Source organism: Streptomyces humi, assembly GCF_001005085.2.
Lineage (GTDB): Bacteria > Actinomycetota > Actinomycetes > Streptomycetales > Streptomycetaceae > Streptomyces > Streptomyces humi.
Window position 1 is genome coordinate 57672 of sequence record NZ_LBMU02000015.1, and the last position, 56778, is coordinate 114449.

A 56778-nucleotide genomic window follows, 5' to 3' on the forward strand; every position below is an offset into this window, starting at 1 on the left:
CTTCTTCTGCCCACGGGCCGGCTGCTCGGCCGGCAGGGTGCGGATGTAGCCCTCGGTCTCCAGTCTTCCCAGCTCGCGATAGATCTGCTGGTGCGTCGCCGACCAGAAGTACCCGATCGACCTGTCGAACCTGCGGGTCAGCTCCAGCCCCGACGACGGCTTCTCGAGCAGGGCGGTGAGGATCGCGTGCGGGAGTGACATGGGCTCATCCTAGGAACAGCGCCTACAGGGCGGCCGCCAGTTCGGTGCCCTGCTTGATCGCCCGCTTGGCGTCCAGTTCGGCGGCGACGTCGGCGCCGCCGATGAGGTGCGCGGCGACGCCCGCGGCGACCAGTTCCTCGTAGAGGCCGCGGCGCGGTTCCTGCCCGGTGCAGAGCACCACGGTGTCGACCGGCAGGACGGTGCTCCGCCCGTCGACGGTGACGTGCACCCCGGCGTCGTCGATCAGGTCGTACCGGACGCCGGGGACCATGGTGACGCCCCGGTGCTTGAGTTCGGTGCGGTGGATCCAGCCGGTGGTCTTGCCGAGACCGGCGCCGACCTTGCCGGTCTTGCGCTGGAGCAGGTGGACGGTGCGCGGGGGCGCGGGGCGTTCGGGGGCGGCCAGACCGCCCGGTTCCCGGTAGTCCGTGTCGACGCCCCAGAGCCTGAAGTACGTCGCCGGGTCCTCGCTCGCCTTGTCGCCGCCGTCGGTCAGGTACTCGGCGACGTCGAAGCCGATGCCGCCGGCGCCGAGGATCGCGACCCGGTCGCCGACGGGGGCGCCGTCGCGCAGCACGTCGAGGTAGCCGACGACGCTGGGGTGGTCGACGCCGGGGATGTCGGGGGTGCGCGGGGTGACGCCGGTGGCGACCACGACCTCGTCGTAGCCGGTGACGTCGTCGGGTCCGACGGTGGTGTCCAGGCGTACCTCGACGCCGTGCGCGTCGAGCTGGTGGCGGAAGTAGCGCAGGGTCTCGTCGAACTCCTGCTTGCCCGGGACCTTGCGGGCCACGTTCAGCTGGCCGCCGATCTCGGCCGCCGCGTCGAACAGGGTGACCTGGTGGCCGCGTTCGGCGGCGGAGACGGCGCAGGCCAGGCCGGCCGGGCCGGCGCCGACCACCGCGACGCGCTTCTTCAGCCGGGTCGGGGCGAGGACCAGCTCGGTCTCGTGGCAGGCGCGCGGGTTGACCAGGCAGGAGGTGATCTGCCCGCTGAAGGTGTGGTCGAGGCAGGCCTGGTTGCAGCCGATGCAGGTGTTGATGGCCTCCGGCGTGCCGGCGGCGGCCTTGGCGACGAACTCGGGGTCGGCGAGCATGGGGCGGGCCATGGAGACCATGTCCGCGCAGCCTCCGGCCAGCAGTTCCTCGGCGACCTCGGGGGTGTTGATGCGGTTGGTGGTGACCAGCGGGACGGACACCTCGCCCATCAGCTTCCTGGTGACCCAGGTGTAGGCGCCGCGGGGCACCGAGGTGGCGATGGTGGGGATGCGGGCCTCGTGCCAGCCGATGCCGGTGTTGATGATGGTCGCGCCGGCCGCCTCGACGGCCCTGGCGAGGGTGATCACCTCGTCGAGGGAGGAGCCGCCGGGCACCAGGTCCAGCATGGAGAGCCGGTAGACGATGATGAAGTCGTCGCCGACGGCCTCGCGCACCCGCCGGACGATCTCCACGGGGAACCGCATCCGGTTCTCGTAGGAGCCGCCCCAGCGGTCGGTGCGCCGGTTGGTCGCGGCGGCGATGAACTCGTTGATCAGGTAGCCCTCGGAGCCCATGATCTCGACGCCGTCGTAGCCGGCCTGCCGGGCGAGGCGGGCGGTGCGGACGTAGTCGCCGATGGTGCGCTCGACGTCCTCGTCGGTGAGTTCGCGCGGCGCGAAGGGGCTGATGGGGGCCTGCACCGGGCTGGGGGCGACCAGGTCGCGGTGGTAGGCGTAGCGGCCGAAGTGCAGGATCTGCATCGCGATCCGGCCGCCCTCGCGGTGCACGGCCCCGGTCACGGCGCAGTGCCGCTCGGCCTCCTCGTCGGTGGTGAGCTTGGCGCCGCCCTCGTAGGGGCGGCCCTCGTCGTTGGGGGCGATGCCGCCGGTGACGATCAGGCCCACTCCCCCGCGGGCCCGGGCCGCGTAGAACTCCGCCATCCGCTCGAAGCCGCGCTCGGCCTCCTCCAGGCCCACGTGCATGGAGCCCATGAGCACGCGGTTGGGCAGGGTGGTGAAGCCCAGGTCGAGGGGTTTCAGCAGATGCGGGTAACGGCTCATCGGGCCCTCCGTGCGCGGTGTCGTCACCGCAGTTGTAGAGGACCGCGTACGGGTTATGCAACTAGTTGCACAAAGAGTCCGGGGTGACGTGTCCCAGATCACCGACAAGCCGCTGCCGCGTCGGCGGTCACCTGCTTTCGAGCAGAACGTGCAGCTCCCGCTCCTGGTCGCCCGAGGCGGAGGACAGGTTGCGCACCGCGAACAGGGAGTCGAGGGCCGTTCGGAGCCGGTCGATGGCCCAGTAGCCGCCCTGCGCGTCGGCCTCCACGGAGGCCGCGAGCCGGGGCGGCGGGGTGCACTCGTGGGCGTCGGTGACCTCGAAGGTGCCGAGCCACACCATGGGGCGGGTCTCGTGCAGCTGCTGCGGCACGTCCTCGGCGTTCCGGTCGGACTCGAAGCACTCGCACAGCGCGTCGAAGACGATCCGGGCGTCCTCCTTGCTGCATCCGCTGATCTCGAGGGAGACGGGTTCCTCGTGCAGTCGTTCAGGGCCCATCGTGCACGCTCCTCTCATGGCGATGGCGCGGTGTCACGGGTTCCCCCGCGAACCGCGCCATGCCAACAGAAAAGCACCGATTCCCGGGCGCCGCACCACCCGCCGCCGCCCCCGGGGCGGCTCAGCCCCGGGTGAACTTGTACGTCTTGCTGTCCGTGAGGACGCAGAAGCCCGGCGACATCACGATGACGCGCAGGGTGGCGGTGCGCCGGTCGTAGTCGATGCCCTCGGCCTCGAACGTGCCCGAGCAGGAGCTGCGCAGCGGGAGCCGGCGCAGCGCGGTGACGCGACCGGTGACGTCGGCGGCGCCGGGCTGCGCGGACAGGTCGACCTGGAGCAGCGGCTTGGTGTAGCCGAAGAGACTGCCGTCCGGGTCGTCCGAGGAGCACAGCAGCGTGGTGGGACCGGAGAAGTCGCAGCCCTGTACGTCGCGTACGGCGTGGTCCAGGTTCACGACGGACGCCAGCGGAAGGTTCGCGGACGGCGAGGTGCCGGCGTTGGCGCCGGGCGTCGGGAGGACCAGGAAGCGGGTCATGGTGCCGTACTCGCCGGAGAGCATGTACTGGCTGTCGGGCGAGATCGCGTCCCACGAGTTGTTGAGGGCCTCGCCGGGGGCGAGCGTGTGGACGTACTCCGACCAGGTGCCGTCCGGGGCCTGCACCCGGTACATCTTGGCGGTGCCGGAGTCCGCCTGGTACGGCTCGACGTAGTAGCCGTCGTAGGACTCGTCGGGGTCGCCGACGTGGTTCCAGCCGCGACCGGAGACGCCGACCGGGATGGTGCCGATGCCGGTGTACCGGTTGGGGCTGTTCGCGGGGACCTCGACCGAGGTCAGTCCCTGGCTCTCGGTGAGCGGATCGGCGCGGTCGGAACCGGTCTCGGTCCAGGTGTCGGCGGCGGAGGCCGGGGCGGCGGTGGCGAGGACCGCGGTGGTGGCGAGGGCGACCAGGGCGGTCAGCCCCGCGCGACAACGTTGCCGGGTGGACGCGGGCATGGCGGCCTGCTCCTCGGTGACTGGGGGGTGGGTGTGCGCGCGTCGGTCAGTCTGGCGTGCACCTGACGGTCATGTACAGACCAATGACGGAAACGGGAAAGTGAACTCGCGCCCCTGCCGCCCCGGTGGTTACTTCGCCATGAGGACGGCGCGGTGACGAGAGAGGGTGGAAAAGTCGGCGGCGACGTCGGAGAGTCGGGTGTGAGCGCGATAGAACAAGGGGAGTCGGCACGGGGGACGACGTGCCGTGCGAAGGTGCGAAGGCGGTGCGTGCGATGAGTCCAGCCGAGGCTTCGGCGGCCGGGGGCGAGGAGCCCGCGCGCGGGCCCGTGCGACCCGGCGGGCTGCTGGACGTCCTGGGCGTGGCCTCCGTGGTGCTGGACGCCCAGGGGCGCATCGTGCTGTGGAGCCCGCAGGCGGAGGAGCTGTTCGGCTATCCGGCCGCCGAGGCGCTCGGGCAGTACGCGGCCCGCCTGATGGTGCACGAGCGGCACATCGAACTGGTCGGGAAGCTGTTCTCCGAGGTGATGCGCACCGGGCAGAGCTGGGCCGGGGGTTTCCCCATCCGCCACAAGGACGGCACCACCCATGTGGTGGAGTTCCGCAACATGCGTCTCATGGACGACAACGGCGACGTCTTCGCGCTGGGTCTGGCCGCCGACCAGTCGACGGTCCGCCGTCTGGAGCAGGACGTCGCGCTCTCCGAGCGGATCGTGAAGCAGTCGCCGATCGGGCTGGCCGTCCTCGACACCGATCTGCGGTTCGTGTCGGTCAACCCGGCGATGGAGCGCATGAACGGCGTCCCCGCCGCGGAACACGTGGGCCGGACCGTCCGCGAGGTGCTGCCGTCCCTGGACGCCGACGAACTGGAGTCGGCCTACCTGCGGGTGCTGCGGACCGGCGAACCGGTCGTCGACGAACCCGCGGTGGGGCGCACCCCGGCCGACCCGGACGAGGAGCACATCTGGGCGGTGTCGGTCTACCGGCTGGAGGACGCCCTGGGCAACGTACTGGGCGTGGCGACGTCGGTGGTCGACATCACCGTGCCGTACCGGGCCGGTGTGGAGGCCGAGAACGCGCGCCGGCGACTGGCCGTCATCGCGGACGCCTCGGCCCGCATCGGCACCACCCTGGACCTCGAACGCACCGCCCGTGAGCTGGCCGCCGTCGCGGTGCCCGAGCTCGCCGACGTGGCGTCGGTGGATCTGCTGGACGCGGTGGTCGAGGGCCGGCGCAGCAGGCTCGGCCCCGCCGAGCCCGCGGTGCTCCGCGCGCTCGCCGTGCGCGCGGAGCCGGAGACGGCGGCGGGGGCCGCCGAGACGCCGGGCACGGTCGCCCGGTACGCGCCGGACCGGCTGATCACCGCGTGCGTACGGACCGGCGAGGCCGTCGTCGTCCCGCGGGTCACGGCCGAGGACCTGGCGCGGATCGCCCGCTCGCCCGAGGCCGCCGAGCTGCTGGCCCGGGCCGGGGTGCACTCGTACCTGGCCGTGCCGCTGATCGCGCGAGGCGAGGTGCTGGGCGCCCTGGACCTCAGACGCACCCGCACGCCGGCGCCGTTCGACGACGACGACCTGCTGCTGGCCCGGGAGCTGGCGGCGCGGGCGGCCGTGCAGATCGACAACGCCCGCTGGTACCAGAACGCCCGCACCACCGCGCTGACCCTCCAGCGCAGCCTGCTGCCCACCCACCCCAGGGTCACCACCGGCCTGGAGGTGGCCTCCCGCTACCAGCCGGCGGGCGCCACCGTCGAGGTGGGCGGTGACTGGTTCGACGTGATCCCGCTGGAGGGCGGCCGGACGGCGCTCGTGGTGGGCGACGTGATGGGCAGCGGCATCAACGCGGCCGCGACCATGGGGCGGCTGCGGACCGCGACCACCACCCTGGCCTCGCTCGGCCTGGACCCGGCGGTGCTCCTGGAGCACCTGGACAAGACCACCTCGGGCCTGGACCACTCCATCGCGACCTGCGTGTACGCCGTGCACGACCCGCGGCTGCGGCAGGTCCGGATCGCCAACGCCGGCCATCTGCCCCCGGCCCGGGTCCGCCCCGGGCGGCCGCCGGAGCTGCTGGACCTGCCCACCGGCGTCCCGCTGGGCGTCGGCGGCGTCCCCTTCGCCACGACCACCGTGGAGTTCGAACCGGGCGACGAGCTGGTGCTCTACACCGACGGCCTGGTGGAGACCCGCAGCCACTCCCTGGACGAGCGGCTGGACGAACTGCTGGCCCTCCTGGACGCCCCGGCCGGCCCGTTGGAGGAGACCTGCGACCGGCTGCTGCGGGAGCTGCACCACCCCGACAACCACGACGACGTGGCACTGCTCATCGCGCGAGCGCAGGAACTGTCGTAGCCCTCCCCCGGACCGGCCGGCCTCATCGGATTCACAGGGGGACCGTCGACTCGGACGTCAAGGTGCGCGGGGACGCCGACTCGCTGAAGAAGGGCGCGACCGCGGTCCTGGTGGGCACCCGCGGCGCCGGCGGCGGACCGACCGCCTCGGCCGCGTTCTCGGGTGACCTCACGCGCATGGGCCGGGGCGGCATGCGCGACCACGGCGGCCCCTGGCAGCACCCCGGCGACCGCTCACCGTCACCGAGCCCCTCCGCCGGCGGCGCGACGACCTAGGCGGCGCCACGACCTAGGCGGCGCCACGACCCAGGCGGCGCCACGACCCAGGCGGCGGCCCGGTCGGATGGCCCCGCCCGGCGTGTCGCCCGCTGCCCGGCACAGGGGTCCCGGGCAGCGGAGGGTGTGGTGCCCGACCGTGTACGGCTCGGCTCCCTCCGCACCTCCAGCGTGCTGAGGTCCCCGGCCGTCAAGCCTCGGAGGGGTGGTTTCCGCTCTTCCGTCAGAGCGAGACGGCCCGGTCGCGCACGCCGATCACGACGTTCGCGTACAGCTCCTCCGACACCGCGAGCCGCGCGGACAGTCCGGCGCCGGCGAAGGCCTCGACGGCCGTGCCGGCCTGGCGCTCGCTCGTCTCGACGAGGACGCAGCCGCCGGGCGCCAGCCACTCGGGCGCCCCGGCGGCGACCCTGCGCAGCACGTCCAGGCCGTCGTCGCCGCCGTCGAGGGCGACCAGCGGCTCGTGGTCGCGGGCCTCGGCGGGCAGCAGACCGACCTCGCCGGTGGGGACGTAGGGCACGTTGGCCGCGAGGATGCCGATCCGGCCGCGCAGGGCCGGGGGCAGGGCGTCGTACAGGTCGCCGGTGTGGGCGTGGCCGCCGTAGGGGGCGATGTTGCGGCGGGCGCAGCCGACAGCGGCGGTGTCGATGTCGGCGGCGTGCAGTTCGACGTCGCCGAGGGCGGCGGCGAGGGCGGCGCCGACCGCGCCGGAGCCGCAGCACAGGTCCACCACGACGGATGCGCCGGGGGCCTGCGCCAGGGCCTGGTCGACCAGGAACTCGGTGCGGCGGCGGGGCACGAAGACGCCGGGTTCCACCCGCACGCGCAGGCCGTGGAACCCGGCCCAGCCGAGGACGTGTTCGAGAGGCTCCCCGGCGGCGCGCCGGGCCACCATCGCGGCCAGTTCCTCCGGCGTGCGGGCGGTGGTGAGGATCAGCTCCGCCTCGTCCTCGGCGAAGACACAGCCGGCGGCGCGCAGCGCTGCGACCACGGTGGTGGGATCGGTGAGAGCAGTCATCGCGGAGAGCCTATCCGGACGCCGGCCGGTCGTCGGACCATCGGACTGTCAGACGCCGACCGTCTCCTCGGCCTCCTCGTCAGCCGCCTCGTCGGCCGCCCCGGCCGCCCCGGCCTCCCCGTCGACCGCCAGGGCGGCGGGCGAGTCCGGTACGACGGCGGGTGCGGTCGGGGTGGCGGCCCTGGCCCGCTCGTACCCGGCCGCGGCCGCGACCACCACGAGGCCGGCCAGCAGCCACACCGCCAGCGTGGTCACGTCGCGGCCGAGGCCGTCGCCGCCGAAGTACAGCAGGCCGCGGAGGCCCTCGACGAAGCCGGCGCCGTTCCAGAAGGCGTGCAGTGCGCCGAAGAAGCCGTTCTGTAGTTCGGGCCGGAACAGCCCGCCGGAGCTGGTGAAATTGAGCATCACGAACAGCACCATCATGGTCAGCGTGGTCCACCTCTTGAGGAAGGTGTGCAGGCCGACGCCGACGAGGAGGATGCCGGCGGAGTAGAGCCAGGCCAGGCCCCAGACGCCGGCCAGGTCGTGGTGGGCGAGGTGGAACACCGGGCCGGCGAGCAGCGCGCCGATGCCGCTGACGACCGCCGACACGCCGACCGCGAGCAGGGCGCGGATCCGCATGGGGAGCGCACCGCCGGCCGCGCCGAGGGCGGCGACCGAGGCGTAGGAACCGATGCTGACCGCGACGAGCAGGAAGAACAGGCCCTGTCCCGTGGGGTCGTCGGCGACCGGCCGGGCCACGTCGGTGACCTTGAGCGGCACGCCCTGCCGCTCCGCGACCGGGGCGAAGACCTTCTCGACGGCCGTGGCTCCCATGTCGGAGGCGGCGCTGGCGACGATCAGTTCGGGCGTCCTGGCGCTCGGGACGTAGGCGCCGGTCACGGTACGGGACTTCAGCAGGTCGACGGCCGCGGTCCGGGTCGGCACCGTACGGACGTCGAGCCGGTCGCCGGCGGTGTCCTTGACGGTCTGCGCCAACACCTTCGCCTCCGGTCCGGCGCCGACCACGGCCACGGGCATGTGGTTGGGCTCCGGGTGCACGAACGCACCCATGTAGGCCAGTCCCATGCCCAGGCACATCAGCAGCGGGGTGATCAGGTGCGTGAGCACATGGCGCAGTGCCGGTGACCTCATCGCGTACGACCTCCGGATCCCATACTAGTTGGCTTATACAACTCAAACTTCAGTTGTACTATACAACTAGGTCGCCGGAGGAGGTATTCCCGTGCAGGTGCTGACATCGCAGGTGCTGTCGCCGGAGGTCGTCCGATGACACCGGAGGAGATCGCCGTGGAGACCATCCAGCGCGAGATGACGGTCTTCGCGCGCCGGGCCCGGGCGTCGGCCGGGCGCATGCATCCCGAGCTGTCACTGGTGTCGTACACCCTGCTCGGGCACCTGGAGGAGAGCGGCGGCCGCCGGGCGACCGACCTGGCCGCGCACTACGCGCTCGACAAGTCGACGGTCAGCCGGCAGGTGGCGGCGCTGGAGCGGGCGGGCCTGATCGAGCGGCGCCTGGACCCGGAGGACCACCGGGTCCAGGTGCTGCATCTGACGGAGGCCGGGCGCGAGATCCTGGCCCAGGTCACGCGCAGCCGCCGGGCCGCCTTCCGGGAGCGGCTGGCGGACTGGGCGGAGGAGGATCTGGTCCGGTTCGCCGCGTACCTGGAGCGCTACAACGCCGGCACGTCGGCGGGCACCGGCGAGGACTGACCGAGCGTCTCCGGCACCCGGGCGGCGATGAAGGCGGTACGGCGGCGCAGGCGGAAGCCCAGCGACTCGTACAGCCGGACGGCGGTGGTGTTCCCGGCACCGGTGTGCAGGAACGGCGTCTCGCCGCGCTCCCGGATGCCGTGCGCGACCGCGCGGATCAGCCGGGTCGCCAGGCCCTCGCCGCGGTACGCCGGGTCGGTGCAGACCGCGCTGATCTCGGTCCAGCCGGGCGGGTGCAGCCGCTCCCCCGCCATGGCTATCAGCCGGCCGTCGCGGCGGATGCCCAGGTAGGTGCCCATCTCGATGGTGCGGGGCAGGAAGGGGCCGGGCCGGGTGCGCTCGATCAGGTCGAGGATCTCGGGCACGTCGGCGGGGCCGAGCCGCACCGCCGCCGGTTCCGGACGGGCCTCCATCCCCTCGTCCACCAGCTGCACGCCCGCGATGTTCATGGTGAGCTCCCAGCCGTCCGGGAGTTCGCCCCGGTAGCCGGGCAGGCCGACCTCGGCGCCGGGGCCGGCGAGGGCGGCGAGATCCGCCCAGTCGTCGGCGTCGGGCGCGTCGGGCAGAGCCAGCCACGGGGAGACGTCGACCGGGTAGCGCAGTATTCGGCCGCGTCTTTCGGCGAAGAGCGCGTGCGGGCCGGTGAGCGAGGCGAGCGCGGGGTTGTCGAGGATGTGCGGGGCGTTGTCGAGGATGTGCGGGCCGCTGTCGCGGGGGTCCGGGGCGCTCATCCGGCGACCTCGATCACGATCTTGCCGCGGGTGTGGCCGTCCTCGACGGCGCGCAGAGCCTCGTCGGCCCGGTCCAGCGGGAAGGTCCGCGAGACGTGCGGGTCGAGTTCACCGCCCACCACGAGTTCGGCCACCTCGTCCAGGACGGCGGCGGTACGGGCGCGTTCGACCCTGGCGCCGCCCAGCGCGGCCACGGTCTCCGGCGCGGCCCCCGCGGTGATCAGCTTGGCGGGGTCGGCGAGCAGCCCGGCGGCCTCGGCGAGCACCTCGCCGCCGACCAGGTCGTAGACGCCGTCCACGCCCTCAGGCGCGGCGGCCCGCACCCGCTCGGCCAGGCCGGGTCCCGACGGCACGTGCACGGCGCCGAGGGACTCCACGAACTCCTTCTTCGCCTCGCTCGCCAGGCCCACCACCCGCAGCCCCCAGGCGCGGGCGATCTGCACGGCCGCCGCGCCGACGCCGCCGCCCGCCCCGGTGATCAGCAGGGTGGCGCCCTCCGGCAGGTCGAGCTGGCGTACGCCGTCGTAGGCGGTGGCCGCGGCGACCGGGAGGGTGGCCGCGTCGGTGAAGGACAGCGCGGCCGGCTTGTGGGCGGTCACGGTGGCCGGCAGCAGGGCGTGCTCGGCGAACGCGCCCCCGGCCGTGTTGCCGAAGACCTCGTCGCCGACGGCGAACCCGGTCACGCCCGCGCCGAGTTCCTCGACGACACCGGCGGCCTCGCTGCCGAGGACGACGGGGAAGACCGGCTCGGCGGCGCCGGGCCGTCGCAGACCGCCGCGCAGCTTCCAGTCGACGGGGTTCACCCCCGCCGCACGCACCGCGATCAGCAGTTCGCCGGGGCCGGGACTCGGCCGGTCCACGTCGGCGAAGGACTCGGTCTCGGGCCCGCCGTGCCTGGTGTAGACGTACGCCTTGGGCATCGTGTTTCCTCGCTCTCTGGTGCAGTCACCGGTGTCCCGGTAGCGGCACTCAGCGGCAAGGACGCGCGCGCGGCGGCTATTCCCACACTCGGGGATCGTTCATACGGCCGCAATGATCGGTGGTCTGACCTGGGCAGGAGCACCCGGCAGGACCACGTACCGTTGAAGGATGAACATCACCCGGGGCTTCACCGGCCGCCCCCGCACCGAGAACGCCGGACTGCCGCCGGGCCAGTACGACGCGGGCGACGACTGGCCGGTGCTGTCCGCCGAGGTGACGCCGGAGCTGACGGTCGCCGACTGGTCGTTCCGGATCGACGGGCTGGTGGACGAGCCGCGCACCTGGGACCGGGAGGCGGCTCGGACGCTGCCCGCGTCGGCGTACACGGGTGACATCCACTGTGTGACCGGCTGGTCGAAGTTCGGGGTGCGGTTCGGGGGCGTCTCCCTGGACGCCTTCCTGGAGCGGGTCCGCCCCCATGGGTCCGCCACACACGCCGTCGCCTACTCGCACACGGGGTACACCACCAGCCTGCCGCTGGCGGACCTCACCGGCGGCCGCGCCTGGATCGCCTTCGAGTACGAGGGCCGGCCGCTGCCCGCCGAGCACGGCGGCCCGGCGCGGCTGCTGGTGCCGCACCTGTACTTCTGGAAGAGCGCCAAGTGGATCGCCGGCCTCACTCTCCTCGACCACGACGAGCCCGGGTTCTGGGAGCAGAACGGGTACCACGCGCGGGGCAACCCCTGGGAGGAGCAGAGGTACTCCGGTGACTGAGACGGCCGCGAAGGCGACGGCCGCCGTGGCGTTCGCCCCGCCGACACGGTTCGCGGTGCCGGGACGCGTCGCGGTGGCCGGTGAGGCCGCGGCGGTGTGGCAGACGGCCACGATCACCGGGGTACGGCGCGAGACACCGCACGCGTCGACGTTCCGGTTCGCGGTGCCGGGCTGGGCGGGGCATCTGCCCGGACAGCACCTGATGCTGCGGCTGACCGCCGGGGACGGCTACGCGGCGCAGCGCCACTACTCGCTCGCCTCCGCGCCCGACGACTCCGGGCACATCGAGCTGACCCTGGACCACGTGGTGGACGGCGAGGTCTCCGGCTGGTTCCACACGGTGGCCCGGCCCGGTGACACCGTGGAGGTGCGCGGCCCCCTCAGCGGCTTCTTCGCCTGGCCGGGCGACCGGCCCGCGCTGCTCCTCGGCGCCGGTTCCGGGGTGGTGCCCCTGATGTCCATGGTCCGGCACCACCGGGCCCGTGCCCTGGACGTGCCGCTGCGCATGGTGGTGTCGGCGCGCTCCCCCGAGGAGCTGATCTACGCGCGGGAGCTGGGCCCGGAGACGACGACCGTGTTCACCCGGGCCGCGCCACGAGGTGTGCCGGTGGGACGTATGGCCGCCACACATGTGGCCCCGCTCCTGGCCGAGCAGCCGGCTGGTGGGTGGGAGGCCTATGTGTGTGGCTCCAACGGGTTCGCGGAGCACGCCTCGCGGCTGCTGGTGGCGGCCGGACAGCCGGTGGACCGCATCCGCATCGAGCGCTTCGGCTGACCGTGCGACGGCACAGCACCTGCGGACCGGGGCGGGGGCTCGGGGACTGAGGGCCGGAGGCCTGAACCACGGCGCTGACGGGGCCCGCTGGGGCGCCTGCTCTGGCCGGTTCCGGCCGGAACCGCCGAACGAGTGAGCGCCGTACTCCGTACGGGGTACCAGACCCGTGTGGACGCTCGCGTGCGGGCGGGGCACGCTGGGAGCTGCGGACCGGCGGTCCGGCCCTTCGGCTCCTGTGGCGGCGAGGAGGTCGACATGCGTACCCGGGTGCACGGCTGGCGGTGGCGGCAGAACCCGCTGCGGCGCAGGTCGGACATGGTGGAGGCGTGGATCGCGCTGGCTGTGGCGGTCCTGCTCGGCGTGGGTGCGCCGCTGGTGGGGGCGGTGGCCGGGCTGTGGGCCCACGACCGGGCGCGGGCGGTGGCGACGACGGAGCGGGCCGAGCGGCACCGGGTCCGGGCGATGGTCGTCGGCAACACCCCGGAGCAGCTGCCGTCGATCCAGGGCGGCGACGCGGCGCACGCCTACCAGGCGGACGTGCGGTGGACCGAGCCCGGCAAGGGGACCCGGACCGCGCTGGCACGGGTGCCGGCCGGGACCAGGGGCGGTGACATGGTGGACGTGTGGTTCGACCGGCAGGGGCACGGGGTGGCTCCGCCGCCGAACGAGGTCGCCGTCTGGCAGCACACGGTCACGGTGGGCATGTGCGGGGCGGGCGGCGCGGCGGCCGTGGTGCTGGTGGGCCACGGCGTGGTCCGGCGGGTGGCGCTGCGCCACCGGCTCGCCGAGTGGGAACAGGAGTGGGCACGCACCGGCCCGGACTGGACCCGCGGACGCACCTGAACCCGCAAGCCGCACCGCCGCGAGAACCCCTGCATCCCCGCCGCCCGGAGACCCCCGCGCCCAGCCTCGTCCGCGGCCTCGGTTGCCCGGTCGGGTCGGGTGGTGCGGTGACCCGACCACACGTCGTGGCCGGGGCGGTGCCGGGAGCCGCGGGTCGTCGGCCAGGACGGGCGGTAGAGGGCCATGACCAGTGGATCGCCGCTGGGCGGCCCGGCTCGTCGGGGGTGCGGGCGTCGCGGGGGCCTGGCGAGTCGTCGGACCACCCACGTACGGTGTGATCATCCGCATACTCCCTTCACCAAGGCGGTTGTTGATGGCCCTGTTCGACCTTCCCCTCGACGAGTTGCGCGAACACCGCAGTGCGTCCGTGGCGCCCGACGACTTCGACGCCTTCTGGGCCAAGACGCTCCAGGAGGCCCGCGAGCACGACCTCGACGCCCGCTTCGAGCCGGTCGACACCGGGCTGTCCACGGTCGACGTCCACGACGTGACGTTCGCCGGGTTCGGCGGCCACCCGGTCAAGGGCTGGCTGCGGCTGCCGGCCGGTGCCACCGAACCGCTGCCGCTGGTCGTGGAGTTCATCGGCTACGGCGGCGGACGCGGGCTGCCGCACGAGAACCTGCTGTGGGCGTCCACCGGCCGGGCGCACTTCGTGATGGACACCCGGGGGCAGGGCAGCGCCTGGGGTGGCGGTGGCGGCACCGCCGACCCGGTGGGCGGCGCTCCGTCGTACCCCGGGTTCATGACCCGCGGTGTCGACGCACCCGAGAACTACTACTACCGGCGGGTGTACACGGACGCGGTCCGGGCGGTCGAGGCGGCACGCGCGCACCCGCTGACCGACGCGGCGCGGACCGTGGTGCTCGGCGCCAGCCAGGGCGGCGGGATCACCATCGCGGTCGGCGGTCTGGTCCCCGACCTGGCCGCGGCCGCCCCCGACGTGCCGTTCCTGTGCGACTTCCCGCGCGCCACCACGCTGACGGACCGTCACCCGTACCGGGAGATCGGCCTGTTCCTGAAGACCCATCGCGGCCGCTCGGCCGATGTGCAGCGCACCCTCTCCTACTTCGACGGCGTGCACTTCGCGGCGCGCGGCCGGGCCCCGGCGCTGTTCTCGGCGGCCCTGGAGGACCAGACCTGCCCGCCCTCCACGGTCTTCGCGGCCTTCAACTCCTGGGCGCACGAGGACAAGACGATCGAGGTGTACGACTTCAACGACCACGAGGGCGGCGGGCCGTACCACGAGGCGGCGAAGGTGCGCTGGCTGCGTTCGTACGTCTGAGCAGGCCGGAAGGCCGGCCGGGGTTCCTCGCCCGCCGACCTTCCCTCCGGTCCGACCAGTCGGTATGTTCGGGGTCGCCTGGGCCGCGGCGGCGCGGCCCGGGCTCCCGGCGTACGACGGAGGACCCATGTCCGAGCACGAGCCACAGGTCCAGGGCCACTGCGCACCGCGTTTCGCCGCGGTACGGGCGGCGTTCGAGGAGAACTTCCGGGTCCGCGAGGAGCTGGGTGCCGCCGTCGCGGTGACGGTCGCCGGCGAGACGGTGGTGGACCTCTGGGGCGGCTGGGCCGACCCGGCGCACAGCCGGCCGTGGGAGCGGGACACCGTGGTCAACGTCTGGTCCACGACGAAGGGGCCGGTGGCCCTGTGCGCGCACGTCCTGGCCGACCGGGGGCTGCTGGAGCTCGACGCGCCGGTGGCCGACTACTGGCCCGAGTTCGCGGCGGCCGGCAAGGAGCGGGTCCTGGTGAGGCACCTGCTGTCGCACCGGGCCGGGCTGGCGGGCCTGCGGGAGCCGCACTCGTTCGAGGACCTCTACGACTGGGAGCTGACGACCGCGCGGCTGGCGGCGACGGAACCCTGGTGGGAGCCCGGGACGCGGTCCGGGTATCACGCGCTGACCTACGGTTTCCTGGTCGGCGAGGTGGTGCGGCGGGTGTCGGGACTGCGGCCGGGGGCCTTCCTGGAGCGGGAGGTGACCGGGCCGCTGGGGATCGACTTCACCGTCGGGCTGCCGGAGAAGGAGTCCGGACGGGCGGCGGAGCTGGTGCACCCGCGGGTGGTGTCGGAGAGCGAACAGGCCGCGATCTTCAGCCAGTTGACCCCCGTGGCGATCGCGGCGCTGGCCAACCCGGCGGCGGGCGCCGCGGAGGCGAACACCCCGCGGTGGCGGGCCGCCGAGATCCCGGCGGCCAACGGGCACGGCACGGCCCGCGCGGTGGCGGCGCTGTACGGCGTCTTCGCGGGCGGCGGCGCGTACGGCGGCCTGCGCGTGCTGTCGCCCGAGGCGGCGGAGCGGGTGCGCGAGGGGCAGGGGAGCTGCCGTGACCTCGTCCTGGGGGCGGGTTTCGAGCACGAGACCGAGGTCGCGCTGGGGCTGTGGCTGAGCGGGGCGAACGGCTCGTACGGGCCGAATCCGCGGGCCTTCGGACACGACGGCTTCGGCGGCTCCTGCGGGCTGGCCGACCCGGAGGCCGGGGTGTCGCTCGGGTACGTGATGAACCGCATGGGCGGCCGGATCGCCGACGACCCGCGGAAGACGGCTCTGGTCGACGCCGTCTACGCGAGCCTGTGAGGCCCACCGGGTTTCGGCCGAACCCGCCGGCCGCTCTTCCCTGATGGTTTAGACCAATGCTAGATGTGGTCGCGCACCGAACCCGCACGGCTACGTCTTGTCATCGAGGCCTGTCCGCAGGCCCGTTGGCGAGGCCTTGTCACCCACAGGAGGCGCGGCATGGCCCGCACCACCCCGCACGACCGTCCCGCGAGCGAAGCTCAGCCGCTGTACTGGCGGATCGCGACACGACTGCTCGGTGAACTGCACGAGGGCACCATCCCGCCGGGCGAACGGCTGCCCTCGGAGCGGGAGTTGGCACGGCACTTCGAGGTCAGCCGGGAGACCGTCCGGCAGGCGCTCGAGGTGCTGCGGCACAGCGGCCTGGTCGCCACCGACCGGCGTGGCAGTCACGCCACACTGCCCGGCCGGCCGGTGGAGAGCCCGGTCTCCCTTGCCTTCCCGGTGGGTGCCGGGACCACGGACCACGGCGCGTCCGACCGGGCCACGGTGGCCTGGGAGGAGCCGCCGCCGGAGCACGCGGCGGCACTGGGGCTGGCCCCGCACCGGCCGACCCTGGTGCACCGCTACGAGTCCGCCGCACCCGACGGCCGGGCCCTGCGCTCCGCCGTGACCTCCTTCTCGGCGGTGGCCCTGACCGAGGTCGAGGAGCTGGGCCGCTACCGGGACCGGGCGGACGGCTCCGCCGCCGCACAGCTGCGCCGGGCCTACGACTGGATGCGCAAGGCCGGCCTGGCCCTGCACCACCGGGACTCGATCACCCAGGTCGCCGACGCGGCCACGGTCCGGGTGACCCGCCGGGTGCACGACCAGTACGCCCGTCCGCTGGAGATCACCGACCTGGTGGTGGACGCCCAGCAGGACACGCTGGTCTACGAGTTCACGGTGCCGGCGGCGCGGTGACCCGGGTGGCCGTCACCAGCCGGGCCCGGGGGCTGCCGTCGTCGCGTACGCCGAACCCGGGCAGCGCGTACAGGTCCACCGTGAATCCCGCCCGCTCCAGGTCCCGCAGCACCGCACCGAGCCGGAAGGCCCGGTAGTACATGACGAACGGCGGCCGCCACAGGGCGTTGCGCACCCGCATCACGGCGTCGAAGCCGAGCAGCATCCAGAATCCGGGGCCGGTGGGGCGGGGCGGGGCGAGCACCGGGAAGGCGAAGGTGCCGCCGGGCCGCAGCGCCGAGTGGACCCGGCCGAAGAGCCCGGGCAGTTCCCGGGGCAGGAAGTGCCCGAACGCCCCGAAGCTGACGACCAGGTCGAAGGCGGCCTCGAACGGCAGGGTCCGGGCGTCGGCCTGCACCCAGCTCACGGCGGGGCCGTCGGGCGGGGGCAGGCGCCGGGCGACGTCGAGCATGCCGGCGCTGAAGTCGACGCCGGTGACGCCGGCCCGGCACACCCGGGCCAGCACGTCCATACCGGCGCCGGTGCCGCAGCACAGGTCCAGGCCGTCCTCGAAGGGGCCGAGCGGGGTGAGCGCCTCGGCGACCGCCTCCAGCACCGGATCCGGGGTCCGGAAGGGGGTGTGGTCGAACTTCGGGGCCAGCAGGTCGTAGCCGCGCTCGACCGAGGACAGGGCCTGCACGGCGAGTTCTCGGAGACTCGGTCCTTCGGGGCTGAACATCCGGCCAGCCTACGGGAGCACCCGGCGCCGGACACGGCGCAGGCGCGGCCCGGGTACGGGACCGCGCCTGCGGCCGGGACTCACGCCACGGTGAGCGTGAGGGCTCCCGTGTAGGTGGAGCCGGCGGCGATGGCCGTCTCCGTGCCGTCGACCGTCAGCTTCACGGACCTGCCGCGCGGCGCGGTCACCGAGGCGTCGGCGGCGAGGGTGAGGCTGGTCAGGTACGACGTTCCGGTGACCGTCCAGGCCGATCCGCTGTTCAGCCGGACGACCACGCCGTTGTTGACGGCGGCCTGCGCGGTGTTGGTGACGATGCCCAGCTCGTAGAAGGTGGACGCGTCGATCGAGGACACCCGGTGCTTGGTCCTGGTGGCCGAGATGACACCCTCGACGCTCGTGCCCTCGAAGGTGAGGACCATGTTCCTGCCGCCCCGCACGCCGTTGTAGAAGTCGCCCTTCAGCTTGATGGAGCTGAAGGTGGCGGCGCCGTCGGTGCCGTGGACGGCGGTGACGTCGAAGGAGGAGTCCTTCACCGGGTCGGTGGTGGGCTCGGTGTAGACGCCCACGTTCATCATCTTGCCGTTGACGTTGACCGGGCCCGGGTCGTCCAGTTCGATCATTTGCAGGATGACGCCGTCGCGCGGGTTGAGCCTGGCGCCCTGCGAGCCGTCGACCGTGATGGCGGTCTGCTGGCCCTTGTTGAGGAAGGTGGCGCGCTCGGAGTTGACGACCGTGCCGCCGTCCAGGGTGAGTTGGCCGGCGCCGAAGAACATGTAGCCGAAGTGACCGGAGTTCACCACCGTGCTGCGCACCGGGATGCTCTTCAACTCGGCGTTGGACAGGCCGAGTCCGAGTTCGGTGTTGAGCGCGGCCACGGCGTCGCGGGTGCTGTCGCCGTAGTGCACGACGGCGGCGGGACCCGCGATGATCGTCGCGTAGGAGCCGACGTCGAAGCGGGAGCCGAGCACGCGGACGGTGGCGTCGCCGATGGCGTAGGTGCCGTAGCCGTAGTCGCCGGTGTTGCCGACGTGGCTGTTGATCGCGGTCAGCTTCAGGCCGCTGCCGCCCTCGACCGACAGCGCGCCCCAGGTCTCCGAGAAGACGGTGGAGTTGAGGTAGGTGGCGACGCTGTTCTTGCCGATGAGGTTGGTCGCGCGGACGTTGCCGTCGAGGCCCAGCATCCAGGGCACGGACTCCATGTACGGGGTCTCGACGGTGGCCTGGTAGTCGGCGGGCAGGACGCCGTTGCGGGCGCGCAGGAAGGAGTCCTTGACGAGGACGTTGGCGCCGCCGTCGGCGATCACGGTGGTGCGGACCACGCCCTTGGTGCTGATCCGGGCGCCGTCCACGACCAGCTTGGTGGCGGAGCCGTCGCCGACGACGGCCGCGCCGTACCCGGCGAAGTCCGAACGGCCGTTGCCCGTGAAGGAGATGACGGGGCTCTGGAGGGTGTAGCTGCCGCTCTCGACGTAGACGCCGTTGAAGCACTCGCCGGTGGAGGTGATGGAGACGTTGCGGGCGGCGGCGTCGGTGACCTTGCCGCCGCGGACGGCGGAGAGCACGGACCTGGCGGAGTCGACGCCGGACGAGCCGACGTACAGGGCCTGCCGGAAGGGGAAGGTCAGCGTCTCGTAGGTGACGTCGTTGGACCCGGCGACGGTGAGGACGACGTCACCGCGGTAGGTGCCGGCCTGGATGAGGGTCGCGGTGCCACCGGTCGCGGTGAGCAGCTGGCCGGTCTCCACGCCGTCGACGGTCAGGCTGATGTCGTACCCGTCCGGGGCGACGATCTTGCCGCCCTCGCCGATGGTGAGCCGGCTGACCTGGGTGGTGGCGGCGAGTTCGTACGTCTCCCCCGCGGCGACCGAGATCGTCCTGCCGGACGCCTTCGGCGCGGCGGTGGCGGTGGCGGTGCCGGAGGCTGCCGGGACGAGCAGGGCCGCCGCCGAGGCGGAACCGGCGATCAGGAACGAGCGTCGGGTTGTCAGCGTCATTGCAGGCCTTTCCACGGGTGGAGTGCGCCGTCGCGCAGAGTCACGAGTCGCCGGTCGAAGCCGGGGCGACAGAGGCACCTGGGGTGCGCAGCTCGGAGTGAACCAGCCTGGACAGAGGCAGGACAGGCGTTGCGCACACGCATCCCGGAACCCGATGGCTTCGATCGTGGGGCCCACTTCATGGCGACTACACAGAGTGGCCACAGCCGGTACCGGTGGGCACGCACGACGGCGAGGCGGACGGCCCGCATGCCGTCCACCTCGCCGTGTCCCGGTAGGTTTTCATCGCCGGAGCTCTACGCCGGGGCCCTACGCCGGTGCTCTACGTCGGTGCTCTACGCCGGGGCGATCATCCCCGCCGACAGGTCGATGTCCGCCCCGCACAGTCCCGGCATCGCGAGCATGGCGACCAGCGCCCGCGCGACCTCGTCCTCCTCGACCAGCCGGCCGAGCGCGGCGCGGGAGGCGAAGTCCCGTTCCGCCTCCTCGACGGTGCAGCCGGTGAGTTCGGCGGTGAGGCGGAAGTTGCGGTCCATCCGAGGCCCCCGGACCGGTCCCGGCGAAAGGGTGTTGACCGCGACACCCCGCGGGCCGACCTCCCCGGCCAGGGTCCGGGTGAGGCCGATCAGCGCCATCTTGGAGGCGGTGTACGGCGTCCGGTTGAGCAGCGGGCGTTTGCCGCTGACCGAGGCGACGTTGACGATGTCACCCCGTCCGGCGGCCAGCATGGGCGGCAGGAACGCCCGGCACATGAGGTAGACACCGCGTACGTTGGCGGCGAACACGTCGTCCCACTCGTCGGGTTCGATGTCGACCAGGGGGCGCACCGGGCCCGCCACGCCCGCGTTGTTGACGAGCAACGACACGTCCTCGTCGGCGAGTGCGCCGGCCAGGGCGCGTACGGAGGCGGGGTCGGCGACGTCGCAGACGGCCGTGCGGGCCGCATCGCCCACCTCGGTGGCCGCCTCCGTGAGGGCCCGCTCGTTCCGGCCGGCCAGGACGACCCGGGCCCCGGCGGCGGCGAGCGCCCGCGCGAAGGCCCGGCCCAGCGGTCCGCCCCCGCCGGTGACCAGCGCCGTACGGCCTTCCAGGGTCACGCCTTGTTCCAGGGCAGCTCGTCGCCGGCCGCCTTCGCGGCCCGTACGTCACCGGAGCGGGCATGGCCCTCGAACAGCTCGACCCGGGACGCGCGTCCGCACAGCCGCCCGAGCAGGGCCTGCGAGGCGGTGTCGGTGACCTCCTGGTAGGTGACCGTATTCAGGTACTTCCCCACCCACAGACCGCCGGTGTAGCGGGCGGCCCCACGTGTGGGCAGCACATGGTTCGTCCCGATGACCTTGTCGCCGAAGGACACGCAGGTGCCCTCGCCGAGGAAGAGGGCGCCGTACTGGGTCATCCGTTCCAGGGCGAGACGCGGCTCGGCGGTCAGCACCTCGACGTGTTCGAAGGCGAAGGAGTCGGCCAGTTCGTACAGTTCGTCGGTCGAGTCGACGACGTGCACCTGGCCGTGGTCGCGCCAGGCGGGTTCCGCGTAGTCGCGGGTGGGCATGGCGGGCAGGATGCGCTCGACCTCGGCGATGGTCCGCTCGGCGACCTCCCGGGAGGTGGTGATCAGGACCGCCGGGGAGTCCGGGCCGTGCTCGGCCTGGGAGAGCAGGTCGACCGCGCAGACGAACGGGTCGGCCCGGTCGTCGGCGAGGACCAGGATCTCGGTGGGTCCTGCGAACAGGTCGATGCCGATCTCGCCGAACAGCTGCCGCTTGGCCTCGGCGACATAGGCGTTGCCCGGTCCCGCGATCAGGTTGACGGGCTCCATGGTGTCGGTGCCGACGGCCATCGCGGCGACCGCCTGGACGCCGCCGAGCAGCCAGATCTCGTCGGCGCCGGCGAGGTGCATGGCGGCGACGGTGGCGGCGGGGATCTCACCGTGGATGGGCGGGGTGCAGGCGACCACGCGCGGTACGCCGGCCACCTTGGCGGTGACGATGGTCATGTGGGCGGAGGCGGTGAGCGGGTAGCGGCCGCCGGGGATGTAGGCGCCGGCCGCCTGCACCGGGACGTGCTTCTGGCCGAGCTTCACGCCGGGCAGCGTCTCCACCTCGAACTCGCCCATGGAGGCCAGCTGGTGGCGGGCGAAGTTACGGACCTGCTCCTGGACGAACGTGATGTCGTCGATGACCTGCTGCGGCACCGACGCGACGATCTTCTCGACCTCCTCGGCGCTCAGCCGGAAGGAGTCGGGGCTCCACTTGTCGAACTTCTCGGAGTACTCGCGGACGGCCGCGTCACCGCGTTCACGGATGTCCGCGATGACGCCGGCCACCGTCTCCCGCACCTGGCCGAGGGAGGCGGCCACCTCGGACTTGGGCACGGCGTGCTTCAGGATCTCTGCCACGACTGCGGCCTTTCTGGGGAGTGTTCGGCTCGGAGGATCAGACGGGGGGTGCTTCGAAGAGCACGTCGGGGTCGTTGAACTGCTCCTTGGCGACCGACTCGCTCATCGGGTCGGCGGTGCCCCACTGGTCCTGCGTCATCGGATCGGCCACGTCGTGCCGGCCCGGGTGCCACAGGTCCTCTTCCAGGACGGCGAGTTCGGTCGTGTACTCGACGGTGTTGCCGTGCGGGTCGTGGAAGTACGAGAAGGTGTTGTCGCCCGCCAGGTGGCGTCCCGGGCCCCAGGTGAGCCGGGTCCCGGCGCGCAGCGCACGCCCGGTGCCGCGCATGTACTCCTCCACCCCGCGCATCTCGAACGAGGCGTGGTGCAGCGACACATGCGGGCCGCGCGCGATGGCGAAGGAGTGGTGCAGCGGGCTGCACCGCAGGAAGTACATGAGGTCGCCCATATGCGTGGAGTACAGGGTGTCGGTGAGGCGGAACCCGAGGTGCTGGATGTAGAAGTCCCGCAGCCCCTCCGGATCCTGGGAGTTGACCACGCAGTGGGAGAGCCGCACCGGGATGGCCTCACGCTCCTCGACCTTGCGGTGGGCGCGGGTGGCCACGTCCGCGGAGACCTCCACGACCCGGCCGTCCGGGTCGAAGAAGCGCAGCCCGTACCCGCCGCCGGGGGTGTCCAGCGGCCGGGGCTCGTGGATGATCCGCACCCCGGCCCGGCCCAGCCGCACCGCCAGCTCGTCGACCGCCGCGGCCGACACCGCCCCGAAGGCGACCAGGTCCATCCGTTTCCGCCCGTCCCTGCGGATCCGGACGATGTACTGCTCGGGACTGCCCTCGGCGGCGAAGAACGCGATGCCGCTGTCGTTCGCGACCTCGGTCAGCCCCCAGGTGGTGCCGTAGAAGGCGCGCTGGGTGTCGAAGTCCGGTACGGCCAGGTCGACATGGCGCAGATGGCTGATGGGCTGGAAGGTCATGCGTGGCTCCTGACGGTGTTGCGCTGGTGGCCGAGGCCGGTGATCTCGGCGTCGATGACGTCACCGGGTCGGAGGAAGACCCCCCAGTGCGCGCCGTTGCCGGCCGGGGATCCGGTGAGCAGCAGGTCGCCGGGGTGCAGGGTGGTGGTCGTGGAGGCGTAGGCGATCAGCCGCGGGATGTCGAAGATCATGTCCTTGGTGGACTCGTCCTGCCGGACCACTCCGTTGTGCCGCAGGGTGATCCGCAGGTCGCCCGGGTCGCCGACGAAGTCCGCGGGGACGAGGAAAGGCCCGGTCGGCAGGAAGGTGTCGGCGTTCTTGGCGGTGAACCAGTCGGTGCCGATGGCCTTGAGGTCGGGCCGGTACAGCCGGTCGCGGGTGGTCAGGTCGTTGCTGATCGTGTAGCCGGCGACGTACGACATGGCGTCCTCGACCGGGATGTCCTTCCCGGTCCTGCCGATGACCAGGGCGAGTTCGAGCTCCCAGTCGTGCTGTTCGCCGAGCGCGGGCAGCACGATGTCGTCGTACGGTCCGCACAGTGCGCGCGGTGAGCCGAGGAAGAGGTACGGAACCCCGTCGCGGATCCGCTCGTCCATCATCTTCTCGGCGTCGGCGCGGGCCTCCTCGGGGGTGGCGCCGTGCACGCTCTCCTTCTCGGCGGCGACCAGATCGACCACGTGTTTGCGGTAGTTGGCGCCGCTCTGGAGGATCTGGCCCGGCTCGACCGGCGTCAGCACCCGCAGCCGGGCCAGGTCGTGCCAGGTGCCGTCGGCCGAGGCGGCCAGTTCGTGCAGCCTGGGCAGCCGGGCGTCCCAGTCCTCGACGAGTGCGCGCACCGACCCGGCCAGGTCGCGGAGGTCGCGGACGCGGGCGCCGGTGACCAGGCCGGGGAAGGCGGCTGCGCCGTCGTGGAAGGTGCCGAGCGCGAAGGGTCCGGCGTGGGCGGGGGAAGGTTCGGGCACGGGCGGCTCTCCTCGTACGGGTGGGGGCTCGCCTCCGACGCTAGGCATCCCGCGCGGTCGGCGGAAATGGCCGTTCGCGATGGCTGCCATCGCCGGCGGTCCCGGCCCCGGCCTGGAGATATGCGGCGGTGGCGGGCGGGCGGCTCCATCGCCGTCGGGGATGGATGACGTCCCCCTTGCCGATGACTCGATCCGTTGACCCTGCACGTACCGCCGACCAGGCTCGGAGCACCCCACCCCGAGGAGTACGCCGTGGTCGTCGAGCATGCCGAACTGACCGTCGAGGCCGGTCGTGAGCAGGAGTTCCAGGAGGTCTTCGGCAAGGCCCGCGAGGTGCTCGCCGAGGCCGACGGGTTCCGCTGGGCCGAGTTGCTGCGCTGCGCCGAGCGCCCCCGGGTCTTCCTGCTTCTCGTCGGCTGGGACTCGGTCGAGGCGCACACGGTCGGCTTCCGGGAGTCCGAGCGGTTCGCCCGCTGGCGGGCCCTGGTCGGGCCGTTCTTCGCCGCCCCGCCGGCCGTGGAGCACTACCGCGAGCTGGGCGCCCGCTTCACCGGCTGACAGCCGCCGAGTCCCGGCCGGCCGGCCCCCACCTGTCTGTCTTTCTACTTCGCAAGGATCGCCCATGCCCGTGAACAAGGTGCTCGTCGTCGGTGGCGGCATCACCGGAAGCGTGCTGTGTCTCGCCCTCGCCCAACGCGGCGTCGAGGTGGAGCTCGTCGAGATCTCACCCCAGTGGTTCGGGGTGGGTCATGGCATCACCATCCAGGGCAACGCGCTCAAGGCGCTGCGTTCGGTCGGTGTGCTGGACCGGGTGCTGGCCCGGGCGGTGCCGTTCGACCACATGCGGCTGCGCCGGGCGGACGGCGGTCTGATCACCGAGCTGGAGACCCCGCACACCGGGGGTGCGGACCTGCCGTCCACGGCGGGCGCGCTCCGCTCCGACCTTCAGGACGCGCTGTGCGACGCGGTGCGCGCGCACGGCGTCCGGGTCCGTCTGGGCCTGAGCGTCGACCGCCTCGACCAGTCGCCGGACCAGGTGGACGTCACGTTCACCGACGGCTCCGCCGGCCGCTACGACCTGGTGGTGGGCGCCGACGGCATCAACTCGGCGATGCGCGCGCGCATCGGCATCACGGCGCGGCCCCGGCCGGTCGGCATGTCGATCTTCCGGGTGGTGGCCCGGCGCCCCGCCGAGATGGACTGCGCCGAGGTGTACTACGGCGGGCCGAGGTACAAGGCCGGCTACAGCCCGATATCCGACGACCAGTGTTACGCGTACCTCCTCGACGAGAACCTGGACGCCTCGCTGATCGGTCCGCGCGCCTCGCTGGACCTGATGCGGGAGCGCGGCGCGGGCTACGGCGGCACCTGGGGGAAGATCCTCGCCGGACTGCCGGACGACACGGCGGTGGACTACCGGTGGATCGAGGCGGTGCTGGTGGACGAGGACTGGCACCGGGGCCGGGCGGTGGTGATCGGTGACGCGGCGCACGCCTGTCCGCCGCTGATCGCGCAGGGCGCGGCGATGTGCATGGAGGACGCGGTGCTGCTGGCGGACCTGGTCACCGCCGGCGAGCCGGTGGCGGCGGCGCTGGAGCGGTTCATGGCCCGGCGGCTGCCGCGGGTGCGGATGGTGCTGGACAACTCGCTGCGGCTCGCCGAGTGGGAGATCCACCCGGACACCCCGGGTGCCGACCCGGCGCGGATCATGTCGGAGACGCTCGCCTCGCTGACGGCCGCCGCATGAGCGCACCCGTCGTCGACTTCCACGGCCATCTCGCGGTCCCGGAGGCCGACGCGCTGGTCGCGGGCACCGGGGGTCTCGCGGCGGAGCTGGCCGCCGAGCAGCGCGCCCACTCGTCGGCGTCACTGGCCGCGAACCGCTCCCAACTCCAGCGTCTAGGAGGCAGGTTGACGGACGTCGGCGCCCGTCTCGCCGACCTGGACGCGATGGGTGTGGACATCCAGGTGGTGGGTCCGATGCCCATGCACCACTACTGGGCGGCCCCGGAGCTCGCGGTGCGGCTGGCCCGGACCGTCAACGAGGCGGTGGCCGGGCACCGCGCCGCCGCGCCCGGGCGGCTGCACGGCCTGGGCACGGTCCCGCTCCAGCACCCGGACCTCGCCGTCGCCCTGCTGGACGAGGCGGTCACCGACCTCGGCCTGTCCGGGATCAGCGTCTCCACCACCGTCGAGGGCCGCGAGCTGGCGGACCCGGCGCACGACCAGGTCTGGCAGCAGGCGGAGGAACTGGGCGCGGTGGTGTTCGTGCACCCCTGGGGCTGCTCACTGGGTGGCCGGCTCGCCTCGCACTACCTGGGCAACACGGTGGGCCAGCCCACCGAGACCACGGTCGCGCTCTCGCATCTGATCTTCACCGGGGTGCTGGACCGCTTCCCCCGGCTGAAGCTGGTGGCCGCGCACGGCGGCGGCTACCTGCCGACGTACGCCGGCCGCTCGGACCACGCCTGGCGGGTACGGCCGGACGCGCGCGGCTGCGCCGAACCGCCGAGCTCGTACCTGCGGCGGATGTGGTTCGACGCGCTCGTCTACACCCCCCGCGCGCTGCGCCATCTGGTCGAGGAGGTGGGTGCGGACCGGCTGGTGCTCGGCACCGACCACCCCTTCGACATGGGGGTGACCGACCCGGTGGCGCGGCTGGACGCGGCCGGTCTCGATCCCGCCGACCGGGACGCGATCGCCGGGGGCAACGCCCTCGGCCTGCTGAAAGGACACCCGTGATGCCCCCCACCCCTCTCGGTCCCGTCGAGGAGGAACTGGCCAAGGCCCGCGCCGCGTACCGCAACCGGGGCCGCTGGGGCGAGGACGACGTGCTGGGCACGCTCAACTTCGTCGACGACGCGATCCGCGCGCATGCCGCGAGCCTGGTCCGGCGCGGCCGTTCCTTCTCGCTGGCCGCGAGCGTCCAGGGCTTCCCGGACAATTCCGGCGATGCGGGCGACTCCGGCGGCGCGGGCGACTCCGGCGGTGCGCACGGCTCCGGCGGCGCGGGCGACTCCGGCGGTGCGCACGGCTCCGGCGGCGCGGGCGACTCCGGCGGTGCGCACGGCTCCGGCGGTGCGGTCGGCTCCAGCGGTGCGCGCGGCTCGGCCGCGGCGCGGCCCCGGGCGTCCACCCGGTGGAGCACGGCCGTGACCGGTGCGGAGCGGCTGCGGGACGCCTTCACCGGCCGCGGGGTACTCCTCGACGTCGGCCGGGCGTTCGGTGACGCGCACGGTGAACTCCCCGACGGTTTCGCGGTCCTGGAGGAGCACCTGCGCGACACCGCCGAGGCGCAGGGCGCCACGTCGAGTGTGCGCCGCGGTGACATCGTCCTCGTCCGCACCGGCCGGCTGGGCCGGGTGCGGCGGCTGGGCGAGTGGGGCGGGTACGCCGACGGGGACGCCCCGGGTCTGTCCTTCACGACGCTGGGCTGGCTGCACCGCACGGAGATCGCCGCGGTCGCCACCGACACCTGGGGCGTGGAGGTGCGGCCGGACGAGTTCGCCGGGCCGGCCGTGTCGCCGCTGCACCGGATCGCCGTCCCGGACATGGGTCTGCCGCTGGGCGGGATGTGGGACCTGGAGGCGCTCGCGGAGGACTGCGCGGCCGACGGTGTCCATGAGTTCCTGCTGGTCGCCGCACCCCTGCCGGTCAGCGGCGCGGCCGATGTCCCCGTCAACCCCATCGCAGTCAAGTGAGTCCGCACGTGAACACGAACCGTTTCTCCGGCACCCTGCACCTCCCCGGCGACGAGGACTTCGAGGAGGCGGTGTACGGGCGTGTCTTCAACGCCCGCCGGCCCGCCGACCGGGTCCCCGCCGCCGTACTGCGGGCGGTCACCGAACAGGACGTCGTCGAGGGCGTCCGGCTCGCCCTGGAGCGGGGCTGGCAGGTCGCCGTGCGCTCCGGCGGGCACAGCTGGGCCGCCTGGTCGGTGCGCCGGGAGGCGCTGCTGATCGACCTCGGCGGTTTCCGCGAGATGGCGTACGACGAGACGACCGGGATCGTGACGGCCACCCCCAGCGTCAAGGGCGGCGACGAACTCAACCCGTATCTCGGCGGGTTCGGGCGGTTCTTCAACGGCGGGCACTGTCCGTCCGTCGGCATCGGCGGCTTCCTGTTGCAGGGCGGGCAGGGCTGGAACGCGCGCGGCTGGGGGTGGGCCGCCGAGAACATCGTGGCGATCGACGTCGTCACGGCGGACGGCGAGCTGGTGCGGGCGAACGAGACGGAGCACAGCGACCTGTTCTGGGCCGCGCGCGGCGCGGGCCCCGGTTTCTTCGGCGTCGTCACCCGCTTCCACCTGCGGACCCGGCCGTTGCCGAAGCACCTGGCGCACACCGTGCACGGCTATCCGCTGGGCCTCTTCGACGAGGTCATGACCTGGCTGCACGACATCCACCACACGGTCGGCGACCTGGTGGAGATCGTCGCCCTCACCCAGACCCCGCCGGATCTCGACGAGCCGGTGCTGCTGGTCACCGGGGTCGCGATGACGGACAGCCCCGAGGAGGCGGCGCGGGCGCTGGCGCCCCTGCACGCCAACCCGTACGCCGACCGGGCGCTGTTCCGGGTGGAGGCACGACCGACGACGCTCGCCGAGCAGTTGGCGGGCCAGCGCACCGCCAACCCGGAGGGCCATCGCTACCTCGTCGACAACGCGTGGCTGACCGGCACCGCCGAGGAGGTGGTCCCGGCGATCCGGAAGGCGTTCACCGGGCATCCGACCCGGGGGACCTTCACCATCTGGTTCTCGATGGCCCCGCTGCGGCAACTGCCGGACATGGCCTTCTCCTTGCAGTCGGAGATCTACTGCGCGACGTACGTGGTGTACGACGATCCCGCGCGGGACGCGGAGCTGCGCGGCTGGCTGGACTCGGCCATGGCGGCGATGGAGCCGGTGACCGTCGGCCAGTACCTGGGCGATTCCGATTTCACGGTGCGGCAGTTGAGGTTCATGGGGGACGAGCAGTGGCGGCGGCTGAACGGGATCCGGGCCGTGCGTGACCCCGAGGGCGTGTTCGCCGGCCACCTGAGCGCCGGGACCGTCACCAACACCAACCACTGGGAGCAGTGAGCCATGCGTTTCGCGACGTACGAGCACGAGGGCGAGGAGCGCGCCGGTGTGGTGCGGGACGGGGTGATCCATCCGCTGCCCGCGGGGGTGACGCTGCTGTCGCTGGTCGAGGCGGGGACGCTGGACGCGGCGGGTGTGGCGGCCCTGGGCGGGCCGGGTGGGCCGGCCGCGGACCGGGTGCGGCTGCTGCCGCCGCTGAAGCCGCCGTCGATCCGGGACTTCGTCGGTTTCGAGGCGCACATCGAGGGGGTGTCCAGGTCGCTGGACGGTCTGGAGCACGTGCCCGAGGAGTGGTACCGGGCGCCCAACTTCTACTTCACCAACCCCCATGCGGCCTACGGCGCCCACGACGACGTGCCGGTTCCGGCGGGCTGCTCGGTGCTCGACTTCGAACTGGAGGTCGGCGCGGTGATCGGCCGGGCGGGCCGGGACCTCACCCCCGAGGAGGCCGGGGACCACATCGTCGGGTACCTGGTCTTCAACGACTGGTCGGCCCGTGATCTCCAGAAGCCGGAGAAGAACCTCGGCCTGGGCTTCTCCAAGGGCAAGGACTTCGCCAACACGCTCGGCCCCTTCCTGGTGACCGCTGACGAGGTGGCGGACCGGCGGGATCCGGACGGCTTCCTGGACCTGGAGATGACCGTCACCCTGAACGGGCGGCTGATCGGCCGGGACACCCTCGCGAACGCCTCCTGGACCTTCGAGGAGATGATCGCCTACGCCAGCCGGGACGCCTGGGTGCGCCCCGGGGACGTCCTGGGCTCGGGGACCTGCGGCTGGGGCGCCCTGGCGGAGTTCTGGGGGCGGGCCGGGGAGCGCGTCCCGCCGCCGCTGAAGCCCGGCGACGAGGTCACGCTGACCGTCGAGGGACTCGGCACGGTGTCCAACAGGATCGTGCCCGGACGGGCGGACGCCTATCTTCCGCGGGCCCGGAAGAGGGGCCGCACGCCCCGCCCGTAGCATCTGGAGCTGTGGCGGCCCTGTGTCTGGCACCGGGCCGCCACCTGCGTGTATCCAGGGCTCCAATGGCTGTCATCACATCTTCCTGAGAGTGTGACGACCCCCCTTCCTCGACCGCCGTCCGCTCGTTAACCTCGCGTTTCACCGAAGCTTCAAGGACGTGGCCGGCCGGAAGGGGACATCCGTGGGTCTCGGAGCGATCGATCTCAATCTTCTGGTGGCGCTGGAAGCACTCCTGGAGGAGAAGAACGTCACCCACGCGGGTGTCCGTCTCTCCACCAGCCAGTCGGCGATGAGCGGCTCGCTGGCCCGGCTGCGCCGGCACTTCAACGACGAGCTGCTGATCCGGGTGGGCCGGGAGTACGAGCTGACACCGCTCGCGGAGCGGCTGCTGCCGGTCGTCCAGGCCTCGCTCCAGAAGGCCGAGGAGGCGTTGTCGCTCACCCGGCACTTCGATCCGGGGCGCAGCCGCCAGCGGTTCTCCGTGGTCATGTCCGACTACGTGATGACGGTGTTCGTGGAGCCGCTGCTGCGGGTGATCGCCGCCGAGGCGCCCGGTGTCCGGATCGACTTCCACCCGATCGTCGACGGCCAGCTGGAGACCGAGACGCATCTGCGCTGCCACGACCTGATGATCGTACCGCTCGGCTACCAGCTGCCCGGGGTGAGCGAGGCCGTGATGCACGACCGGTTCGTGTGCATCGTCGACCCGGACAACCCGCGGCTGGTGGACGGCCGGCTCACCCTGCGGGACCTGGCGGAGATGCCGCACGCGGCCTGCGCCATCGGCAAGAGCCACACCCCGGCCGAGCGCCAGCTGGAGACCCTGGGGATCTCCCCGAAGGTGCAGGTCAGCACGCCTGGCTTCAGTGTGCTGCCGTTCCTGGTGAGCGGCACGGACCTGGTGGCGATGGTCCCGGAGCGGCTGGCCCGGCGCTACGAGGACTTCGCGCGCTGTGCGGTCGTACCGGCGCCGTTCCCCGACGTGCCGCTGGTGGAGGCCATGTACTGGCATCACAACCGGCACGCCGACCCGGCGCACCGCTGGCTGCGGGAGACCGTGCGCCGGGTCGGGACGGCGCTCGGGGAGGAGGCGCAGCTGGAGATCGCCGGGGCGGATGCCAGCCATCCGGAGAGCGCGTTTCCGGAGCTGTCCGCGGCTTCCTAGCGTGGACGGGAGGACATCCCGCACGCCCTTTGGGAGGAAACCGTGGAAGCCGTGAGCCGCACGCGTCTGGCGGGCCGTACCGTCGTCGTCACCGGAGCCGCGCAGGGACAGGGAGCCGCGGAGGCGGCCGCCGCCGCCCGGGAGGGTGCCACGGTGGTCGCGACCGACGTGCTGGACGAGGCGGGCGAGAAGCTCGCCGCGGCCCTGCGCGCCGACGGCCTCGACGTCCGGTACGTCCACCTGGACGTGACCTCGCCCGGGGACTGGGCGGCGCTCGCGGACTCCCTCGGTGTCGTGCACGGGCTGGTGAACAACGCGGGCATCCCGATGCGGGCCCGGCTCGGCCAGGTCGGGCTCGCCGACTGGAACCGCGCCTTCGCCGTGAACACCACCGGCGCCCTGCTCGGTATCCAGGCCCTCGCCCCGCTGATGCCGGCCGGTTCCTCGATCGTGAACGTCGGCTCGGTCGCGGGGCTCACCGCGCACCACGCGGTGGCGTACACGACCAGCAAGTGGGCGCTGCGGGGGCTGTCCAAGGTGGCGGCCCTGGAGCTGGCCCCGCGCGGCATCCGCACGAACCTCGTACACCCGGGGTACATCGAGACCCCGCTGATGGCGACCGCGAACCCGGTGTTCGTCGCCGCCCACCTCGCGATGACGCCCCAGGGCCGCCCGGGCACGGTCGACGAGGTGGCCCCGCTGGTCGTCTACCTCCTGTCGGACGAGGCGTCGTACGTCAACGGCGCGGAGATCACCGTCGACGGCGGCTACTCCGCGCACGGCCCGGTGAAGGCGATCACCAACGCCCTCGACGAGGGCTGAGCGTCACCCCTTGAGCTGTTCCAGGGTGGACTTGGTGTCGGTCTTCAGCCAGCCCGTCACGGCGTCGAGCGTCGGCGGGTTCGTGTCGCTGTCGTACGACGAGAAGTACGCGCTGTAGCTCATCGTGTAGGTCGTCCAGCCGTCCCGGACCGCGAGCGTCGCGTACCGGGAGCCGCTGGTGGTGGAACCGCTGCTGGTGTCCTCGGTGACCAGGTAGGCCTCGTCGCCTATGCCCTGCACCGGCGACACGTCGTAATCGGTGTGGCTGTCCCCGTAGTTCTTCCAGGTGGCCGTGAACTCCGGCCCCGGGTCGGTCTTCCTGTGCAGGTCGACCTGCATCGTCAGGTAGGCGTCGGCGTAGCTGGACCCGGTCTTCTTGAGACTGAGGCTGCAATAGCTCTCGTCCAGGGCCGGGGCCTTCAGCGTGTTCCTGGTCGGGGCGGAGTCGTCCGCGGGGTACTCCTCCTTGAACGACGAGTAGTCCGCGCCGGAACAGAGATTCGCGGGCGCCTGATAACCGCGCAGATCGGCGCCGTGCCCGAAGCCGCCGGTCAGGAAGAGCCCGGCCGCCCAGGCGGCGGAGGCGACCACCGCGCCCACGGCGGCCCACAGCACGGCTCTCCCGGCGGCGTTGCCCGTGCCGGGCGCCGACCCGGCCGGGGCCGGGGGCGGGTAGCCGTAACCGGGTTGTGCGGCATAGGGGTTGCCCTGCTGCGGGGCGGCCTGGCCGGCGGAGGCCGGCGGGGCGTAGGGGTTCTGCGGGGCCGGCGACTGCGGGTTCGGGTAGGGGTACGCGGTCGGCGGCGCGGGCTGCTGCTGGGGCGGCGGCGCGGGCTGCTGCGGAGTCGACGGCGGCTGCTGCGGGGCGGAGGGCGGCTGCTGCGGTGGCGTGGACATGTCGTGAAGATAAGGCATAACCAGACATCAAGTCCCGCGCCGGTCAGGACCGTTATGGATTGCGGACATCCGTGACACCCCGACGACTGACCCGCCGTCAGATATTCCGGCCACTGCCAGGGGAACCTCGGTCCGGCATATTGCCCGCCCCGACAGACCATGCCACGATCGGACAAATATTCGCCCAGATGGCAATGGGGGTGTTCATGAAACGGACCCGACGCCTGGTGGCCCGCCTGGTGGGCAGGAAGCGGGTCAGCGGACGTTACCCGTACTGGCCCTACCAGCTCCGGTAGCCCGACCCCGCACCTTTCAGGGCCAGGTCCACCGGAAACAGTGGAAGAACACCGATCGCAGGATCCCGTCCGAGGGGTCCTGCGATCTGTTGGGGGGAGGCCGGATGGCGCAACGCGAGACGTCGGGACGGCCGCCGGGTCCACGCGGGCACTGGCTGACGGGCAACACCCGTGCGTACGAGGCCGACCGGATCGGATTCCTGCGTCGCTGCCACCGCGAGTACGGAGACGTCTTCTCCTACGACGAGCAGACGGTGTTCGTGATCGACCCCGACCTCACCCATGACGTCCTCACGCGCACCGGCCACAGCTTCGTGACCGAACTCGCGCCCTTCGACATGCGGCGGGACCTCGACGAGGCCACCGCGCAGGCCACCGCGTGGATGTCCGCGCGCCGTGCCACCTGGCCGGGCCTCAACCGCGCGGCCTCGGCCGCGGCCGACGACCGGACCGTCGGGATCCTCGACGCGGTGGCGGCCGACGGGGCCGGCCGTGAGGTGGACGTGCTCACCTCGATGCGCGCGTTCACCGCCCGCGCGATCGCCGACTACTGCTTCGGGACCGACGCCCCCGGCGTCCCCGGCCTGCTGCACGACCTCATCCGCGCCACCCGGCCGTTCACGGAGTCGTCCTACGAGTTCCCCGCCTGGCTGCCGCTCCCCCGTCACCGCCGCTTCTTCCGCGCCGCCCGAGACCTGACCGAGGCACTGACCGTGATCGTCCGGCAGCGCCGCGCGTCCCCCGCCGGGGACACCCCTGGGGACCTGCTCGGCTCCCTGCTCGCCGCCGAGCCGGCCATGCCCGACGACATCGTGACGTCGACGCTGCACAGCGTTCTGATGGGCGGCCACGGCGTGCCCGCCGCCGCGCTCACCTCGGTCGTGTGGGAACTGGCGCGGCGGCCCGGGCTCGTCGGCGAACTGCGCGACGAGGCGGACGGGCCGGCGGACGGTACCGCCGCCCTGCCGTCCGGCCCGTCGACGGCGGCCCGGCTGCCGCTCGCCGAGGCGGTGGTACGGGAGACGCTCCGGCTGTATCCGCCCGCGTGGCTGGTGACCCGCACCGCCCGTACGGCGACACGGCTGGGCGACTGGTCGGTCGCTCCCGGAGACGACGTCCTGCTCAACGCCTACCTGATCCACCGGGATCCCCGGTGGTGGCGGCGGCCCGACGAGTTCGACCCCGCCCGGTGGCTGAACGGGATACCGGCTCCCGGTCCTGCCTATCTTCCCTTCGGTGCCGGGCCGCGGGTCTGCCTGGGTTCGGCCCTGGCCATGCGGCAGCTCACGCTGGCCACTTCGCGGCTCGCGCAGCGCTTCGCCATCGAGTCGCCGAACGCCTCGTCGGTGGCCCTGGAGTTCATGGGCAGACTCGCCCCCGCCGGCCTGCGGGCACGTCTCGCGCCACTCGGGCGCTAGGTGTATTGCGAGGCAGGCGGGACCTTCGCAACACACCCTGGCCGGCCGGGCGGTCGCGGCCGGTACGCACGTGCGGGCCGGGGCACCGGCCCCGGCCCGCACCGCGCGCCGCGGATCAGGCCGACGCGGGCTGCACCGGCACCTGGGCCGTGGCGCGGGCGGTGTTCCTGCGGACCAGCAGCAGGGTGACCACCGCGCCCAGCAGCGAGGCACAGCCGCAGATCACCACGCCCAGGGCCATGCCGTGCGCGAGGGCGTCCTGCGCGGCCGCCCTGGCGCTGTCGCTGCCCGCGTTGACCACCGCGAGGGGACCGGCCGCGGCCTCCATCCCGGCGTCGGCGCCGGACAGCTTGCCGACGAGCGCGGAGGACGCGGCGCTCATGGCGACCGTGCTGATCACAGCCGGGCCGAGGCCCTGGCCGAACTCGCGGACCAGGCTGGTCGCGCCGCTCGCCATACCCGTCATCTCGATCGGCACCGCGTTCACCGCGGCCGACGTCAGCGAGGACACCACGCAGATGAAGCCGACGCCGAGCAGCAGCACCGGACCGATGAAGGCGGCCAGCGAGGTGGTGGTGATGGGCAGCGCGGCGATCCAGAACTGACCCGCGGCCATCGGCAGCAGACCGCCCATCAGCAGCCAGCGCGGCTCGACGCGGGTGAGCATCCTGCTGAGCACCGGGGCGAGGAGCAGCGGGATCAGCTGGAGGATCACGAACGGCATGCCGGCCCGCAGGGCGCTGAGGTGCATGACCGCGCCCAGCCGGATGGAGACGACGTAGGCCGTGCCGATGAAGCCGAACATCCCGGTGAGCGCGACCACGGCGGCCGCCGCGAACGACGGGATCCGCAGCAGGTCCAGGTTGAACATCGGGGACACGGCGCGCTTCTCGGCGACCACGAACCCGATCAGGGCCACGGCGGCCAGGGTCAGCGCGGAGACGATCGACGGGCTGCTCCAGCCCCGGTCACCGCCCTCGATGATGCCCCACAGCAGGGCGGTGAGGCCGACGGCGACGCTGATCTGGCCCGGCCAGTCCAGGGCCCGGCCCTCGGGCGCCCTGGAGTCGGTGACCAGTGCCCAGCAGGCGATGCCGACCGCGACACCTAGGACGACCGGTGGTACGAACGCCCAGCGGAAGTCGGCGACCGTGGCGAGGATCCCGGAGGACAGCGGACCGACGGCGGAGGCGAGGGAGATGCTCAGCGCCCAGATGGAGACCGCCTTGGCGCGGTCCTTCTCCTCCGGTGTCGCGGCCGCGATCACGGCGAGGGAGCTGGGGAAGAGCGCGGCGGCGCCGACGCCGGCCAGGGCCTGCCCGATCCAGAGCATGGTGATGTTCTGGGAGGTGGCGTTGAGGAGTTCACCGATCGCCAGCACGAATCCGCCGAGGACCAGCAGCCGCTTGCGGCCGAAAAGGTCGCCCACCACACCGAAATTCAGTTCCAGGATCGCAGTGGGGAGAATGAACGCGGAGGTGACCCAGGCGACCTGGGATCCCGAAGCCCCGAACGCGGACTGTATTTCGCCGTTGATGGGCGAGGGGACGGTAATGCACAGCTGCGCGGCGGCAACTGCCAGACAGCAGGCTATGAGCGTGCCCACGTCCAGTTTTTTCACAGCGTTGGTCATTCCGTACTCCATCTCACGGGTTAACGGTGGTGCCGCGCTCTACGAGTTCGCCGCGTTCTATGAGTTCGATGAGATTTCCCTCGGGGTCCTTGACCCAGGCCATCCGCACCCCCGCTTCGGGGGACGGTCCGGGGGCGAGGACCTCGCCCGCCCCGTGGGCCACCAGGGCGGCGTACACGGGGTCGAGTTCGGGGGTGGTGACCGCGAAGTGCCCGTACCCCTCGGTGAGTACGGCGGTCATCGGGTCCGGGGCCCTGAGGCCGGGCACGGACCCGGGCCTGGCGAGCAGTTCGATGCGCCAGCCGTGCGGGTGTTCCAGGACGACACCGGTCAGACCGGGTCCGTCGAGACGGAACTCGAAGACGGTCTTCAGCGCGAAGGCCGTCCGGTACCAGTCGAGTTGGGCGGGCAGGTCGCGTACGTTGAGGCCCACGTGGTCGAGTCGTGCGTGCATCGGCGCTCAGCCCGCCATCGCGCTGTCGCCGCCGTCGACCATGAGGTTGGCGCCGTTGACGAAGGCCGCCTCGTCGGAGCAGAGGAAGGCCGCGGCGCGTGCGATGTCCTCCGGCTGCCCGACCCTGCCGACCGGGATCCGGGCCTCCAGCTGCGCCTTCGGGCCGTCGGGGTCGTCGAGGAAGGGGGCGGTGGCGGAGGTGCGGGTCATGCCGGGGGCGATGCTGTTGACGCGGATGCGGTGCGGCGCGCCGGCCGCGCAGAGGTGCTTGGTCATCGCGAGGACCCCGCCCTTGGCGGCGCCGTGCGGCACCATCGGCATGAACAGCGCGCCGCGCTCGGCGGCCACGGACGCGACGTTCAGGACGGCGCCGCCGCCGCGTGCGACCAGGTGCGGCCAGGCCGCCCGGGTGCAGAAGTAGGGGATGTCCAGTTCGTTCCTGATGGTGAAGTACCAGTCGGCCGCCGGCATCGTCTCGAAGGGGCCGTTGCGCAGCGCGGAGGCGTTGTTGTAGAGGATGTCGAGCCCGCCGAACTCGGCGATCCCGGCCTCGATCCACTCCCGCGCCCCGGCCTCGGTGGAAAGGTCGACCGGGGCCAGTGAACGCATCACACCGCCGGCCTTCTCGACGAGTTCCACGGTTTCCGCGGCGCTCTGCCCGTCGATGTCGCAGCCGAATACGGTGGCCCCCTCGGCCGCGAATACCTGTGCCGCGGCCCGGCCGATTCCTGCTCCCGTTCCACTGATGAAAGCGATTTTCCCGGCCAGTCGACCCATGATTGCCAAGTCCCTTGTCCCATGCCGCCCGAGTGCGGTGGTGGCAGCGTAGGTAGGGCCTTTGGCGAGAACAAGAAATGCGTCAGGGAAGGGGCATCGGGCGTTCGTATGGCTGGTATGCGCCTCAGGCGCCCAGGCGTAGCGGGAGGGCCTGGACGCTGTTGCCGACGAAGCCCGCGAGCCGGGTGAGCGCCGCCTCCGGGGCCGCCAGGTCCAGGGCGGGGAACCGGTCGAAGAGCCGCTCCAGGGCGACCGTGGCCTCCAGCCGGGCCAGCGGGGCGCCCAGGCAGTAGTGGGCGCCGTGGCCGAGGGAGAGGTGGCGTGCGGCGCCGGGCCGGTGGGCCCTGGTGACGTCGAACCGGTCGGCGTCCGGGCCGTGCGCGGCCGGGTCGCGGCCCGCCGCCGAGTAGCCCGCCAGGACCGGGGTGCCGGCCGGGATCACCGTGCCGTCGACGGTCAGGTCCCGCACGGGGTAGCGGAACGGGAAGAAGCTGACCGGCGCGTCCCAGCGCAGCGTCTCCTCCACGACGTCGGCCCAGCTCGCCGCCCCCGCGCGGACGAGTTCGAGCTGGTCGCGGTGGGCGCACAGGGCACGGACGGCGTTGGTGATCAGGTTGAGCGTGGTCTCGTGCCCGGCGATGATCATCAGGACCAGGGTGCCGATCAGCTCCTCCTGGCCGAGCCGCCCGCCCTCCTCGTCGCGGGCGGCGAGCAGGGCACTGGTGAGGTCGTCGCCGGGCCGCTCGGTCCGGGCCGCGACGACGCAGCCGAGGACGGCGATCAGCTCCCGGTTGGCGGCGACGGCCGCGCCGGGCTCGGTGTCGGTGGCCACCACCTGGCTGGACAGGTGGTGCAGTCGGTCTCTGAACTCGGTCTCCACACCGAGGAGTTCGCTGATCACGTCCATCGGAAGCGGCAGCGCGAAGTGCCGCCGCAGGTCGGCGGTCCCGCCACCCTGGGCCGCGGCCCGCGCCAGGCGGTCCAGCAGCGAGGTAGTCAACTCCTCGACGCGTGGGCGCAGTTCGGCCACCCGGCGCGGGGTGAAGGCTCGGCTGACCAGTCCGCGCAGCCTGCGGTGGTCGGCGCCGTCGGCGGTGGTCATGCCGCGCACGGTGGCGAAGGTCAGCAGAGGCCAGCCCGCGGGGATGCGGCCCTGCCGCAGTTCCGTGAAGTGCCGTGCGTCTTTTGCGACTTCGGGATGCTGGAGGAAGTCCTTGAGGGCATCGTGGCCGAGCACGGCCATGCCCTCGACCCCACCGGGCAGGGCGACCGGTGTCACCGCGCCGCGCGCCCGCAGCGCGGCGTTGCCGGCGTGCGGGCAGCCGCCCGCGGGGTCGGGGCGGTACGGCGCGGGCGGGGTCTGCACGGAGGGCTCCTGACGGCCGTACGGCACGGACATGGCCGATCGTAGGCGCACCCGGGCCCGCGAGGAGCGGTGCTCCGGCCATGCCGGGTCCGGGAATATCGGCGCCCGGGAGCAGGTTGACCCGTACGGAACCGTGGGTATAGTGCCATCAGCACGTACGGTCGCCCCTTCGCCGGGCGCCGAGTGCCGGTTCTGTTTCCTCCAGCCACGTCGCCCGTCGTTCACCGACCGGCCGTCGGCTTCTCAGCACCACCTCGTGACCCGGGCCCCGGTGCCGTCCCGAGGTGCCGTTCCCGCCGCACGGAGGCCTGCGTGCACGGCCTCCCGCTCGCGGCCCGCTCCCCCTTCTCCATCATGTCTTCCGTCCTCGAAAGGGCCCCCTCATGACCACCACACTCGAACCTCCCGTACAGCAGCAGGAGCGGCCCGCCGCCCAGCCCGTCACCGGTGTCCTCGACATCGACGCGGGCGGGAAGGGGCAGCTGCGGGCCCCGAGCTGCCTGCCCTCCCCCGCCGACCTCCAGGTCTCCCCCGCGCTGATCCGCCGTCACGGCCTGCGCAGGGGCGACCTCGTCGAGGGCGTCCGGGGCGACCGGCGCGCGCTGACCGGGATCACGCGCGTCAACGGCCGCGCCCCCGGCGAACCGCACGGCCGGCGTCATTTCCGCGACCTCACCCCGCTGCACCCGTACGAGCGGCTCCGCCTGGAGCACCCGGCCGCCGGGCTGGCCGGACGGGTCGCCGACCTGTTCACGCCCGTCGGCAAGGGACAGCGCGGGCTGATCGTGGCCCCGCCCAAGACCGGCAAGACCGTGCTGCTCCAGCAGTTCGCGGCCGCCGTCGCCGGCAACCACCCCGAGGCGCATCTGATGGTGCTGCTGCTCGACGAGCGCCCCGAGGAGGTCACCGACATGCGGCGTTCGGTGCGCGGCGAGGTGTACGCGTCCACCTTCGACCGGCCCGCCAAGGAGCACATCGCCCTCGCCGAACTCGTCGTCGAGCGGGCCAAACGGCTCGTCGAGGACGGCGAGGACGTCGTCATCCTGCTCGACTCGCTGACCCGGCTGTGCCGGGCCCACAACAACGCGGCCGCCTCCAACGGCCGCACCCTCAGCGGCGGTGTCGACGCCGGCGCGCTGCTCGGCCCGAAGCGGTTCTTCGGCGCCGCCCGCAAGGCCGAGGAGGGGGGCTCGCTCACCATCCTCGCCACCGTCCTGGTGGACACCGGTTCGCGGGCCGACGGCTACTTCTTCGAGGAGCTGAAGAGCACCGGCAACATGGAGCTGCGCCTGGACCGCGAGCTCGCCTCCCGGCGGGTCTTCCCCGCCGTGGACATCGGCCCCTCCGGCACCCGCCGCGAGGAATTCCTGCTCACCCCGGCCGAGTTGACCGTCGTACGCGGGCTGCGCCGGGCCTTGCAGGGCCGGGAGGGCACCCCGAACGGCCTGGAGACCCTGCTCCAGCGGATGCGGGAGACCCCGGACAACGCCACCTTCCTGCGCCGGGTCCAGCCGACCCTGCCGGCGGGCTGACGGACCGGCGCCGGGGCCCCCGGCTGCGGCATCCGGGTTGCCCGGGGCAGCCATCCGGCCCAGGGCCGCGCGCCGTAGGACGCCACCCTTCCTACGTTGATCGTATGACGATCGGATTGACTGACCGATTCCCGCGCCGAGCGGCGGTGTCCACCTGCGCCCTCTGTGTGGCCGGGCTGCTGGCACTGACCCCCGCCACGGCCGCCGCGGAGGCCACCGCGCCCGCCCCGGGGGCGGCGGTGCCCGGGCCGGCGCTGCTCTACCACTCCGGCGTCCAGGTCCGGCCGCACGCGGGAGCGCCCGCGGTCCCGGACGTCTCCGCGCTCTCCTGGCTGGTGGCCGACGCGGACACCGGCGAGGTACTGGCGGCGAACCAGGCACACCTGAGGCTGCCACCGGCCAGCACGCTGAAGACCCTCTTCGCGCTCACCGTGCTGCCCGCGCTGCCCGCCGGCCTGGAACACCGGGTGACGCCCGGGGAACTGGCCGACGTCGAGGAGGGCAGCAGCCTGGTCGGCGTCGAGGAGGGGCACACCTACCGGGTGGCCGACCTGTGGCGCGGCGTCTTCCTCAGCTCGGGCAACGACGCCGTGCACGTCCTGGCCGCGCTCGACGGCGGCTGGGACCGCACCGTCACCCGGATGCAGACCAAGGCCCGCTCGCTCGGCGCCCTGGACACCCACGTGGAGTCCCCCGACGGCTACGACGCGCCCGGCCAGGTCTCCTCGGCGTACGACCTGGCGGTGTTCGGCCGGACCGGGCTGCGCGACCCCGACTTCGCGCGCTACTGCTCCACCGCCGAGGCCCGCTTCCCGGCCGGCGACGGCTGGTCCTTCGGCATCGAGAACACCAACCGGCTGCTGACCGGCGAGGACGGTGTGGGCCGGTACCCCGGCATGATCGGCATCAAGAACGGCTACACCAGCAACGCCGGCAACACCCTGGTGGCCGCCGCCCGGCGGGGCGGCCGGACCCTGGTGGTGACGGTGATGAACCCCCAGGACGGCGGCGTGTACGACGAGGCCCGTCAGCTGCTCGACTGGGGTTTCGGAGCGGCCGGACGGGTCGATCCGGTGGGCTCGCTGGACGCGCTGCGACCCGCCCCACGGCCCGGGCCGAGCACCGTGCCGATGGCCGCGGCCACGGCCTCCCAGGACGACTCCGGCTGGCCGGACACGGCCGTCGTCGCGGCCGTCGCGGCCCTCGGCGCCGGGGCCGTGACCCTGGCGATGCGGCTCAGGGGCGACCGCTCCGACCGCTCCCGCCGTGCCGCCGAACCCTCCTCGCCCACCGGACCGGACGGCCCGTCCGGTCCGGCCGGGCGCGCCTGACCGGTCGGCAGGCCGAACAGCAGGCCCAGCGTGATCCAGGTGTACAGGTTGCTGCCGAGGAAGCCGTCGATCCCGGACGCGTCGTCGAACCAGAGCCACACCACGCTGGTGCACATCACCGCGTACAGGGCGGCCGCGATCCGCGGGTGCCCGGCTCGGGCCAGGACCACGAACGACGGCAGCACCCACACCAGGTGGTGCACCCAGGTGATCGGGCTGACCAGGCAGGCGGTGAGACCGGTGAGCGCGAAGGCGGCCGTCCAGTCCCCGGCCGCCACCGCCCCGCGGGTCCGCCACGCCCACACGGCCAGCGTGAGCAGGACGACGATCGCCCACAGCGGCTTGTCCGGATGACCGAGCCGGGCCAGGACGCCTTGCAGCGACTGGTTGGACACGTAGTCGAGCCGGCCCACCCGGCTGGTGTCCCACAGTGCCCGCGTCCAGTAGAAGCGGGACGCCCTCGGGTCGGCCCAGGCGGCGAGGCCGGTGGCCGCCAGCGTCACGGCCGTCGCCGTCGCCGCCGCCCGCCACCTGCGGGCGAGCAGCAGCATCCCGATGAACAGCGCGGGGGTCAGCTTGACCGCGGCGGCGAGCCCGATCCCGACGCCCGCCCAGCGGCCCCGGCCGCCGCGCAGCAGCCGGCAGTCGGCGAGGACCAGGGCGAGCAGTACCAGGTTCACCTGGCCGAAGCTGAAGGTGTCCCGCAGTGGTTCGAACAGCGCCAGCGCGCACAGGATCAGCGCCCAGCGGTACCAGCCCAGGCGCCGCCGGCCCGGCCCGGCCAGGACGCGCAGCACGAACGCCAGCGCGGCCAGGTTGAGCAGCAGCGAGGCCGCGATGGCCAGGCGCAGCCCCACCAGCGCCATGGGCAGCATGCCGAGCGCGGCGAACGGCGGATAGGTGAAGCCGTACTCCGTCCCCGGCACCCGGTAGTCGTAGATCCGGCCGCCGTGGTGCACCCAGGTGTGCACGGTGCCGTAGTAGACGCGCAGGTCGAACCAGTCGCGCAGCAGCGGCACGGTCGCCGTGAACGCGGTCACGGCGGCGGCGAGGACCAGGACGAGCAGCACCCTCCCCCGCTCGGTCCGTGGTGCTCTCGGGCCTCTCATGCCGTACGTCCCATCGCCGGGGCCTGCGCGGCCTGGTGGGCCTGCCAGAGCACGACCACGCCGAGCACCCCGCCGGAGACGGCGAGGACCAGCTGGCCGACGTCGGCGGGGCCGCCGCTGGGCAGCACGGCGAGGGCGAGCACACCGGTGACGGTGGCCACCCGGTGCCGTACCGAGGTGCTGGGTGCCGCGGCCGCGATCAGGAACAGGCCCCAGATGGCGTACCAGGGCCGGATCGCGGGTCCGAAGGCGGCGACCGCGGCCAGGCTCAGGCCGAGGGCGTAGACCGGGCGGGGCCGCAGCCGGACCCATATCAGCAGCACGGTCACCGCGGTCAGCGCCAGCCCGAGCAGGTGCCAGGCCGGCAGGGCCAGCGGGGCCAGGTCGCTGCCGAGGTGTGCGAGGAGCGCGCCGGTGGCCCGGCCGAGCAGGCTGCTGAGTGCCCAGTTGTGCGGCGAGACGGGGGTGTCGAGGGCCCTGATCCAGCCGTACCCGGTGCCGGCGACGGCGGTCGCGACCACGGTCGTGACACCGGACGCCAGGGCCGTCAGCAGGGTGGCGTGCACCGGGCTGCGGCCCCGGCGTGCCTGTACGACGACGATCGCGAGCAGCCCGAGCGCGGCGGGCGCCTTGACCAGGGCCGCGAGCGTGACCAGTACGGCTCCCAGGACCGGCCAGCGGCCGAGCGCCGCGACCAGGCCGAGGCCGAGCAGACCGAGCATGATGGCGTCGTTGTGGGCGCCGGCCACCAGGTGCAGCAGCACCAGCGGGTTGAGGGCGCCGAGCCACAGGGCGGCGGCCGGGTCGGCGCCGCTGTGCCGCGCGAGCCGGGGCAGCGCGGCCGCCATCAGGCCGACGCCGAGCAGCGCCACCAGCCGCATCCCGAAGAGCCCGGCCGGGAGTTCGCCGCGGGTCAGCCCGGACAGCAGGGAGGCCACGCCCATGAACGCGGGGCCGTACGGGGCGGCGGTGTTCTGCCACACCGGGGCGACCTGGTCGGCGAGCGGTCCGCCGAGCTGCGCGGGTCCCGAGGTGTAGACGTCCATGTGGGCGTCGACCATCGCGCCCTGGGCCAGGTAGCTGTACACGTCGCGGCTGAAGAGCGGCGGCGCGAGCAGCAGCGGGGCCGCCCAGACGGCGAGGACCAGCAGCAGTCGGCGCGGGGTGGGCGGGTCGGCGCTGCGCACCAGGCGGCCGAGCAGCAGCCAGGCCGCGATGAGCAGTACGACGCCGAAGTAGACCCCGACCAGGCCCAACGCCGCCTGTACGGAGCTCGGCGCGAGGAGGTCCGCCACGGGCAGGGCGCCGGCTGTCTCGCCTCCCAGGGCGAGGAAGGCGGTGCCGGCCAGGCCGAGAACCTGGCAGCGGCGTAGATCGACGGGGAAAGCCATGGCCAACACTGGGTCAGCGTGTCAAGGGTGGGTGGCCGGAAGGCGACGGCGTGTTTTCTTGGGGGCGGCCTGGTTGTTACCTGTGAGTGGTGCGTTGTCGGGTGCGGGTGCGTCGTGGCTGGTCGCGCGGTTCCTCCCCCAGCCTTCGGCCGGTGGCACCCCCAGCGCCCCTTGCAGGGCGCCACGGTCCCGGTCTAGAAGACCGACAGGCCCGTCAGAGTGGTGAATCTGTCCAGGGCCGCTACTCCCGCCACCGAGTTGCCCCGCTCGTCCAGACCTGGGCTCCAGACACAGATCGCGCAGCGGCCCGGTACCACCGCGATAATGCCGCCCCCGACCCCGCTCTTGCCCGGCAGGCCCACCCGGTAGGCGAAGTCGCCGGCCGCGTCGTACGTGCCGCAGGTCAGCATCACCGCGTTGACCTGCTTGGCCTGGCTTCTGGTCAGGAGCCGGGTGCCGTCGGCCCGGATGCCGTGGCGGGCCAGGAAGGTGGTGGCCAGGGCGAGGTCGGCGCAGGAGGCGCGGACGGAGCACTGGCGGAAGTACTGGTCGAGGAGGACCGGGACGTCGTTGTCGATGTTGCCGTAGGAGGCCATGAAGTGGGCCAGGGCGGCGTTGCGGTCGCCGTGCTGGGTCTCGGAGGCGGCCACCTCCTGGTCGAAGTCCAGGGAGGAGTTGCCGCTCTCGGCGCGCAGGAACGCCAGCAGCTCGCCGGCCGCGTCCCCGGTGCGGGTCTGGAGGCGGTCGGTGACGACGAGGGCGCCCGCGTTGATGAAGGGGTTGCGCGGGATGCCCTGTTCGTACTCCAGCTGGACCAGCGAGTTGAAGGGGTTGCCGGAGGGTTCGCGGCCGACGTGTTCCCAGAGTTCGTCGCCCTCGCGGGCGAGGTCCAGGGCGAGGGTGAAGACCTTGGTGACGGACTGCGTGGAGAACGGCTGCCGCCACTCCCCCACCCCGTAGACCGTGCCGTCCAGCTCGGCGACCGCCATGCCGAAGCTGCGGGGGTCGCAGGCGGCGAGGGCCGGGATGTAGTCGGCGGGGCGGCCGCGACCGGGCGTGCGCTCTATCTCCTCGGCGATCCGCTCCAGGACCGGCAGGAAGGCTCGGGGCGACGTCATTGTCATGATCACCATTGTGCCTCCGGACCGGTCCTGGTGCGTACCCGCAGGTCAGGCCAGGGGTGCGCCGCTACCGGCGACGACCTCGGGGCGCAGCAGGTCGGCCAGCCGCTCGGCGGGCAACAGGCCCTTCTCCAGGACGAGTTCGGCCACACCGCGGCCGGTGGCGAGGGCCTCCTTGGCGATGTCGGTGGCCGCCGTGTACCCGATGTAGGGGTTGAGGGCGGTGACCAGGCCGATCGAGTTCTCGACGGTCGCCCGCAGCACCTCGGTGTTGGCGGTGATGCCGTCGACGCACCGCTCGGCCAGCGTCAGGCAGGCGTTCCGCAGGTGCGTGATGCTCTCCGACAGGGAGTGCAGGATGATCGGCTCGAACGCGTTCAGCTGGAGCTGCCCGGCCTCGGCGGCCATGGTGATGGCGACGTCGTTGCCGATGACCTCGAAGGCGACCTGGTTGACGACCTCGGGGATGACCGGGTTGACCTTGCCGGGCATGATCGACGAACCGGCCTGCACGGGCGGCAGGTTGATCTCGCCCAGGCCGGCACGCGGCCCGGAGGACAGCAGCCGCAGGTCGTTGCAGCCCTTGCTGAGCTTGACCGCGATCCGCTTGAGCACCCCGGACATCTGGACGAAGGCCCCGCAGTCCTGGGTGGCCTCGACCAGGTTGGCGGCGGTGACCAGGGGCAGCCCGGTGATCCCGGCGAGGTGGCGGCGGGCCGACTCGGCGTACCCGGCGGGTGCGTTGAGGCCGGTGCCGATGGCGGTGGCGCCGAGGTTGATCTCGTGGATCAGCTCGACGGCCTCGGCGAGCCGGCTGCGGTCCTCGTCCAGCATCACGGCGAAGGTGGAGAACTCCTGCCCGAGGGTCATCGGCACCGCGTCCTGCAACTGGGTGCGGCCCATCTTCAGCACGTCACGGAACTCGACGGCCTTGCGCCCGAAGGAGTCCTGTAGCACGGCCATCGCCCGCAGCAGCCCGCGCACCGCGAAGACGGTCGCTATCTTGACGGCGGTCGGGTAGACGTCGTTGGTCGACTGCCCCAGGTTGACGTCCTCGTTGGGGTGCAGGTACCGGTACTCGCCCTTCTGATGCCCCATCAACTCCAGCGCCCGGTTGGCGACGACCTCGTTGGCGTTCATGTTCGTCGACGTGCCGGCCCCGCCCTGGATGACGTCGACGACGAACTGGTCGTGCAGCTTGCCGCCCCGGATCTCCCGGCAGGCGGCGACGATCGCGGCGGCCTTCTCGGGGGCCAGCAGCCCGAGTTCCTCGTTGGCGAGGGCGGCGGCCTCCTTGACGGCGGCGAGGGCGTCGATCAGATGCGGGTACGCGGAGATCGGCATACCGGTGATCGGGAAGTTCTCGGTCGCCCGCAGGGTGTGCACACCCCAGTAGGCGCCGACGGGCACATCCCGGTCACCGAGCAGATCGTGTTCACTACGAGTAATCATGGGTCCTGTCCCAGAAGAGTGAGGGTAGAGCGCCCCCTTGGGGGCGCGGGGAACTGCGCGACCGGCCACAACCGGCCCGCAGCCGCCCGACGACAGATCGGCCCGCCCCGCTAGGCGCAAGCCGCAACCGGCTCCAGGGACCGAACGGGCCGCACACACCCGACCGGCCGCCCACCGCCGAGAAGCCGCTCACCCGCGAACTCGGTCAACAGCCCCGGCTCGACCCCGGCCCGCGCCAACGCCGCCGCGGCCACCGGAATCCGTGCCCGGTTCGCCCCGTCGGCGATCTTCACGGCGACGGCCCGGCCGTCCGGCAGTGCCGCGGCCTCGACGCCCTCGAAGCCGTCCTTGGCCAGCAGCCCCGGCACGGCCCGCATCAGCGCGGCCACGTCACGCCCCGCCCCGGACGCCATCTCCGCGTGCTCCCGCATCGCGTCGGCGACCTTCGCCTCGGGCGTACCCGGTGCGGCGGCCGCGATCCGCGACACCGCGCGGGCCAGCCCGTGCAGGGAGACGGAGAACAGCGGCGCGCCGCAGCCGTCCACGGTCGTACGGGCGATGCGCTGCCCCGTCAGGTCCTCGACGATCTCGGCGATCGCCTGCTGGAGCGGATGCGCCGGGTCGAGGTAGTCGTCCAGCGACCAGCCGTTCAGCTTCGCGGTCCACAGCATCGCGGCGTGCTTGCCTGAGCAGTTCTGGGCGAGCCGCGACGGCTGCCGGCCGTCGCGGATCCAGGTGTCGCGGACGGCGGGGCCGTACGGCATGTCGGGGACGTTGCGCAGGTCGTCCTCCGTCAGCCCGGCGAGGCCGAGGATGCGCCGGGCGCCGGCGAGGTGGCGTTCCTCGCCGGAGTGGCTGGCGGCGGCCAGCGAGAGCAGGTCGCCGTCGAGGGGCAGCCCGGCCCGCAGCATCGCCACGGCCTGGACGGGCTTGAGGGCGGAGCGCGGGTAGAACGCGGCCTCGATGTCGCCGAGCTGGAACTGGACCTCTCCGTCGGCGCCGAGGACGACGACGGAACCGTAGTGGATGCCCTCGACGACCCCGTCGCGTATGAGGTGGGCGACGGGGGCGTGGAGGGGCTCACGGACGACGGGTGCGTCCGCGGGGGAACTGCTGTACATCACTTCCTGGTCTCGGGTGAGTCGGGACGGACCCGGTCGCGGTTCACGCTTCGGGTCCGGCGGACGGGCGCGCCAGGCGGCCGCGGATGGCGTACCACCCGGCGACCAGCGCGGCGACGATCAGCGGCAGGCACAGCACGGTGGTGCGTCCGGCGCCGCCGTCGGCGTACATCAGGACCAGGACGGCGGCGAGGAACGCCAGCGTCACGATCTCGGTCCAGGGAGAGCCCGGCAACCGGTAGCCGGGGCGGGTGAGTTCGCCGTTCTGGGTCTTCCGCCAGAACAGCAGGTGGCAGAGCATGATCATGCCCCAGGTCGCGAGGATGCCGATCGCCGCGAAGTTGAGGACGATCTCGAACGCGTCGGCCGGGACGACGAAGTTGAGGCCCACGCCGAGCACACAGATGCCGCTGGTGAGCAGGATGCCGCCGTACGGCACCTGGGTACGGCTCATCCGCGCGGTGAACTTGGGGGCTGAGCCGTTGACGGCCATGGAGCGCAGGATGCGGCCGGTGGAGTAGAGACCGGAGTTCAGCGAGGACATGGCCGCGGTGAGGACGACGAGGTTCATCACACCGCCGGCCGCCGGGACGCCGATGTGGGAGAGCACGGTGACGAAGGGGCTCTGGCCCGCCGTGTACTTGTTCCAGGGCAGCAGCATCGAGAGGAGCACGACCGAGCCGACGTAGAACAGGCCGACGCGCCACATGATCGAGTTGATCGCCTTCGGCATGATCTTCTCGGGGTTCTCGGTCTCGCCCGCGGCGACACCGACCAGCTCCACCGAGGCGTAGGCGAAGACGACGCCCTGGATGATCAGCAGCATCGGGAGCAGGCCGTTGGGGAAGACGCCGCCGTTGTCGGTGATCAGGGAGGGGCCCGGGGTGGCGCCGTCCACGGGGTGCTGGGTCACCAGCAGGAAGATGCCGATGAGCATGAAGACGACCAGCGCGCTGACCTTGACGATCGCGAACCAGAACTCCAGTTCGCCGAAGATCTTCACCGAGATCAGGTTCACGGTGAGGACCACGGCGAGGGCGATCAGGGCGATCACCCACTGAGGTATGTCGGAGAACATCCCCCAGTAGTGGGTGTAGGTGGCGACCGCGGTGATGTCGGCGATGCCGGTGGTGGCCCAGTTCAGGAAGTACATCCAGCCGGCCGTGTAGGCGCCCTTCTCGCCCAGGAACTCCCGGGCGTACGAGACGAAGGCGCCGGAGGACGGGCGGTAGAGGACGAGTTCGCCGAGGGCGCGCACGACGAGGAACGCGAAGACACCGCAGACCGCGTAGGCGACGAAGAGGGAGGGGCCGGCGTCGGCGAGGCGGCCGCCGGCGCCGAGGAAGAGGCCGGTGCCGATGGCTCCGCCGATGGCGATCATGTTGACGTGCCGGTGCTTCAGCGACTTGCTGTAGCCGTGGTCCCCGGCGTCGACGTGACGGGACGAGGGGCGCGTCTCGTCTTTGAGGTGCTGTTCGCTCACGCCTCGGTTCCGCCTTCCTTGTGCTGGTCCGTGCGCGCGGGGCGCACGATGTGGGTGAGGGTGGTCTCGACGCGGTCCAGGTGGTGGCTCATGGCGTCCACGGCGTCGGGCTCGGAACCGTCCATCAGGGCCTCGACGATGGCCCGGTGCTCCCGGTTGGACTGCTCGCGGCGGCCGCCCAGCTCGTTGAGGAAGGCCGACTGACGCGCCAGTGCGTCCCGGATCTCCTCGATGACCCGGCGGAAGACCGGGTTCTGGGCGGCCTCGGCCACGGCCAGGTGGAAGAGGGTGTCCATCGCGACCCACGCGGTGGTGTCCGTCTCCCGCTCCATGCGGTCGAGCAGATGGGCCAGGTGGTCCAGGTTCTCGGGGGTGCGGCGCAGCGCCGCGTACCCGGCGACCGGGATCTCGATGTGCCGGCGCACCTCCAGCAGGTCGCTGGCCGCGTAGTCGCCGAAGGTGGGGTCCTCGACGGCGTTGGCGACCACGAAGGTGCCCTTGCCGGTCTTGGAGACGGTCAGGCCCATCGTCTGCAAGGCCCGCAGGGCCTCGCGCAGGACGGGCCTGCTGATCTCCAGGGTGCGGCAGAGCTCCGCCTCGGAGGGCAGCTTGTCGCCCACGGCGTACTCGCCGCGCTCGATGGCGGCGCGCAGGTGCGCCAGCACCGCCTCCATGGCGCTCACGCGCCGCGGGGGCTGTCCGGCTGTCGGGCTGTCTGACAGGTTCACGGGTGAGATGTTCCGGGTTGCGGGACGAGCCTGTCAAGGTGTCGCGAAAGGAAACATTCACGGGGTGCGGCACCTGAATGCACAGGTGTCACACCCCGTGGCGGAGCGGTGACCGGCGGGCGCGGAGCGGCCGGGCGAGGTCAGGCGTTGATGGTGCCGGCGGCGAGGAGGCCGAAGAGAGCCAGGCCGATGACGATGCGGTAGATCACGAACGCGTTGAAGGAGTGCTTGGCGACGAACTTCAGCAGCCAGGCGATGGACGCGTAGGCGACGACGAAGGAGACGATCGTGCCGACGGCCAGCGGGGCGGCGCCGACACCCGCGCCCAGGGCGTCCTTGAGCTCGTAGAGACCGGCGCCGGTCAGGGCCGGGATGCCGAGGAAGAAGGAGAGCCGGGTGGCGGCGACGCGGTCCAGGTCCAGGATGAGCGCGGTGGACATGGTGGCGCCGGAGCGGGAGAAGCCGGGGAAGAGCAGGGCGAGGATCTGCGAGCAGCCGACCAGCATCGCGTCCTTGAAGGAGGTGTCGTCCTCCCCGCGCTTGTGGCGGCCCATCTGGTCCGCGCACCACATCACGACGGAGCCGGCGATCAGCGAGCCGCCGACCACCCAGAGCGAGCCGAGCGGTCCGTCGATCAGCGGCTTGGCGGCGAGGCCGACCAGGACGATCGGGATGGTCGAGTAGATGACCCACCACGCGAACTTGTAGTCGTGGTGGTACCGCTCCTCCTTGTTCGTGAGGCCCCGGAACCAGGCGGAGACGATCCGCTTGATGTCCTTGAAGAAGTACACGAGCACGGCGGCGATGGCGCCCACCTGGATGACGGCGGAGAACCCGACGACGGACTTGTCGTCGACGGGGATGTTCATGAGCCCCTCGGTGATCTTGAGGTGACCGGTGGAGGAGACAGGAAGGAACTCCGTCACCCCCTCGACGACACCGAGGACGACGGCCTGACCGACGGAGATGGCGCTCATGGGATCCAGTTCTGCTGAGTTTGGTCGACAGTGCTGTAGACAGTCTTACAGCGCACGGGTGTGAGGCAAGTACTAGGCCCAGACGGCCTGAGCGATCGCGGCCCCGGCGAAGGCCGCCCCGAGCCCCGCCACGAGACTCGCGACCACGTTGGCGGCAGCGTAGAGCCCGGCACCGGTCTCGGTCAGCCGCAGGGTCTCGTACGAGAACGTCGAGTACGTCGTCAGGGCCCCGCACAGGCCGGTGCCCAGGAGCAGCTGGAGGTGGGGGCTCGCGGCGCCCGCCGAGACCGCGCCGGTCAGCAGGCCCAGGATCAGGCAGCCGGTGACGTTGACCACGAAGGTGCCCCACGGGAACACGGAGTCGTGCCTGGCCTGGACGGCTCGGTCGGTGAGATAGCGCAGCGGGGCGCCGATCACGGCACCCGCGACGACCAGCAGCCAGTTCACAACGAGTTCTTACCTTCCGTGTCCGGTTCGCCCGGCTCGGCCGCCCGGCCGACGTACCTGATGACCTCGCAGTCGTCCAGGGTCACCAGGCCTTCGGTCACCAGTTCGTCGAGCTGTGGCAGGAAGGCCCGGATCCGCTCCTCGGTGTCCACGACCACGACCGCCACCGGCAGGTCCTCGCTCAGCGACAGCAGCCGGGAGGTGTGGATGCGGGAGGAGGCGCCGAAGCCCTCGATGCCCCGGAAGACGCTGGCGCCCGCGAGACCGGCCGTGTGGGCGCGGTGCACGATCTCCGTGTAGAGGGGCTTGTGGTGCCAGGTGTCGTCCTCGCCGATGTGGACGGTCAGGCGCAGGGCGCGGCCCGTCAGTCTCGTCATCGCTGCCTCCGGGTGAGGACCCTGCGGGTCACGGTGGCCGCGCACCACACCGCCGCGAGGGCCGCGCACAGGGTCGCGGCGAGATAGCCGAGACCGGTGGCGGGCCGGCCGTGGTCGACCAGTCTCTGGATGTCGACGGCGTACGTGGAGAAGGTGGTGAAGCCGCCGAGGACACCGGTGCCGAAGAAGGGCCGGACGAGGCGGTGCGCGGGGACGCCTTCGGTGATCAGGACCAGGAACGCGCCGATCACGGCACAGCCGATCACGTTGGTCCAGAAGGTCGCCCAGGGGAAGCCGCCCGCGGCGGTGGGCAGGGCCAGGGCGAGTGCGTAACGGGCCACCGCGCCGATCGCGCCGCCCGCGGCGACCACCGCGACGACGGGGGCCTGGGTACGCCACTCGGACCGGCGGCGGGGGGCCGGCCGGACGCGGAGGCTCTCGGCTTCCGGGGCTGTCATGGGTCGTACGTCTCCTGTTCGGGCACCGCCCCGAGGGGTGCAACAGGGTACCGCCGGAGGTACGCGCCGGTCACTTCGCGGTGGGGGCCGCGCAGACCGCGACGCCGGGCTCCCCGACACTGCCGAGGACCAGGAGCCGGCCCGTCACGCAGACGCTGGTGACCATGCGGAAACCGGAGCGCCCCCGGGCCAGGTGATGGACGACGCGGCCGTCGTCGTCCAGCGCCATGACGGCGATCGTGCCGACCGGGCGGTAGGGAGCGTGCACGGCGGCGCGCGCGGCGGCCCGCCGGACGGCGGCCGGGGTGCGGTGCAGGAGGTCGAGCGGGGGGTTGCGGGGACCGGCGAGGGCGACCCAGGTCAGATCGCCGTCGCGCCACATGTTGTCGGGCATGCCGGGCAGTTCGGCGAAGAACTCGGCCCGCCCGGCGCGCGGCCCCGTGAGCCAGTAGCGGGTCAGCCGGTACGCGCCGGTCTCGGCGACGATCAGGAACGTGCCGTCCCCGCTCACGGCCAGCCCGTTGGCGAACTGGAGCCCGTCGCAGACCACTTCCGGGGTGCGGGCACCGGGGGCGAGGCGCAGCAGCCGGCCGGTGCCGCTGTGCTCGACGATGTCGCCGACCCACTGGTCCAGGGGGAAGCGGCGGCTGGAGACCGTGAAGTAGACGGTGCCGTCGGACAGGGCGACCACGTTGCTCGCGAACCGCAGCGGCTCGCCGTCGACCGAGTCGGCGAGGACGTGCACGGCTCCGTCGGCGAGGCCGACGCGCAGCAGGCCGCGCTCCGCGTCGCACACCAGCAGGTCGCCGTCCGGGAGGAGTTGGAGCCCCAGCGGGCGGCCCCCGGTCTCGGCGAGCATCCGGACCCGGGCGGTGTCCGGGTCGCCGAGGCCGTCCAGACGCAGGATGCGGCCGTCCTCGACGCCGGTCAGGACCCGGCCGTCCGGATCGGTGACCACGTCCTCCGGGCCCCGGCCGCCGACGGCGACGTAGTGGAGGGGGACGAGGCGCGTGGGTCGGTCCATGCGGCCCATGGTGACAGGCGGCGGCGGTACCCCGCGACCTCGAACCGGCCCTGTTTCACCAGCCCTTTTCGAACAGCCGGGCCACCTCGGCGATCCGGATGTCGTCGCGCCGGTAGTAGACGCGGTGCCGGATGCGCTTGGTGCGCAGCAGGCCGAGCCGGGTCAGCAGGTCCAGATGGGCGCCGGCGACCCGGCAGGAGACGCCGAGCTTGGCGGCGACGGCCCGGCGGGTGACGCCGTCCTCCATGAGGTCGGCGTGGCGCTGGGGTGGGAAGTGGGCCGCCGGATCCTTGAGCCAGTCCAGAATGTCCAGGCGGCTTGTGCTCTTGGCGTTCCTCAGCATCCGACCGGCCTCCGTCCCTGCCTCCCCGTAGTCGTGATGCCCACCTTCGCGCAGCCGAAGCCCCCACGTCAGGGGCTCGGCGCGCGTTGTCCGAGATCGGACGGCCGGACGGGGCGGCGGGGCCCGGCCGTCCCCTTGTGGCCGGGCCCAGCCGCGTCAGTGGTGGTTCAGCGGTGGCTGAACCACGCCATGGAGGACAGTGCCTTGTCGTCGTAGCCGAACAGGGCCTGGTTCTCCCAGCCGTTGCCGGACGTGGCGTCGGTCGGGTCCCAGCCGTTCCCGGTGACGGCGGTCCAGGTCGCCTCCCAGTAGAAGACACCGAGGCCGCGGCCGTTCGGGACGGCCTCCACGATGTTCGCGACGGCGTTCATCCACGCCAGCTGGCCGGCCGCGGTGGCCGGGTAGCCGGTGACCAGTTCGCCGCTGGTGTCGATCTGGTTCTCCAGCGAGTCGTCCTGGGCGAGGGTGAACGGGTAGGCGGTCTCGGCGATGAACACCGGCTTGGCGTAGCGGGAGGCCACGTCGTCCAGGGTGGTCTGGGCGGCGGCCAGCGAACCGTGCCAGTAGCCGTAGTACGACAGCCCGATCACGTCGTAGTTGATGCCGTAGGTCTTGGCGTTGTCGAACCACCAGCGGACCGTGGCGTCGTCGCCCGCGTTGGCCAGGTGCAGGGCGACCTGGGTGCCGGAGGAGACCGCCTTGGCCGCGCTGTAGCCCGAGTTGAGGAGACCGGCGAGCTGCGACCAGTTGTCGGTGGAGCCCTCGGACCAGAGCATGCCGCCGTTGATCTCGTTGCCGATCTGGACCATGTCGGCGGTGGTGCCCTGGGCCTTCAGCGCGTTCAGGACGTCGTAGGTGTGGTTGTACACGTCCGTCTTGAGCTGGCTGTAGGAGTGGCCGGACCAGGCGGCGGGCTTGGTCTGCTTGCCCGGGTCCGCCCAGCTGTCCGAGTAGTGGAAGTCGACCAGCAGCTTCATGCCGGCCGCCTTGACGCGCTTGGCCACGGCCAGCACGTGGGCCTTGTCGTTGTAGCCGTCGGCCGGGTTGACCCAGACCTTCAGGCGCGCGTAGTTCATCCCGGCGTTCCGCAGGATGGTGACGGCGTCCCCGGTGGTTCCGGAACTGGTCTTGTAGACACCGCCCTTGGCCTCGCTCTTGGCCAGTGACGAGATGTCGGCGCCCTTGATAGACAGTCCCGTCGACCCGGACGCGAACGTCACGTCGTCGACGTTGATCCAGTTGCCCGCGTTGGCGTCGGAGTAGAAGCTGACCGTGCACTGGTTGTTGGTGACCGCGATCGAGGTGACGATCCGGACCCAGCTGCTCGTGGAGACCGGCAGGTCGGTCCGCTGCTCCGAACTGCCGCAGTTCTTCAGGGACATGTAGGCGGAGTTCTGGCCGCCGCTGGAGCGGACCCAGGCGGTGAGCGTGTAGGTGCCGTTGGTCAGCCCGGACAGGTACTGGTACGTCTCCACCTTGTAGGCGGAGGCCGAGTAGTGGCTCAGCCGGTAACTGCCGCCGTGGCCACCGGACTCGGTGTACGAGGCGCCCGTGTCGCCGTACTCCGACCAGCCGGTGGGGACGGCCACGCCCGCACCGTCGGACTCGAACCCGCCGTTGGTGAGCGTGCTCGCCGCCTGGGCGGACTGGGCGGGCAGGGTGAGCAGGGCGAGCCCGGCCGCGAGCGGCAGCAGCAGGGCTCTGATGGTGCGTCTGGGATGGAACATCATCGTCCGTCGTCCCTTCGACGTGACTGGGAGGGGTTCCTCCGGCGGGGCCGGAGGAGCGCCCCTCCGCCCGCGGCTCTCGTGGCACGCGCGGACGGAGGGGAGTCTCTGGGCGGGCCGGGCGCGGCGGCCCGGCCCGCGGCCGGGCTCAGCCGTCGAGCCGTACGACCCGGACGGCGCCCGCCGGGACCGCGAGCCGGCCCGCGGCGCGCTCGCCCGTCAGCAGTTCGGTGCCGTGGGCCTCCAGGGGCACCTTGGCGTCGGTGGCGGTGTGGTTGATCGCGAACAGGAAGGCGCTGGTGCCGGACTCGCCGGTGCGGCGCACCACCTCGACGTCGCGGGGCAGTTCGGCGCGGGGCGCGATCCGGGCGTCCTCGGCGGCCAGGCCGAGCAGCGCGTCCAGGCCGTGCGCGTCGAGACGGGTCGACACGTACCAGGCGGTGCCCTCCCCCAGCCGGTGCCGGGTGACCGCCGGGTGGCCCGCGGTGAGGCCGTCGGCGTAGCTCCAGACGGTCTCGGCGCCGCGCGGCACGACGAACTCGGTCCACACGTCCCCGGTCAGCTCGGGTCCTTCGGGGCCGGTCAGCCGTACCGCCTGGTCCTCGAGCAGCGGCGAGAACTCCTCGACCGTGAGGCCGAGGGTCTCGCGCAGCGGGCCCGGGTAGGCGCCCTCGTGCACCGCGTCGTGCTCGTCGACGATGCCGGAGAAGTACGAGACGACGAGCGTGCCGCCGTTCTCGACGTACTCCCGGAGGTTGTCGCCGGCGGCCTCCGTCGTCAGGTAGAGGGCCGGTACGACGACAAGGGGATAGGCCGACAAGTCGCTTTCCGGGTGGGCGAAGTCCACGGTGAGGTGGCGGTCGTAGAGGGCCTCGTAGAAGGCGTCGGCGCGCTCGCGCGGGTCGTGGTCCTCGCTGGGGCGCCACTGGAGGTTCTGCGCCCACCAGGACTGCCAGTCCCACAGGACGGCGACGTCGGCCTGGGTGCGGGTGCCCTTGATCTGGCTCAACGAGTCCAGGGAGGCGCCGAGTCCGACGACCTCGCGCCACACCCGGGTCTCGGTGCCGCCGTGCGGAAGCATCGCGGAGTGGAACTTCTCGGCGCCGCGCCGGGACTGCCGCCACTGGAAGAACATCGCGCCCTCGGAGCCGCGGGCCACGTGGGCGAGGGAGTTGCGGGCCATCTGGCCGGGCGCCTTGGCCGGATTGCGCGGCTGCCAGTTGACGCCCGAGGTGGAGTGCTCAAGGAGCAGCCAGGGGGCGCCGGCGGCGACCGAGCGGGTGAGGTCGGCGGCCATGGCGAGGTTGACGTGGGTGCGGCGGCCGTCGGTGATGAGGTAGTGGTCGTTGGTGACCAGGTCCACCTCGCGGCCCCAGGCCCAGTAGTCGATGGAGTCGCACTGGCTGAGGGCGGTCATGAAGTTGGTGGTCACCGGGACGCCGGGTGAGAGGCGGTGCAGGATGTCCCGCTCCGCGCGGAAGTTCTCGCGGATGGTGGCGTCCGCGAACCGCTTGTAGTCGAGCGCCTGGCCCGGGTTGCCGACGGTCGGGGTGACCCGCGGCGGGTTGATCTGTGCCAGGTCCGTGTAGTGCTGGCCCCAGAAGGCCGTGCCCCAGGCCTCGTTGACCGCGTCGA

The 56778-nt window shown here is 72.5% G+C and carries 53 protein-coding genes and 1 pseudogene (2 of these 54 running past the window's edge); 20 read left to right on the plus strand and 34 right to left on the minus strand.

Translation table 11 applies throughout. The features are described 5' to 3' along the window. From AAW13_RS04980 to AAW13_RS04995, 4 genes are all read right to left on the minus strand, one after another. Positions 1-201 carry the start of a PadR family transcriptional regulator gene (locus AAW13_RS04980; protein ID WP_046727746.1) on the minus strand. Its footprint begins 342 nt before the window's first position, so 201 of the gene's 543 nt are visible here — the first part of the coding sequence; its start codon is at positions 199-201; its stop codon lies beyond the left edge, outside the window. 22 nt (positions 202-223) lie between these two features. Next, positions 224-2239, minus strand: coding sequence for an NADPH-dependent 2,4-dienoyl-CoA reductase (locus AAW13_RS04985; protein ID WP_046727747.1), 2016 nt, complete (start codon positions 2237-2239; stop codon positions 224-226). A gap of 127 nt (positions 2240-2366) precedes the next feature. Further along, entirely contained in the window at positions 2367-2735 is a 369-nt protein-coding gene (locus AAW13_RS04990) for a hypothetical protein (protein ID WP_046727748.1), read from the minus strand. Positions 2736-2856: 121 nt separating this feature from the next. After that, entirely contained in the window at positions 2857-3729 is an 873-nt protein-coding gene (locus AAW13_RS04995; RefSeq protein ID WP_046727749.1) for a hypothetical protein, read from the minus strand. 275 nt (positions 3730-4004) lie between these two features. On the opposite strand from AAW13_RS04995, the gene AAW13_RS05000 reads away from it, so the two are divergent. After that, complete coding sequence (locus AAW13_RS05000) at positions 4005-6080, plus strand: SpoIIE family protein phosphatase (protein ID WP_107483238.1); 2076 nt, start codon at positions 4005-4007, stop codon at positions 6078-6080. Positions 6081-6142: 62 nt separating this feature from the next. Beyond that, entirely contained in the window at positions 6143-6355 is a 213-nt protein-coding gene (locus tag AAW13_RS05005; RefSeq protein WP_046727751.1) for a hypothetical protein, read from the plus strand. Between the two features lie 223 nt (positions 6356-6578). Here the strand turns inward: AAW13_RS05005 and AAW13_RS05010 are convergent, their stop codons facing one another. Continuing rightward, positions 6579-7373: a putative protein N(5)-glutamine methyltransferase gene (locus tag AAW13_RS05010; RefSeq protein WP_046727752.1), complete on the minus strand. Its 795-nt coding sequence runs from the start codon at positions 7371-7373 to the stop codon at positions 6579-6581. A 48-nt stretch (positions 7374-7421) separates the two neighbouring features. After that, on the minus strand, positions 7422-8507 hold the full coding sequence (locus AAW13_RS05015; protein ID WP_046727753.1) for an ABC-2 transporter permease: 1086 nt from the start codon (positions 8505-8507) through the stop codon (positions 7422-7424). A 135-nt stretch (positions 8508-8642) separates the two neighbouring features. On the opposite strand from AAW13_RS05015, the gene AAW13_RS05020 reads away from it, so the two are divergent. Further along, positions 8643-9086 (plus strand): MarR family winged helix-turn-helix transcriptional regulator, encoded by a 444-nt coding sequence (locus AAW13_RS05020; RefSeq protein WP_046727754.1) that lies wholly within the window; start codon positions 8643-8645, stop codon positions 9084-9086. On the opposite strand, the gene AAW13_RS05025 is transcribed toward AAW13_RS05020, so the two are convergent. Continuing rightward, complete coding sequence (locus tag AAW13_RS05025) at positions 9047-9817, minus strand: GNAT family N-acetyltransferase (RefSeq protein ID WP_046727755.1); 771 nt, start codon at positions 9815-9817, stop codon at positions 9047-9049. The two genes, AAW13_RS05020 and AAW13_RS05025, sit on opposite strands and share 40 nt — an antisense overlap. Then, positions 9814-10737 carry an NADP-dependent oxidoreductase gene (locus AAW13_RS05030; protein ID WP_046727756.1) on the minus strand — a complete coding sequence of 308 codons (924 nt, stop codon included), beginning with the start codon at positions 10735-10737 and terminating at the stop codon, positions 9814-9816. The genes AAW13_RS05025 and AAW13_RS05030 overlap by 4 nt, the downstream gene beginning before the upstream one ends. Before the next feature lie 169 nt (positions 10738-10906). On the opposite strand from AAW13_RS05030, the gene AAW13_RS05035 reads away from it, so the two are divergent. From AAW13_RS05035 to AAW13_RS05060, 6 genes are all read left to right on the plus strand, one after another. Continuing rightward, positions 10907-11512, plus strand: a complete 606-nt coding sequence (locus AAW13_RS05035) for a sulfite oxidase-like oxidoreductase (protein WP_046727757.1) — start codon at positions 10907-10909, stop codon at positions 11510-11512. Next, the gene (locus AAW13_RS05040) at positions 11505-12287 is read left to right on the plus strand and encodes a ferredoxin reductase (RefSeq protein WP_206306151.1); all 783 of its coding nucleotides are present in this window, start codon (positions 11505-11507) and stop codon (positions 12285-12287) included. The genes AAW13_RS05035 and AAW13_RS05040 overlap by 8 nt, the downstream gene beginning before the upstream one ends. Positions 12288-12542: 255 nt before the next feature. Next, complete coding sequence (locus AAW13_RS05045) at positions 12543-13130, plus strand: Rv1733c family protein (RefSeq protein ID WP_206306152.1); 588 nt, start codon at positions 12543-12545, stop codon at positions 13128-13130. Positions 13131-13443: 313 nt separating this feature from the next. Next, positions 13444-14412 (plus strand): acetylxylan esterase, encoded by a 969-nt coding sequence (locus AAW13_RS05050; RefSeq protein WP_046727759.1) that lies wholly within the window; start codon positions 13444-13446, stop codon positions 14410-14412. A gap of 127 nt (positions 14413-14539) precedes the next feature. After that, entirely contained in the window at positions 14540-15706 is a 1167-nt protein-coding gene (locus tag AAW13_RS05055) for an EstA family serine hydrolase (protein ID WP_046727760.1), read from the plus strand. Positions 15707-15865: 159 nt separating this feature from the next. Then, positions 15866-16609, plus strand: a complete 744-nt coding sequence (locus tag AAW13_RS05060; protein WP_046727761.1) for a GntR family transcriptional regulator — start codon at positions 15866-15868, stop codon at positions 16607-16609. Here the strand turns inward: AAW13_RS05060 and AAW13_RS05065 are convergent. The 6 genes from AAW13_RS05065 to AAW13_RS05090 form a co-directional block, all read right to left on the minus strand. Further along, positions 16587-17327, minus strand: a complete 741-nt coding sequence (locus tag AAW13_RS05065) for a class I SAM-dependent methyltransferase (protein WP_046727762.1) — start codon at positions 17325-17327, stop codon at positions 16587-16589. The two genes, AAW13_RS05060 and AAW13_RS05065, sit on opposite strands and share 23 nt — an antisense overlap. A gap of 80 nt (positions 17328-17407) precedes the next feature. Beyond that, entirely contained in the window at positions 17408-19321 is a 1914-nt protein-coding gene (locus AAW13_RS05070) for a hypothetical protein (protein WP_046727763.1), read from the minus strand. Between the two features lie 335 nt (positions 19322-19656). Then, positions 19657-20418, minus strand: coding sequence for an SDR family NAD(P)-dependent oxidoreductase (locus AAW13_RS05075; protein ID WP_046727764.1), 762 nt, complete (start codon positions 20416-20418; stop codon positions 19657-19659). Continuing rightward, positions 20415-21716, minus strand: coding sequence for a histidinol dehydrogenase (hisD, locus tag AAW13_RS05080; RefSeq protein ID WP_046727765.1), 1302 nt, complete (start codon positions 21714-21716; stop codon positions 20415-20417). The genes AAW13_RS05075 and hisD overlap by 4 nt, the downstream gene beginning before the upstream one ends. Before the next feature lie 37 nt (positions 21717-21753). Further along, a complete protein-coding gene (locus AAW13_RS05085) occupies positions 21754-22689 on the minus strand; it encodes a VOC family protein (protein WP_046727766.1) in 936 nt (311 codons plus the stop codon). Continuing rightward, a complete protein-coding gene (locus tag AAW13_RS05090) occupies positions 22686-23651 on the minus strand; it encodes a fumarylacetoacetate hydrolase family protein (protein ID WP_046727767.1) in 966 nt (321 codons plus the stop codon). The genes AAW13_RS05085 and AAW13_RS05090 overlap by 4 nt, the downstream gene beginning before the upstream one ends. Before the next feature lie 195 nt (positions 23652-23846). On the opposite strand from AAW13_RS05090, the gene AAW13_RS05095 reads away from it, so the two are divergent. From AAW13_RS05095 to AAW13_RS05130, 8 genes are all read left to right on the plus strand, one after another. Continuing rightward, a complete protein-coding gene (locus AAW13_RS05095) occupies positions 23847-24209 on the plus strand; it encodes an antibiotic biosynthesis monooxygenase family protein (protein WP_240528536.1) in 363 nt (120 codons plus the stop codon). Between the two features lie 64 nt (positions 24210-24273). After that, positions 24274-25398 (plus strand): FAD-dependent monooxygenase, encoded by a 1125-nt coding sequence (locus tag AAW13_RS05100; RefSeq protein WP_046727769.1) that lies wholly within the window; start codon positions 24274-24276, stop codon positions 25396-25398. Next, positions 25395-26393 (plus strand): amidohydrolase family protein, encoded by a 999-nt coding sequence (locus AAW13_RS05105; RefSeq protein ID WP_046727770.1) that lies wholly within the window; start codon positions 25395-25397, stop codon positions 26391-26393. The genes AAW13_RS05100 and AAW13_RS05105 overlap by 4 nt, the downstream gene beginning before the upstream one ends. Then, a complete protein-coding gene (locus AAW13_RS05110) occupies positions 26393-27352 on the plus strand; it encodes a cyclase family protein (protein WP_046727771.1) in 960 nt (319 codons plus the stop codon). Before AAW13_RS05105 ends, AAW13_RS05110 begins: the two co-directional genes overlap by 1 nt. An 8-nt stretch (positions 27353-27360) precedes the next feature. Beyond that, positions 27361-28731, plus strand: a complete 1371-nt coding sequence (locus AAW13_RS05115; RefSeq protein WP_046727772.1) for an FAD-binding oxidoreductase — start codon at positions 27361-27363, stop codon at positions 28729-28731. A 3-nt stretch (positions 28732-28734) separates the two neighbouring features. Further along, a complete protein-coding gene (locus tag AAW13_RS05120) occupies positions 28735-29691 on the plus strand; it encodes a fumarylacetoacetate hydrolase family protein (protein WP_046727773.1) in 957 nt (318 codons plus the stop codon). A gap of 184 nt (positions 29692-29875) precedes the next feature. Continuing rightward, positions 29876-30859 (plus strand): LysR family transcriptional regulator, encoded by a 984-nt coding sequence (locus tag AAW13_RS05125; RefSeq protein WP_046727774.1) that lies wholly within the window; start codon positions 29876-29878, stop codon positions 30857-30859. A gap of 51 nt (positions 30860-30910) precedes the next feature. Next, complete coding sequence (locus AAW13_RS05130) at positions 30911-31681, plus strand: SDR family NAD(P)-dependent oxidoreductase (protein ID WP_046727775.1); 771 nt, start codon at positions 30911-30913, stop codon at positions 31679-31681. A 3-nt stretch (positions 31682-31684) separates the two neighbouring features. On the opposite strand, the gene AAW13_RS05135 is transcribed toward AAW13_RS05130, so the two are convergent. Next, positions 31685-32578: a hypothetical protein gene (locus tag AAW13_RS05135; protein WP_240528537.1), complete on the minus strand. Its 894-nt coding sequence runs from the start codon at positions 32576-32578 to the stop codon at positions 31685-31687. Between the two features lie 400 nt (positions 32579-32978). Between AAW13_RS05135 and AAW13_RS05140 the strand changes: the two genes are divergently transcribed. Then, the gene (locus AAW13_RS05140; protein ID WP_046727776.1) at positions 32979-34292 is read left to right on the plus strand and encodes a cytochrome P450; all 1314 of its coding nucleotides are present in this window, start codon (positions 32979-32981) and stop codon (positions 34290-34292) included. Between the two features lie 115 nt (positions 34293-34407). On the opposite strand, the gene AAW13_RS05145 is transcribed toward AAW13_RS05140, so the two are convergent. The 4 genes from AAW13_RS05145 to AAW13_RS05160 form a co-directional block, all read right to left on the minus strand. After that, on the minus strand, positions 34408-35925 hold the full coding sequence (locus AAW13_RS05145) for an MFS transporter (protein ID WP_046727777.1): 1518 nt from the start codon (positions 35923-35925) through the stop codon (positions 34408-34410). Positions 35926-35938: 13 nt separating this feature from the next. Continuing rightward, entirely contained in the window at positions 35939-36379 is a 441-nt protein-coding gene (locus AAW13_RS05150; protein ID WP_046727778.1) for a VOC family protein, read from the minus strand. Positions 36380-36385: 6 nt separating this feature from the next. After that, positions 36386-37156, minus strand: coding sequence for an SDR family NAD(P)-dependent oxidoreductase (locus AAW13_RS05155; protein ID WP_079178713.1), 771 nt, complete (start codon positions 37154-37156; stop codon positions 36386-36388). A 124-nt stretch (positions 37157-37280) separates the two neighbouring features. Continuing rightward, positions 37281-38555, minus strand: a complete 1275-nt coding sequence (locus AAW13_RS05160; RefSeq protein WP_046727779.1) for a cytochrome P450 family protein — start codon at positions 38553-38555, stop codon at positions 37281-37283. Between the two features lie 350 nt (positions 38556-38905). Between AAW13_RS05160 and rho the strand changes: the two genes are divergently transcribed. Together rho and AAW13_RS05170 are read left to right on the plus strand one after the other, a co-directional pair. After that, positions 38906-40054: a transcription termination factor Rho gene (gene rho, locus AAW13_RS05165; protein ID WP_046727780.1), complete on the plus strand. Its 1149-nt coding sequence runs from the start codon at positions 38906-38908 to the stop codon at positions 40052-40054. Between the two features lie 104 nt (positions 40055-40158). After that, positions 40159-40992 (plus strand): annotated as a pseudogene (locus AAW13_RS05170) (D-alanyl-D-alanine carboxypeptidase family protein); the annotation flags it as partial. A gap of 89 nt (positions 40993-41081) precedes the next feature. Here AAW13_RS05170 and AAW13_RS47585 read toward each other — a convergent pair. The 15 genes from AAW13_RS47585 to AAW13_RS05245 form a co-directional block, all read right to left on the minus strand. Next, entirely contained in the window at positions 41082-42494 is a 1413-nt protein-coding gene (locus AAW13_RS47585) for a glycosyltransferase 87 family protein (protein ID WP_071659435.1), read from the minus strand. Further along, entirely contained in the window at positions 42491-43885 is a 1395-nt protein-coding gene (gene mptB, locus AAW13_RS05180) for a polyprenol phosphomannose-dependent alpha 1,6 mannosyltransferase MptB (RefSeq protein ID WP_046727783.1), read from the minus strand. The genes AAW13_RS47585 and mptB overlap by 4 nt, the downstream gene beginning before the upstream one ends. A 194-nt stretch (positions 43886-44079) precedes the next feature. Continuing rightward, entirely contained in the window at positions 44080-45018 is a 939-nt protein-coding gene (locus AAW13_RS05185; protein ID WP_046727784.1) for a glutaminase, read from the minus strand. Positions 45019-45054: 36 nt separating this feature from the next. Beyond that, positions 45055-46458 (minus strand): aspartate ammonia-lyase, encoded by a 1404-nt coding sequence (aspA, locus tag AAW13_RS05190; protein ID WP_046727785.1) that lies wholly within the window; start codon positions 46456-46458, stop codon positions 45055-45057. Positions 46459-46568: 110 nt separating this feature from the next. Continuing rightward, positions 46569-47579: an asparaginase gene (locus AAW13_RS05195; protein ID WP_046727786.1), complete on the minus strand. Its 1011-nt coding sequence runs from the start codon at positions 47577-47579 to the stop codon at positions 46569-46571. A gap of 43 nt (positions 47580-47622) precedes the next feature. Next, entirely contained in the window at positions 47623-49062 is a 1440-nt protein-coding gene (locus tag AAW13_RS05200) for an amino acid permease (protein ID WP_046727787.1), read from the minus strand. Then, positions 49059-49736, minus strand: a complete 678-nt coding sequence (locus AAW13_RS05205; protein WP_046727788.1) for a FadR/GntR family transcriptional regulator — start codon at positions 49734-49736, stop codon at positions 49059-49061. Before AAW13_RS05205 ends, AAW13_RS05200 begins: the two co-directional genes overlap by 4 nt. A gap of 194 nt (positions 49737-49930) precedes the next feature. Further along, positions 49931-50767, minus strand: coding sequence for an undecaprenyl-diphosphate phosphatase (locus tag AAW13_RS05210; RefSeq protein WP_046727789.1), 837 nt, complete (start codon positions 50765-50767; stop codon positions 49931-49933). Positions 50768-50839: 72 nt separating this feature from the next. Then, positions 50840-51214, minus strand: coding sequence for a fluoride efflux transporter CrcB (crcB, locus tag AAW13_RS05215; RefSeq protein WP_046727790.1), 375 nt, complete (start codon positions 51212-51214; stop codon positions 50840-50842). Continuing rightward, positions 51211-51591 carry a DUF190 domain-containing protein gene (locus AAW13_RS05220; protein WP_046727791.1) on the minus strand — a complete coding sequence of 127 codons (381 nt, stop codon included), beginning with the start codon at positions 51589-51591 and terminating at the stop codon, positions 51211-51213. The genes crcB (AAW13_RS05215) and AAW13_RS05220 overlap by 4 nt, the downstream gene beginning before the upstream one ends. Beyond that, positions 51588-52049 (minus strand): fluoride efflux transporter CrcB, encoded by a 462-nt coding sequence (gene crcB / locus AAW13_RS05225; RefSeq protein WP_046727792.1) that lies wholly within the window; start codon positions 52047-52049, stop codon positions 51588-51590. The genes AAW13_RS05220 and crcB (AAW13_RS05225) overlap by 4 nt, the downstream gene beginning before the upstream one ends. A 70-nt stretch (positions 52050-52119) precedes the next feature. Beyond that, positions 52120-53073, minus strand: a complete 954-nt coding sequence (locus tag AAW13_RS05230; protein WP_046727815.1) for an SMP-30/gluconolactonase/LRE family protein — start codon at positions 53071-53073, stop codon at positions 52120-52122. A gap of 55 nt (positions 53074-53128) precedes the next feature. Then, positions 53129-53416, minus strand: coding sequence for a hypothetical protein (locus AAW13_RS05235; protein WP_046727793.1), 288 nt, complete (start codon positions 53414-53416; stop codon positions 53129-53131). A gap of 167 nt (positions 53417-53583) precedes the next feature. Further along, positions 53584-55143: a glycosyl hydrolase 53 family protein gene (locus AAW13_RS05240; protein WP_046727816.1), complete on the minus strand. Its 1560-nt coding sequence runs from the start codon at positions 55141-55143 to the stop codon at positions 53584-53586. 148 nt (positions 55144-55291) lie between these two features. Then, on the minus strand, positions 55292-56778 hold the 3' portion of the coding sequence (locus AAW13_RS05245; RefSeq protein WP_046727794.1) for a beta-galactosidase. Its footprint extends 541 nt past the window's final position; the window shows 1487 of its 2028 coding nt (coding positions 542-2028); the start codon falls outside the window, past its right edge; it ends in the stop codon at positions 55292-55294.

Bases quoted from the DNA above. Each gene is read 5' to 3' on its own strand.
- AAW13_RS04985 (WP_046727747.1), bottom strand. From the start codon at position 2,239: ATGAGCCGTTACCCGCATCTGCTGAAACCCCTCGACCTGGGCTTCACC.
- AAW13_RS04990 (WP_046727748.1), bottom strand. From the start codon at position 2,735: ATGGGCCCTGAACGACTGCACGAGGAACCCGTCTCCCTCGAGATCAGC.
- AAW13_RS04995 (WP_046727749.1), bottom strand. From the start codon at position 3,729: ATGCCCGCGTCCACCCGGCAACGTTGTCGCGCGGGGCTGACCGCCCTG.
- AAW13_RS05000 (WP_107483238.1), top strand. From the start codon at position 4,005: ATGAGTCCAGCCGAGGCTTCGGCGGCCGGGGGCGAGGAGCCCGCGCGC.
- AAW13_RS05010 (WP_046727752.1), bottom strand. From the start codon at position 7,373: ATGACTGCTCTCACCGATCCCACCACCGTGGTCGCAGCGCTGCGCGCC.
- AAW13_RS05015 (WP_046727753.1), bottom strand. From the start codon at position 8,507: ATGAGGTCACCGGCACTGCGCCATGTGCTCACGCACCTGATCACCCCG.
- AAW13_RS05020 (WP_046727754.1), top strand. From the start codon at position 8,643: ATGACACCGGAGGAGATCGCCGTGGAGACCATCCAGCGCGAGATGACG.
- AAW13_RS05025 (WP_046727755.1), bottom strand. From the start codon at position 9,817: ATGAGCGCCCCGGACCCCCGCGACAGCGGCCCGCACATCCTCGACAAC.
- AAW13_RS05030 (WP_046727756.1), bottom strand. From the start codon at position 10,737: ATGCCCAAGGCGTACGTCTACACCAGGCACGGCGGGCCCGAGACCGAG.
- AAW13_RS05035 (WP_046727757.1), top strand. From the start codon at position 10,907: ATGAACATCACCCGGGGCTTCACCGGCCGCCCCCGCACCGAGAACGCC.
- AAW13_RS05045 (WP_206306152.1), top strand. From the start codon at position 12,543: ATGCGTACCCGGGTGCACGGCTGGCGGTGGCGGCAGAACCCGCTGCGG.
- AAW13_RS05050 (WP_046727759.1), top strand. From the start codon at position 13,444: ATGGCCCTGTTCGACCTTCCCCTCGACGAGTTGCGCGAACACCGCAGT.
- AAW13_RS05055 (WP_046727760.1), top strand. From the start codon at position 14,540: ATGTCCGAGCACGAGCCACAGGTCCAGGGCCACTGCGCACCGCGTTTC.
- AAW13_RS05060 (WP_046727761.1), top strand. From the start codon at position 15,866: ATGGCCCGCACCACCCCGCACGACCGTCCCGCGAGCGAAGCTCAGCCG.
- AAW13_RS05065 (WP_046727762.1), bottom strand. From the start codon at position 17,327: ATGTTCAGCCCCGAAGGACCGAGTCTCCGAGAACTCGCCGTGCAGGCC.
- AAW13_RS05070 (WP_046727763.1), bottom strand. From the start codon at position 19,321: ATGACGCTGACAACCCGACGCTCGTTCCTGATCGCCGGTTCCGCCTCG.
- AAW13_RS05085 (WP_046727766.1), bottom strand. From the start codon at position 22,689: ATGACCTTCCAGCCCATCAGCCATCTGCGCCATGTCGACCTGGCCGTA.
- AAW13_RS05100 (WP_046727769.1), top strand. From the start codon at position 24,274: ATGCCCGTGAACAAGGTGCTCGTCGTCGGTGGCGGCATCACCGGAAGC.
- AAW13_RS05105 (WP_046727770.1), top strand. From the start codon at position 25,395: ATGAGCGCACCCGTCGTCGACTTCCACGGCCATCTCGCGGTCCCGGAG.
- AAW13_RS05110 (WP_046727771.1), top strand. From the start codon at position 26,393: ATGCCCCCCACCCCTCTCGGTCCCGTCGAGGAGGAACTGGCCAAGGCC.
- AAW13_RS05120 (WP_046727773.1), top strand. From the start codon at position 28,735: ATGCGTTTCGCGACGTACGAGCACGAGGGCGAGGAGCGCGCCGGTGTG.
- AAW13_RS05135 (WP_240528537.1), bottom strand. From the start codon at position 32,578: ATGTCCACGCCACCGCAGCAGCCGCCCTCCGCCCCGCAGCAGCCGCCG.
- AAW13_RS05140 (WP_046727776.1), top strand. From the start codon at position 32,979: ATGGCGCAACGCGAGACGTCGGGACGGCCGCCGGGTCCACGCGGGCAC.
- AAW13_RS05145 (WP_046727777.1), bottom strand. From the start codon at position 35,925: ATGACCAACGCTGTGAAAAAACTGGACGTGGGCACGCTCATAGCCTGC.
- AAW13_RS05150 (WP_046727778.1), bottom strand. From the start codon at position 36,379: ATGCACGCACGACTCGACCACGTGGGCCTCAACGTACGCGACCTGCCC.
- AAW13_RS05155 (WP_079178713.1), bottom strand. From the start codon at position 37,156: ATGGGTCGACTGGCCGGGAAAATCGCTTTCATCAGTGGAACGGGAGCA.
- AAW13_RS05160 (WP_046727779.1), bottom strand. From the start codon at position 38,555: ATGTCCGTGCCGTACGGCCGTCAGGAGCCCTCCGTGCAGACCCCGCCC.
- rho (WP_046727780.1), top strand. From the start codon at position 38,906: ATGACCACCACACTCGAACCTCCCGTACAGCAGCAGGAGCGGCCCGCC.
- AAW13_RS47585 (WP_071659435.1), bottom strand. From the start codon at position 42,494: ATGAGAGGCCCGAGAGCACCACGGACCGAGCGGGGGAGGGTGCTGCTC.
- mptB (WP_046727783.1), bottom strand. From the start codon at position 43,885: ATGGCTTTCCCCGTCGATCTACGCCGCTGCCAGGTTCTCGGCCTGGCC.
- AAW13_RS05185 (WP_046727784.1), bottom strand. From the start codon at position 45,018: ATGGTGATCATGACAATGACGTCGCCCCGAGCCTTCCTGCCGGTCCTG.
- aspA (WP_046727785.1), bottom strand. From the start codon at position 46,458: ATGATTACTCGTAGTGAACACGATCTGCTCGGTGACCGGGATGTGCCC.
- AAW13_RS05195 (WP_046727786.1), bottom strand. From the start codon at position 47,579: ATGTACAGCAGTTCCCCCGCGGACGCACCCGTCGTCCGTGAGCCCCTC.
- AAW13_RS05205 (WP_046727788.1), bottom strand. From the start codon at position 49,736: ATGGAGGCGGTGCTGGCGCACCTGCGCGCCGCCATCGAGCGCGGCGAG.
- AAW13_RS05210 (WP_046727789.1), bottom strand. From the start codon at position 50,767: ATGAGCGCCATCTCCGTCGGTCAGGCCGTCGTCCTCGGTGTCGTCGAG.
- AAW13_RS05220 (WP_046727791.1), bottom strand. From the start codon at position 51,591: ATGACGAGACTGACGGGCCGCGCCCTGCGCCTGACCGTCCACATCGGC.
- crcB (WP_046727792.1), bottom strand. From the start codon at position 52,049: ATGACAGCCCCGGAAGCCGAGAGCCTCCGCGTCCGGCCGGCCCCCCGC.
- AAW13_RS05230 (WP_046727815.1), bottom strand. From the start codon at position 53,073: ATGGACCGACCCACGCGCCTCGTCCCCCTCCACTACGTCGCCGTCGGC.
- AAW13_RS05235 (WP_046727793.1), bottom strand. From the start codon at position 53,416: ATGCTGAGGAACGCCAAGAGCACAAGCCGCCTGGACATTCTGGACTGG.
- AAW13_RS05240 (WP_046727816.1), bottom strand. From the start codon at position 55,143: ATGTTCCATCCCAGACGCACCATCAGAGCCCTGCTGCTGCCGCTCGCG.